Source organism: Pseudomonas sp. MIACH, assembly GCF_001269925.1.
Classification (GTDB): Bacteria; Pseudomonadota; Gammaproteobacteria; order Pseudomonadales; family Pseudomonadaceae; genus Aquipseudomonas.
On record NZ_LHVO01000060.1, the window covers coordinates 56,236 to 113,906 of the forward strand.

Here is a 57,671-nt window from a genome sequence, read left to right on the forward strand (position 1 = left end):
AGGTTTGGCATACCTTTGAGGTCGACCGCCTGATCCGAGGTCACACGCCAGGTCCAGTCGACACCGTCGGTCATCAACTCGGCCAGACGGGTTTCTGCATCCGGGATCACGCGGAACTTGAGGTGGCTGATATGGGGCTTGCCTTGTGGGCTGTCCGGGAAGTAGTCCTTGTTGATCTCCATGATCACGCCTTCGCCGGCCACCACCGACAAGGCTTTATACGGCCCGGTGCCAATTGGCTTGCGACTGAATTCGGCCAGGCCGACCTTCTCGAAGTACTGCTTGGGAAACATCGGAACGGCGTTGGACAGGTATTCCAGTGCCGGCGGAAAAGGCTTCTTCAAATACAGGCGGACGCTGTAGTCACCGGTTTTTTCGGCGCTCTTGATCCAGTCTACGTTTTGCACGGTAACGACTTTCGCTTCGGGCGACACCACGTAGTTGAGGGTGAACACCACGTCGTCGGCGGTGAAGGCGTCGCCGTTGTGAAATTTGACGCCCTTGCGCAGCTCAAAATCGAGGGTGGTGTCGTCGACCTGTTTCCAGCTGGTGGCCAGCATGGGTTTGTATTCGCCGCTTTTGGGGTCGCGGTAGATCAGGTTGTCCCAGATCAGCCGGCCGAGAATCACGCCTTCGCGTAAATCGTTGTGATAGGGGCTGATGTTTTCAGGCTCGCTGTCGGAAGCGTAAACCAGGGTGTCGTTGGCTTTGCCGGCATGCGCCGGAAAGCTGCTGATAAGACCCATCAGCGCAATACTGCAGGCGAAACCTTTGATGCCCATGCCGTCGTCTCCGTTGGCGAGAGTGGTTGAATCAAAGGGCAGCGAATCGCAAATGCGTAGAAGGAGGAGGAAAAGGACGGGCGCTGTTTTTTTTGGTCTGGACACGAATGTAGGGAAGGGCTATCAATGCCACAAGCACAATATTTCGATACTTCCTTTGCCGAAAAGGCAATCTTTGGGGGCTCCGATGCAGCTGTATGGCGTGCAGTCCACGGCACTGCGCTATTTTCTTGAAGTTGCGCGATGCGGATCGATCAGCGAGGCCTCCGTGCGGCTGAATGTGGCGGCATCAGCGGTGAGTCGACAAATTTCCAAGCTTGAGTTGGCCCTGGGTGCCAGCCTGTTTGAGCGTCGTGCCCGCGGCATGGTGCTCAGCGAGGCGGGGGCGCGACTGGCGGCTTATGCGCGCAAGTCGCAGCTTGAGGCCGAGCAGGTGGTGCTGGAAATTACCGAGTTGCACGGCTTGCAGCGCGGTCATGTGCATGTGGCTTGTTCGGAAGGATTTGCCTTGGAATACATGCCCAGGAGCATCAGCGCGTTCAGGCGTGAGTACCAGGGCATTCATTTCACGCTGGAGGTCTGTGCGCCCGCTGAAGCGACCGAGAAGGTTCGCTCCGGTGAAGCCGACCTGGCGATGACGTTCAGCTTGACGCCGCAAAAGGAAATCAAGGTTGAACATGTCCTGAGCGGGGCGATTTTTGCCGTGGTCTCCAATGCCCATCCCTTGGCCGGGCGCGAGTCTGTCTACCTCGCCGAGTTGCAACCCTGGCCCATTGCGTTACCCAAGGCTGACACTACGATACGGCAACTCTTCGACATCTGTTGCGGCGTACAGGGGTTGTTGTTCGACCCGGTATTGACCACTAATTACGTTGCCGCGCTCTACAGTTTCGTCCGTGAAGAGGGAGGCATCAGCCTGGCCAGCGAAATGACCTTGCACCAACAGGTGGCGGACAAGCAGTTGCAATGCTTGCCGATCCTTGATGAAGGCATGCAGGCGCGGCGCATCGAACTGCAAAGCATGGCTGGGCGCAATCTACCGGCGGCGGTTTCGGCGTTCAGGGATTTTCTGATCGCTGAGCTGGCGAAGGCGAAGCGGCGTTGAAAAGATGAGGTTACTCGCATCTTCCACTTTGGAAGATCAGCGAGTTTTCCCTGGCTTCCGGATGTTTGAAGGCTCTCATGAACAGCAACCTATAGCTTGAGATTTAAAAGGTGTGCGTCTGCTACATCAGCACTCCAATTTTGGGCGATGCTAGGGTTCTAATGGTCGGTAATGCCTATTTCTTGAAGGCCTCAAGGTTTTCACGGAGCCAGGCGGACAGCGAACGCGGTGGGGTGCCGGTGAGGTCTTCAACCGTAAAGGTTCGTTCTGTCAGTATGGAATCATGGAAGATGCGATCAAGCCCCACGAGAATCTCGGCTACAAACGGGGAGAGTCCATCGGCAACTAACGCTGAATGCTGTGCGACGGGAGACCGATGGGTATAGGCGACTGTGTGGCCTAACAGAACGGACAATTGCTCGGCAACTTGCGGCATTGTCCAATTTCGAGGCCCTGTCAGGTGATACGCACGTTGTGAGCCTTCTGCTACTTCCTCCAGCAATGCTACGCGCGCCGAGTCTGCTACATCTCGAGTGTCTATCAGGTTCACACGTCCATTGCCTGCGGCGCCTGCCCAAGTGCCCGTTGCAACAGCGTTGCCAGCACGCTTGAGCACGTCCATGAAGGTTGTAGGTCTCAATACGGTAGACGCGATAGGTTGTTGACCCAGATGTGCTTCTATCAATGAATGCCAAGCAAATGGATTGAGAGGGGTCGATGGCCCCATCACCGAAAGCTTTACGATGTGCTGCACGCCCATTTCTACGGCAGCGTCAATGAGGGCGATCTCGTTGGCGACTTGTTGGGGTGAAGTGCCGTGAGCAATGAACAGTTTCTCGACACCGACAAGCGCTTTTCTGAGCGTGGACGGCTGATCAAAATCCAACTCGGCAGAGACCACCCCTTGTGGAAAGGTCGTGGATGATTTTTGCCGTGTGAGCGCCAGTATCGTGACGGGGTCTTGCACTAATTGACTGATCAATCGCTTGCCTACGCGGCCCGTCGCGCCCGCAACGGCGATGCTCAGTGGTTGCGTCCGATTGGTCGATTGATTGAGCATGATGAAATCTTCCTATATTGTGGAACGATCAGTCCAAGTATCCTGGTCTGATCGTTCCATGTTGTCAACGGAGGATTTATGAGCGGTAAACCGCAATATGACGAAAGTGCAGTCCTGAAGGCGGCGACGGCTGTTTTCTGGCGGCATGGGTACGCAAACGCATCGGTCAGCGATCTGACTGAGGCAACGGGGTTGTCTCGATCAAGTCTGTACCAGCGGTTCCATGATAAGGATGGGCTCTTCAACGAGTCTCTTCAGCTATATACCGACCGTGTATTAACGCGAATGAGATCGACCCGGGCACAGACCTCCAAGGCAAGCGTAGAAGCACTGCTACGAGAGTTTCTTCCGAAGGCATTTGGCGCAGAGCGTCCGCCTGGTTGCCTGATATCTCGCAGTAACGCTGAGCAAGAAGACCTCACTGCCGCAGGAAAGAAAACCGCGAATTTTGCGGCTTGCCAGCAGCGACAGATTTTTCTGGATATTTTGACTCATGGCCGGTTGGAGGGTGAGATAGGGCAGCATGTCGATCTGGATCTACTGGCTTGGTATTACTTCGGAATACTGCAGGCTGTGGTAAATCTGCCTTCAGTCGGGGCGACTAACCAGACACTTGGCGGCCTCATTGATGTCGCGATGTCGGCATGGCCTAAGAGCCAAGATAGTTCGGGTACTGAAACGATATGAGTGAGTAACCCCGATGGTAGGGGTATCCGTTAAATCGTTGAGCTGGCTCAGTAAAGGTGTAAGCACGCGAAGGGTGCTGGGGCCGGTCGAAGCCGCACGTAACACTTAAGCCTAAGCCCGTACGGCCTCGCTTGCACTCAACTCACACCTCCGAGTTGAGTGCTGAACTCACTCTAAAGCAACTGTGCTCATGATTTGGAGCTTGGTCGCCCCGGAATATGACTCAGTATCGATTTGGAGAAGCCACCGTCGACACATATATCCTGTCCCGTGACATAGGCCGATAAGGGGCTGACGAGAAATTCGATCACGTTCGCGATATCTACGGGCTCGCCGATTCTCGCCAGCGGAATGATTGCTTCCCGTGCTTTCTTGATCTGGGGGTCGGCATACATTTTTTCCGACATCGGCGTATGGGTCATGCCTGGGGACACCACGTTGACACGGATTCCGTCAGGAGCCCACTCCAGCGCGAGCGTCTGGGCCAGCATTGTCAATGCTGCCTTGGTGGGGCTGTACGCGCCTGAGCCTGCATGCGGAAGCTGGCCAGACATCGACGAGGTAAAGCACGCCGAGCCTCTGCTCTCGCGTAAGTATGGGTAGCTGGCTTTGGCAAGCAGCCAGGCGCCGCGAAGATTGACCGAGAACATATCGTCCCAGTCCTCAATGGACAAATCACAGATCGCGCCAGGGCTGGCGATGCCGGCATTCGCCACCAACGCGTCGAGCCCGCCGAATTCCGCTACTGCAGCCGCCACCAGTTGGCTCGGCACCTCAGGGTTGCCGAGGTCTCCGGACAATGCGATGGCGATACCGCCCATGGCCTTGATGGATTGAACGACGTCTTCCTGCGTAGTCGTGAGTGTGTGTCCGCATACCGCAATTTTCGGCTGCAAGCCCCGGGCAAGGGCCGCCTCCGCGATCCTCAAGCATGCAGACGCACCGATACCGCTACTACCGCCACTGACCAAAGCTCTCATTGGACACTCCTTCTTATAGTTAGACATTGGGGCAAAAGAGGTTTGTAAAATACGAAAATAGATTTCACTTTGCAATCAAATTGACAATGGAATTTGATTCCGTTATCGTTTTTTTCGTCGTCAGATACCCTTGCCAGCGCAGTGTTTATGGCGGTTCAGATCCATCCATCGTCGCGTTTTCCCGCTAGCGATAGTGGTCCAGGTACAAAATCCATAATACGAATGGCCGTTTTCACTCCAGCGAATACTCAACTGAAAGGATGTTTCGATATGATCATCAGCACGTTCTCCTATCTATGGTCATCCAAGGCAATTGATGCAATTGCGCAGTTGGCCGAGCACGGGCATCGCGTGTTTGAGGTGCCGGTCAGCTCACCACATTGCTGGCCGGTAGAAATCTCGACGGCAGAACGTTCTACCGTAAGCGTGCGTCTTCATGAGTACGACGCAAAGATCAGGTCCCTCAACGCCGGCGGCTATGACATTAATCTGGCCAGTCCTGCCGCAAACATGCGCCAGAAGAGCATTGAACACATCAAGTCGGTGATTGACCTGGCCGCAGCTTGGGGTACTCAGGAAGTGGTGATATCTCCCGGTACCAGGCGTCCCATGATTTCGCCGCCGCTTGAAAAGACCTACGATTGGATGTACGAGAGCCTGGCAGTCCTGATTCCGATGGCGAAGCAGGCTGGCGTACGCTTACTGCTGGAAAATACCCCGTATTGCTTTACCCCCACCATGCCGGAACTGGCAGAGGTTGTAGGCACCCTCAATGACGATGTGGTCAAGGTCGTCTATGACATCGCCAATGCCGCTTACATAGGTGAAGACCCGGTAGCGAGTCTGCTGGCTTACCATGCCGCGATCGACTTTGTGCATGTGTCCGACACCGGTATGGATGTGTGGGGGCATGATCCGGTCGGCACCGGTGTCGTGGACTTCGTCGGACTGGGCGACGCCGTTCAGGCGACCTGCGGTATTGAAAACTGCGTACTCGAAATCATCCGTGAAGAAAACGCTTTGTATGAGCTGAACAGGGGTGTGCAGGATCTTCGTGCCAAGGGTTGGACCATTCCGTAATCACCTTTCGGTCGCTTGTCGTTACGGCCTGCGACCCGACTGCTCTAGTGGCCCTGAGGCTTGCACTAGCCCCAGGTCCAAGCGACAGCGTTGTCACCAGCAATAGGCCCGCGCGCGATCATAAGCGTTATGCGGGCTAAGGCCTGCTGGAGCTGTTCATGGTCGCGGCGGTAAGCTCGGTGCTACCGCGTCGGCAGTGAATCCTTCCCGCTGACTGAGGTCCAGAGTGCCCAGTGCTCGCCCACTTTCACGGCTGAGCGTTTCAAGCTTTCTATATGAGCGCCCAGGGTTTCCTCTCGCATGCGTGCGATGGGGCCGGCGATGCTCAGGGTGGCCACCGGGACTGAGCTGTCTGGCCGTGAGATGTCGAATATAGCTACCGCCACGACACACACGCCCACTTCACCTTCTTCGCGAACGACCGCGTGCCCCTCTTTGCGGATCAAGGCGATGTCATCAAAGATGTCGCGAATCGAAACGCGCGCATTGGGCCCTGCATAGTCTCGGGTGTTCTCGATGTCCCAGGCGGTAAGAATTCGCATGGCGCGCTCTTCGCGCATGGTGGAAAGCCACACTTTGCCCGCCGCGGTTGTGTGAGGAATGATTTTTTCATCCAGGGCGCGGCGGTACTGAAGACCTCTGGTATTTTTCGTGGCCTGTAGTACCCAGGTCAGATGATCCTCAGCAACCTCCGCCAATCGAACGTGCTCGCCGGTTTCGCTGGCCAGATCGTCCAGCAAGGGTTGCATGATCCTGGCGAAGCCCGTTTCAGTGATGTAGTTCGCGCCCATGCTGGGGATCTTCAGCGTCAGGCGGTAGTGATCCTGTTCGTCCTGGTAGACGTAGCCTCGTTCTCGCAGCGCGCTCAATATGCGGTGAGCCGTGGCCATGGCGACTTGGGTCTGCTCGCTGATTTCGGACAGGGCGAGACCGCCCGGATGGGAAAGCAGCAGTTCCAGGGTGTTGAAGTAGCGGCCAATATGTGACAATTTTTCAATCCTCATTGTTGCTGGCCATGGCCAGCAACCTCGCGTCGGGTGTGGGGCTAGAGCGTGATGGGAGCGCCACCAAGGCGATCTGACTCATAGGCAGCCTCGATGATACTCATGACGCTGTGCATCGTTGCAAGTCCGGCACCTGTATACGCCGTGTCTCGGCCAGGTGACAGGACGTCGGTTACGAAGTTGTCGTAATACACGTCGGAGTTCAGGCTCATGTGAAGGTCACTTGCCTGGCCAGCAGCGTCGGTCAGGCGCATGCCATCCGGGGTCGAGCGCGCGTAGAACTGATCGGTTGACAATGAAAAGGAGTACTCCCGTTGCTCGGGAGTATTTCCGGGGTAGTTGTACCCCGTCTCGATGGTGCAGATGCAGCCGCTCTCGGTCACCAGGGTCATCATTGAGCCGATCTCCACCGCCGTCAGCTGCGGGTCGCGATACATGACTGCGGACACGCTGCGTATGCGCTCTGCGGAAATCTCCTGAACCAGATCGATGAAATGAGCGGCCAGGTTGATCGTGCAACCGCCCCCCGAGCGTTTCGGGTCCAGCATCCAGGAGCAGCTGTTCATCAGGTAGCGTTTGGGTGGCCCGGCGTTGAATCGAAACGACTGGGTTCTCCATTTTGCACCGCTCTGTAGCGCCGCTTGTTTGAGGCGGTTCAGTAATTCACTGTGCCTCCAAACCAACGGTACCGCCACGAACAGACCTGCGGCTTCGGCACGTCGGTACAGGTCCAGCACTTCATCCTGGGTGAGCCCGCAAGGCTTCTCCATCGCGAACGGAATGTTGCGTTCGATCAATGCTATGCCCATGGCATACAGCTCATCGTGTGGACCAAAGGCGAACGCAAAATCAGCCTCTTCGTTATCCAGCAGGTTTTTCCAGTGATCGTACGGCTGCGCTCCGAAGCGTTGGGCAAGGGCTGGACCACGCGATCCCGTAGCGTCGGATACCGCCGTGACGGTCACATCAGGCAAACGCTCGAGGGCGTCAAGGTAGAGTGGGGTGTGCCAGTGGCTGACTTCCAGAAGAACGACTTTCAACATTCATTCCTTATAAACAAGAGAGCTTGACTAGCTTGCCGGTGCCCTCGGGATTGCAGGTCAAGTACAAAAATAACAACGTGCGAGCCGCTATTGCGAGGTTGCACCGCAGGCTAGCACGAGCCGATTACGAACGGAAGTCAGTTTCGTTTTGCTGTGAAGTGGTGTGTTGCACTGAGCCGAGGTGCAATTTCGACGGGCACGCAAAAATGTGCACATGCGGGGCATGTGCACCTCGTTGACGGGTTCGATAGAGGGTATTAAGCGGCGGGCAGGGTGATGATCAGAGTGGGTTATACGGGATCCTTACAATCCGCTCGAGTAGCGACGCTCTATATCTTCGAAACCTAGAAAGCTTAATGCCAGCAGGGCTTGGCCCACATGCATCGGGTGGCCATCAAGGGTTTGGCAGCCACGCGATTGCGCTTCGAGCAGCAAGGCGGTCGGCTCGGACCGGGTGATGATGTCGACCACCACCGTAGTTGAGGCCAGCTGCTTTGCGTCTATCGGCATCGGGTCATCAGGGTTCATGCCGAGCGGGGTGGCATTGATCACGATGTCATGGCCTGTAGGATCTGCTGGGCCTACATGCACAGCGCACGGACTCTCTTTGGCGACACATTGCGCCAGGTCCAGGGCGCGGTGCGCATCGAGGTCTGAAATGATCAGCGATCGGGCGCCAGCAGCGGCAACCGCAAACGCGATTGCCCTTCCCGAGCCACCCGCACCAATAAGTAGAACGGATTTCCCCAGCAGGCTAACGCCTTGGCGCTGCATGCCCAGCACGCAGCCAAGCCCGTCGAACACGGCACCCACCCAGCGCCCGTCGCTATCGCAACGAATGACATTGATTGCGCCGATCTGGCGCGCGGTAGGGTGAAGAACGTCCACAACGTCAAGCATGCTCTGCTTGTGCGGCATGGTGACCAGAAGCCCGGCAAGGTTGCCCACGGCCCGTATGCCTCTGACAAAGTCAGCCAGGTCGCCGGGACCTACCTCCAGTGGAATGCAGACGGCGTCGGACTGCGCTTCGGCAAATAACGTGTTCAACAGCATTGGGGACTTGGCGCTCTTGAGGGGGGCGCCAATTAATCCATATATACGAGTGCTGCCGGTAATACGTGGATGCATGTCAACCTACTGATGTTGGCAGTGGCGCGCCAATTGTCAGTAGCGGGATGTCGGAACCCACTACTGACAACGTGCGCATTAGGACAGGCTGTCAGGAGCGTGTCGCTGGCACGGATGGAACTGCATTGGGTTGCGATTTGGAATTGGACTGTTCCTGCACCCGTTCGTATTCCTCTTTGGACATCGGAACCGCATTCGGGTCGCCGAGGTCCTTCAGGCGAATCCGGTATGTTTCGCGGGTAGTAAACGCCGCTATCGCAGAGATTACGCAGATACCAAAAGTCAACGCTCCGATTTTCAGCGGGATATTCTCAGTCCCTGGAGGCGCAATCGATACGAAAAGGGCTGGCAGAAATGCTGTGCAGGCTACGCCGATATTCTGACCAATGGCCATGCCGGTCACACGTACACGGGTACGGAACAACTCTGGGAACAGGCTTGGGAAGACGCCATTGAAACCCTGGTAAGCCACGCCCCACATGAGGAGCGAGAGTATTAACGAAAGCCATAGGTTGTGAATGCTGATCGCATAGAGATACGCAAATGACAGAAGTCCACCGCTAAGAACACCCACAATTACCGGAGGCCGGCGACCAATCCTGTCAGAGAGCTTGCCTACGAAGGGGATAAGTATCACGGCACACAGATTGCCTAATACCGGTATCCACATGAACACACCGGAAGGAAAGCCAATCCCGTAGGCCGGTTGGACTGCATAGGTTGCACCGAATACGGAGGCAACGATTGCAAGGACCGCAGACAGCGCCATGCAGATCACTCGTAACACATCTCGCCAGCTCTGCGTGAACACTTCTACCACAGGTAATTTGCGTTTCTCGTCTTTGTTCTGCGCCTCGGTGAATACTGGCGCTTCATGAACTTCACGCCGAATGATCCACCCGGCGACCAGCACCAGGGCGCTGAGCAGAAATGGAATTCGCCAGCCCCAGGCAGCAAATTGATCAGCGGGCATGAACTGGGCCAGAGGCAGGAAAACCCCCGCCGCGAGTAGTTGTCCGGCTTGTACGCCTTGAAGCGTAAAGCTTGCGAAATAACCGCGACGTCCATCGGGGGCGTGTTCCAAGGTCATGGAGCTGGCACATGACACCTCTCCAGCGACCGCAAATCCTTGAATCAGGCGCAAAAAAATCAACAGGGCAGGAGCCCAGACACCGATCTGCTGGTAGGTAGGAAGCAGTCCGATGCTCACGGTCGAAAAGCCCATCAAGAACATGCAGTAGACCAGTACGGTCTTGCGTCCATGTCGGTCGCCCAGGTGCCCTAATACCACGGCTCCGATTGGACGAGCGATGTACCCAACGCCGAAGCTTGCCAGCGAGACGATGATGCCTACGGTGGGATTGTCTGTTGGGAAAAACAGCTGTGGGAAAAGCAAGGCCGCTGCAGTGGCGTAGATGAAAAAGTCGTAATACTCCAGAGCCGAACCGATCCAGCCGCTGGCAGCAGCTTTCCTTGACTGTCGTTTGGAATGAGGCTCAACCAGTGTGCTTTGACTCATGACGTGTCTCCGTCTTTTGGATTTTTATTGTTGTAACCGTGTTCCATTAGTAATGTTGTTACTTTTTGGAAGCGGTTGTCAAGGAGCCGTTGGCTGGATCAGTCAGTGATAAATTCAGCCATGATTTAGGCGACGAATCTCTCAATGCTGGCGTCGCCAACGTGCGAAAGCAGCGGTTATCAGTCGTGCACAGCAACCTGACAGGAGGACAAAAATCTTCCGCCTGTCGGGTGCCTTTGAGGTTGTCTACAGGCCTGATAGCACGCCTGTAGGCTTACAAGCTGTCTCGAGAAAGATGCCCGTCTACCAGTCTGAAAATGTTCAACGGATTGGCGTTCTTGAGAGCATCGGGCAGCAATGCGTCAGGGTAATTTTGAAAGCAGACAGGTCTCAGGAAGCGATCGATAGCCAACGTGCCGACCGAGGTGCCGCGACTGTCGGACGTCGCCGGATAAGGACCGCCGTGCACCATGGAATCGCAGACCTCGACACCCGTTGGGTAGCCATTGATGAGGATGCGGCCGACCTTCACCTCCAACAAAGCAGTCAACTCTGCGAATTGCGTCAGGTCTTCTGGCTCTCCGATCAAGGTTGCGGTCAATTGCCCGTGAAGGGCATGGATGGCAGCGTTGAGCTGTGCCTGGTCAGTGACCTCGATGAAGATAGAGGTGGGGCCGAAGATTTCCTCTTGAAGAACCTTGTCGCCGTTAAGCAGCAACTCTACGTCGGCCTTGAACAACTGCGGCTGGGCTTGGTGTCCCTGTTGGTTGCTGCCAGCCAGGTGCACGATGCCGGGGTGCGCGTGCAGGTTCTGCAAGCCAGCCGCATAGCTACGCAGGGTGCCTGCGTTGAGCATTGTCTGTGCCGGTTGGTCGCCTATCAGCGCCGCCACTCTATTCTGGAAGGCACTGAATGCATCCGAGCGAATGCCAACCACCAGTCCGGGATTGGTGCAGAACTGCCCACAACCTTGAACCACCGAGGCGGCAAGATCGTGAGCGATACTGTCGGCCCGACGCGAGAGGGCCTGGGGCAGGATCACCACCGGGTTGATGCTCGACATCTCGGCGAAGACTGGAATGGGCTCGGGGCGAGCGGCGGCCATGTCGCACAATGCTCGACCACCTTTGAGTGAACCGGTAAAACCAACGCCCTTGATGAGCGGGTGTTTGACCAAGGCTTCGCCTACGCCACTGCCATAAATCATATTGAAGACACCGGCGGGCATGCCGCTGCGCTCGGCCGCGCGGATGATCGCGTTGGCAACCTGTTCTGCCGTCGCCATGTGGCCGCTGTGGGCTTTGAAGATCACCGGACAACCTGCCGCGAGCGCGGAGGCGGTATCGCCGCCGGCCGTGGAGAAAGCCAACGGGAAATTACTTGCACCAAACACAGCAACCGGACCGATTGCGGTGCGGTACTGGCGGAGGTCAGGGCGTGGCAACGGCTTGCGTAGTGGTAACGCTTGGTCGATGCGAGCGCCATAGAAGTCACCGCGCCGCAGTACGTTTGCAAACAGGCGCATTTGGCCACTGGTACGTGCGCGTTCGCCTTGGATACGAGCTGCAGGCAATGCTGTTTCACGGCAAACCAGGGCAATAAACTCATCGTCCAAAGCCTCCAGTTCTTCAGCGATGGCATCGAGGAATTCAGCCCGTTTGTTCGCGCTCAGGCTGCGGTAGCTGGAAAAGGCGTTGTTGGCTGCGCAAGCAGCATCCTCGATTTCTTGCGGCGTCGCCTGGTGGAAGGCATAGGGCAAGGTTTCCCCGGTGCTGGCATCCACACTCTTGACGATGATACTGCCGGCGGCGCTGCGCTGACCGCCGATAAAATTCTGGCCGGTGATGAGGGACATCGTTGTCTCCAGGATGAATGTGCAAGAGATAGCTGGGCAAGGCGTTCCCAGCACTGAAAATCAGGTGACGGCGCCGATCTGCCAAGGCACGAACTCATTTTGTCCGTATCCGTGTTGTTCGCTCATGCTGCGCTCGCCCGAGGCTATGCGCAGCATGGTTTCAAAGATCGCCGCACCGCACGCTTCGATGGTCAACGTGTCTTCGGCTATTTCGCCGCAGTTGATGTCCATGTCTTCTCGCTGACGCGCCCACAAGGCGCTGTTAGTCGCCAGCTTTATTGATGGGGCAGGGGCACAGCCATAGGCCGACCCGCGCCCGGTGGTAAACGCAATCAGGTTGGCGCCACCGGCGACCTGGCCGGTTGCGGAGACGGGGTCATAGCCAGGGGTGTCCATGAAAACCAGGCCGCTGGCAGTAACGGACTGGGCATATTCGTAGACATCCATCAGGTTGCTGGAGCCCGCCTTTGCCACTGCGCCCAGCGACTTTTCCAGAATGGTGGTCAAGCCACCGGCCTTGTTGCCGGCAGAGGGGTTATTGTTCAACTCGGCCCCCATACGCTCGCAGTAGCGTTCCCACCAATGAATTCGAGCGATAAGTTTTTCGCCGACTTCACGGCTGACAGCCCGACGTGTCAGCAAGTGTTCGGCACCGTATATTTCAGGGGTTTCAGAAAGAATCGCAGTACCGCCGCAGGCGACCAGGCGATCCACTGCATTGCCCAACGCGGGGTTGGCAGTAATACCTGAGTAGCCATCCGAGCCACCACACTGAAGCCCAACGATCAGATGTCGAGCGCTGACCGATTCACGTTGAATTCGATTGGCTTCGCCGAGCAGTTCCTTCACGTGGTCAATGCCACTGGCGATGGCCTTGGACGTACCGCCACTGTCCTGAATGTTGAACGTGCGCAAGGTATTACTACGGGTGAGTCCTTGCGTCGTGAGTAATGAGTCGATTTGGTTCGTCTCGCAGCCCAACCCGATGACCAGCACGGCGGCAAAGTTGGCGTGGGTCGCATATCCCGCCAATGTCCGACGCAACAGGTTCAAACCGTCGCCCGCAGGATCAACGGCGCAGCCGGCAGAATGGGTGAGCGCAACAACACCGTCGACGTTTGGATACGCTTGCAGTGCAGCGGGATTGATGTCCCGACGAAAATGGTCTGCGATGGCCCGCGCGACTGTGGCAGAGCAATTCACTGAGGTAAGAATGCCGATGTAGTTGCGCGTGGCGACGCGTCCATCCGGGCGTACGATACCCATGAACGATGGGGCTTCACTCGGCTTGACCTGGGGCTTGGCATCGACGCTGAACGCATAATCCCGAGCGAAGTCCCCCATGGCCAGGTTATGCACATGGATATGCTCGCCGGCTTCTATGTCGACAACGGCAAAACCAATGATTTGCCCATAGCGCCTCACCGGTTGACCGGCTTCGATACGCCGGGAGGCCACTTTATGGCCCGGCACAATCGCTTGAAGGACTGTCACGCCCTCCTGCTCAAGGATTTCGCCCGCGACCAGCGGTCGGCGTGCGATCAGCACATCGTCCAGCGGGTTCAAACGCAGCACAGCTGCTGCGCCGGTTTTCATGATCAGTTCCATCGCATCCTCACGGGCTGCTGGGTGGTGCGCGGTCACTCATAGCGCCGCACTTTTGTGCCGGCACTATAGGATTCATAGAAATGGCTGCCTAATGAGAGCTTTCGATTGCTCGATAACTTTGCCTCATCGACTTTTACCGGGGTCGCTGCAGGGCCTCTTCTCTGTAGTCGTTTGCCGCAGCCTGGCGAACTCTAATAAGGTCGCAACAAACCTCCGCGTGGGCTCTGACAGGGGCTCATCCTTGCGGGTAATCACCCCGTAATCCTGAGATTCAACTGTGAAGGGCGTATTGAGGATTTGAAGCTGCCCATTTTGCAGTTGCGACTGGACCATTGACTCCGGGAGCATGGCAAGCATTGGCCCAGACTGCAGCAACTGCAGGAAGGTCTGCATCGAAATGGTCTCCACGGTGTTGGTCGGCGGGGCGATCCGGAACGTCCTGAACGCGCGCTCCATGCGTTGTCGGATCGGCGTGTTAAAGGGATACATGACCCATGGCCATTCGCTGAGTGATTCGGTGGGAACCTCCCCCAGTTGGCACAGAGGGTGTGTGCTGTTCACGACAAGGCAGAAGGGTTCAGGTCCCAGCGACGTAAATTCGAAAGGCTGGCAATCCTCATCCGTGAAGCGCGCGATGATTAAATCGAGTTTTTTTTGTTCGAGCATTTCCAGCAAGTGATTGCTGGTTTGTTCGATCACCTCGATGGAAAGGAGAGGGCGCTCACGTTTTATGCTGGCGATAGCTTCAGGCAGCACCACTGAGGTCGCGGCGAAAATGGTGCCGATTTTTAAATGACCATGCCCGCCTTTTCGCAGCTTGTTGACTTGGTCGACGAACGATTCCGTGTCTTCCAGGGTAATACGCGCATAGCGGGCCACGAACTCGCCTAGTTCAGTAAGGACCAGGTTGCGCGTTTGACGCTCAAACAGTGGAAAGCCCAGAAGTACTTCCAGATCGCGAAGCAATTTACTGATGGCCGGTTGCGTAACATTCATGTGTTCTGCGGTGGTGTGCATATTGCGGGTCTTGGCCAGGCTATTGACCAGTACCAGGTGTTTGATCTTCAGCCATCGGGTGACACTGGCAAACGTAATTTGATCGTTTTCCATCGGATAAGGCCTTGTCTGTCGATAACGAAACAGCATTGATTGGTGAGTTTCTTTCATTGGGATTTACCGGAGCGGTCCATTACTTTTACGGCTCTGATGGCTGACTGCTCTGGAAGCTCTATGGCGAATTTGAAACTGACGCGCGAAAACACCCTGCCGCTGGATGGCTTGGCCGGAACGCTGATCGGCCGCGCCTGGATCCCGGGTGCGATTGCAGGACCCTCGCCAGTGGTGTTGCGCGATGAAGGCGTGTTTGATCTTTCTGAAACTTTTTCGACAATAAGCGAGCTGCTGGAACACACCTCGCCGTTGCTGGCTGTTCGTCAGGCGCCTGGCAGGTACATCGGCACCGTCGAGGAGTTGCTTGGGAACACCGGCAGCCATGCCGATCCCGGCAAGGCATCTCTGCTGCCCCCGGCGGATTTGCAGGTCATCAAGGCGGCCGGGGTTACGTTCGCCTCCAGCATGATCGAGCGGGTCATCGAGGAGCAGGCCCGAGGCGATGCTGGCAACGCCGAAAGTGTTCGCCGTCTGGTGCAAGAAGCCATTGGCGATAACTTGCGGGCAATCAAACCGGGCTCGCCAGACGCGATGCGCCTTAAGGCTGTGCTGATCAAGCAGGGCATGTGGTCGCAATACCTGGAGGTCGGTATTGGCCCGGACGCGGAGATTTTCACCAAGGCACCGGTGCTGGCCGCAGTGGGCAGCGGCAGCGAAATCGGCATCCATCACAAGTCTGAATGGAACAACCCAGAGCCGGAAATTGTGCTGGCGGTGAACAGTCGAGGCCAAGTGCATGGCGTCACCTTGGGCAATGACGTCAACTTGCGTGATTTCGAAGGCCGCAGCGCACTGCTGTTGAGCAAGGCCAAGGACAACAATGCGTCCTGTGCGATCGGCCCCTTTATTCGTTTGTTCGATGAAACGTTTTCCCTCGATGACGTGCGCAACTGCGTCGTGGATTTGCAGGTTCAGGGCGACGACGGCTTCATCCTTGAAGGCAGCAGTTCCATGGCATTGATCAGCCGTGATCCGTTGGATCTGGTGGCCCAGACGGTCGGCGGCGATCACCAATACCCTGATGGCTTCATGCTTTTTCTCGGCACATTGTTTGCGCCTACCCAAGATCGTGAAGAGCCCGGGAGCGGCTTTACGCATAAGCAAGGGGATGAGGTCAGCATAGGTAGCCCGCTGCTGGGCACGCTGCGTAACACCGTCACCTACAGTCATGCGGCTGCGCCCTGGACGTTCGGCTTGCGAGCGATGATGCGCAATCTTGCTGCCCGCGGACTTCTGTAGGTAAGGCGTGGTGGGATGCATTGGGGGTTTTTCCGGGAAGATTGAACATACACAGGCGTGCGTCTATTGATAAAAGAGCCGAACCAGAAGGGGGCGGTTTTCAATATCTGTCAGGCGTTCCCCGCGTCCCGGACCCCGTCTGCGGTGCCCGCTCTGTCTCGATAAGGCCAACCAGGTACAAGCGGGTTTGACTTATCAAGAGGTGCCTGCATACTATTGGAACGTCGTTCCATTACGAACAATGTTGCTCACATTCACCTCATTGTCAAAGATAAGTCGAGAAAAATATGAGAGTCGTCAAAGGTGCTGTCGACCGCTGCCTGGAGGCCATTGAGCTGCTGGCACGCGAAGCTCGCTGGATGCGGATGTCCGATATCGCAGCAGAGTTGGGCTTGGAAAAGGGGCCCGCTCATCGAGTGCTTGCTCAGTTAGTCGAGCAAGGGTGGGCAGAGCAGGATGAAGCCACCTCGCAATACCGCCTGACTCTCAAGCTGGCACTCTTGGGGCAGCGCTATTTACATGGGATTGGCTTGCCGGAATTGGTCCAGCCGATCCTTGAGCAAGTGGCTGCTCAGTGTCACGAGTTGGTGCGACTGACGGTGGTCAACGAGGGCACCTTGTCCTGGCTGTCTTCAGCCCAAGGTGCCGCGCCGGGGCTCATGTATTCGCCGGCCATGGATCAACCCATCAATCTCTATGCCACCGCCAATGGAAAAGCCTGGCTGGCCTCAATGCCGGATGAACTGGCCGTTGAGCACGCGCTGCGTAGCGGGCTGGGGAAAGCTGATGCAGGGATTGGGCAGGGGCCGAAAGCGATCAACAGCATCGAAGGTTTATTGGCCGAGCTGTCGCTGACCCGCAAGCGCGGATATGGCCTGGTCATTGAAGAAGCCGAGGCGGGTGTCTGGGCGATTGCCGTACCGGTCAAGCTGGTTCCATCTGGCACTGTGGTCGGCACGATGAGTATCGCCGGCCCGGTCTTGCGCATGCAGCCCGAACGTTACGACCAATTGCATGCGTTGCTCGAAGATGCAGCCAATAAGCTGGGTACGGTTTGGCCGCGCCAGAACAGCGTGCATTCGGAGAACGTATGAGTCAGCCCGCATCTGAATGGACCGAGGCAGGGGCAGGGCTGGAAATCGCCGCTGCTGCCCTGGTCCGTGCACGGCTGGAGGGTGTTCGGCTGGCAGCCTTGCCAGGCCCGAACCTGCCAAGCAGCCTCGCACAAGGTTTTGCCATTCAGCAGCACGTAGGGCCATTGGCTGGAAAAACCGTGGGGGGGTGGAAGTGCGCGTTACCGCCGGCTGGCAAGTGGATCGTTGCCCCGATCTACAGCGACAGCATTGTAAAAGGCGAACGTTACCGACTGGCCGCCGACGCTGATAAGGCGCGCATCGAGCCCGAACTGGCGTGCGTCCTGGCCCATGATTTGCCAGCACGTGCGGAGCCTTACACCGCTGAACAGATCGCGGACGCGATCAGCGGCGTGCACGTGGCACTGGAAGTCATCGATTGCCGTTACACCGAGCCACACACTCTGCCGTTCGAGCAATTGCTCGCGGACGGTCTATTCAATCACGGCCTGGTACTTGGGGCGCCAATCACGCTGTCGAACGCTGCCAGCCTGCCCTCTGAACTGGATATCACCCTGAGCGATGCAACGTCAGAGCTTGTGAATATCAAGGGTCGCCATCCGGACGTGGATCCGTTGTTGCCGATCCTATGGCTGGCCAATTTTCTGTCTACACAAGGGATAGGGCTGCAAGCAGGGCAGGTGATTATCACCGGGTCCTATGCAGGTGTTCTCGATGTGCCCGTCAATCAGCCACTGCATGTTCAGTTCGGCGAAGCAGGCTCATTGTCTGTCCATTTCTCAACGCTGGAGGAGTAACAAATGCGCTTAGTTCGTTTTGGTTTGCCGGGGCAGGAACAGCCGGGAATCTTGGATTCGCAAGGAGTCGTACGAGACCTTTCGGGCATTGTCGATGACATCGATGCGTCAGCCCTGAGCCCGTCAGTGCTCGAAAAACTACGTGCTGTTGATGTTGAAAAGCTTCCGGTGGTGGCGCCTGGCACACGCCTTGGTCCCTGCGTAGGCAGCGTACCGAACCTGATTTGCATCGGCCTGAACTACTCCGATCACGCGGCTGAAACAAATACACCTATCCCGAGCCAACCGGTGGTCTTCAACAAACACACCGCGTCCATCAGCGGCCCCAATGACCCGGTGATTTTACCCACGGGGGCTCAGAAGCTTGATTGGGAAGTCGAGTTGGCCATCGTCATCGGTACACCTGCCTGGCAGATTGATGAGTCACAGGCTTTGAATCACATCGCCGGCTATTGCCTGGCCAATGATGTTTCCGAGCGGGCTTATCAGCTTGAGTACGAAGGGCAGTGGACCAAGGGAAAAAGCGGTTTTTCCTTCGCACCACTGGGACCTTGGCTGGTCACCCGCGACGAAATTGCCGACCCGCAGGCCATTGACGTCTGGCTCGACGTGAACGGCAAACGTCTCCAGACCGGCAATACCCGTACGATGATTTTCAGCGTTGCACACATTGTCGCGTACCTCAGTCGCTTCATGCCGCTTATGCCGGGTGACGTCATCATTACCGGTACGCCACCCGGTGTGGGGCTCGGGCAGAAGCCGCCGGTATTTCTCAAGGCGGGTGACACCATGCGTGTCGGTGGCCAAGGGCTGGGTGAGCAATTTCAGACCGTGGTTCCTTACGTTGCTGAAATGGGCGCTGCATGGGTCGCCGGTCGCCATCCCAATGTTGACTGACTATCGCTGGAGGAAAACGCTATGAGCTTTGCAGGAACGGGTGTAGTCGCGATCTGGCATGATCTTTTGCCCGAAGCACGGGACGAGTTCTATGAGTGGCATAACCGTGAACACATGCCGGAGCGGGCTGGAATTCCGGGGTTTTTGCGGGGGCGCCGATACATCGCTTTGGATGCAGGACCAACCTATTTCAACCTCTATGAGGCTGACACGGTGCAGGTGTTGGGAGGGCAGGATTATTTATCGCGTCTCAACAGTCCGACGGCTTGGACAAAGCAGTCGGTGCAGTCCTATCGCAACGTCGCGCGATCCATATGCGAGGTTACTTATACCAGCGGTGTGGGGCAGGGCGCGTATTTGCTGACGGTCCGTTTCGATGTCGTCGAAGGGCAGCATAAATCAGTGTCGGATGTATTGCGCCAACGCGTGCTTCCTCCCCTTGCTGATAAACAGGGTATTACGGGCGTGCATTTGTGCGTGGCTGATGAGGCCGTGAGCAAGGTTGAAACCGCAGAGAAAAAAGCCCGCGCCGAAGGGACCCAGATACCGGCCTGGATCGTCATGATCGAAGGGTGTGCGCCCGATTACGTTCGTGTCGCCGGCGAGTCTTTTGTAGCGGAGCTGCAACGCCTGCTGGAGGAGCAATCGACGGGGCCAGAAACCACGCTTTATCAATTGGAATACACACGTTGTAAAACGCCGGGAAGTGCGGGTTGATCGCCGAGCGTTCGAGTACGTTTTAACTTCCAGTCGTTGTTCTTACGCAATTCCCCACGAGCGTGCCATTACCGGCATTGAGTCAGGCTCGCGTCTGCGCACGCTCGGGTTTTGCATAAGTCGATAGTAAGCAATTATAAATTTCTCAATAAAGGGCTGTAACAAGACACATAAGTGATCCCTGCAGTCGCTCGGTAGTTAGCTCTAGAAACTGCCTGTGCGTAGGTTTAATAACGAGCTGGAAATCACCCCAAAACAATAATAATTCATTGTGAGAAAACATCATGCGCTACCCTGTTATTTCCCGCAGCGTGCCTGCACATCAATCTCTGATCAGTCTGACTCTTGCGGTCTGCGCGGGTTCGTCAGCGGCTGTTCAAGCCGATCAGAACAGCGGCTTTGTTGATGGCGCTAAGGCCACCCTCAATTTGCGCAACGCTTACATCAATCGCAACTTCATCAACCCGAACGCCGCCCAAGGTAAAGCCGAGGAATGGACCCAGAACTTCATCCTCGACGCCAAGTCCGGTTTCACTCCGGGCGTGGTCGGGTTCGGCGTGGACGTGCTGGGCCTGTACTCGGTCAAGCTCGATGGCGGTCGTGGTACGGCAGGCACACAACTGCTGCCGGTACACGATGACGGCCGCCCGGCTGATGACTTCGGTCGGCTGGGCGTCGCCCTCAAGGGCAAGGTGTCGAATACCGAACTGAAGGTCGGTGAGTGGATGCCGGTGCTGCCGATTCTGCGCTCCGACGACGGCCGTTCCCTGCCACAAACCTTCCGTGGCGGCCAGGTGACCTCCACCGAAATCAGCGGCCTGACGCTGTACGGTGGCCAGTTCCGCGCCAACAGCCCGCGCAACGACGCGAGCATGGAAGACATGTCGATGAACGGCCGCGGCGCGTTCACGTCCGACCGTTTCAACTTCGGCGGCGGCGAATACGCCTTCAACGAAAAACGCACCCAGGTCGGTGTCTGGTACTCGGAACTGTCCGACATCTACCAGCAAAAATACTTCAACCTGACCCACAGCCAGCCCATCGGCGACTGGACCCTGGGCGCCAACCTCGGTTACTTCATCGGCAAGGAAGACGGCAGGGCCTTGGCTGGCGACTTGGACAACAAAACCGCGTTCGCGCTGCTCTCGGCCAAATACGGCGGCAACACCTTCTATGTCGGCCTGCAAAAACTCACCGGCGAAAGCGCGTGGATGCGGGTCAACGGTACCAGTGGCGGAACCTTGGCCAACGATAGCTATAACGCCAGTTTTGATAACGCTCAGGAGCGCTCATGGCAGCTACGCCACGACTTTAACTTCGCGGTACTCGGTATCCCGGGCCTGACATTAATGAACCGATATATCAGCGGTGATAATGTCCACACAGGTTCGATAACAGATGGTAAAGAATGGGGCCGAGAATCGGAATTGGCCTACGTCGTACAGTCTGGTGCGCTGAAAAATCTCAGCGTTAGATGGCGTAATGCGAGTGTTCGCAGGGATTTCAGCAGCAATGAGTTTGATGAAAATCGGATTTTTATTAATTATCCCATATCGTTATTGTGACGATTGTTTCGCTCGCCAATACCCGGTGGAGTAACTTCTGCGATCGTCTGAGCAGTAATAACTTGATCAGACGGTTGCAGATAAACCCTGCGTCAATTAGGTACTTAATGTGGCGTTGGTAGGTTTGCCTCCGCGGCCTCATCAAACTTCAACCGGGCAGCTTCAATATCAGGCAATTTATCAAGCGTCCATTTATGCAATTCGCGAAATGGCTGCTGCAATGTCCGACCCAGTGGGGTGATCTCATACTGGACTGCCACGGGCGAGAACGAGATGACCTGGCGCGATACGAGACCATTTCGTTCCAGCCGCCGGAGGCACTGCGTCAGTGCCTTCTGAGTGACACCCTCCAGGCGGCGCCTGATGGCATTAAAGCGATGGGGTCCATCATCAAGCACAGCCAGAACCATCATCGACCACTTGTCTGCGATCTGGTCGAACAATGCCCGGCTTGGGCAGTCCGACGAAAAACATTGTGGCTTTAATTCCAGCATCGAAGTTTCCTCATATATACCTAGGCTACTCTAGGTGCCTAATTGACATTAGGTCTACAAAATATACTTATATGGCTTCCGAAAGCAAATGGAGTCCATCCAATGTCAAACCCTGATACCAGCATTTTATTCCGTCCTTTTTCCATCGGGTCACTTGAGTTGAAAAACCGGATTGTCATGGCGCCGATGACTAGGCAATTTTCGCCGGACGGCGTCCCCGGCGAAGCGAGCGCTGCATATTACCGGCGGCGCGCGGAAGGTCGTGCCGGATTAATCTTGTCAGAAGGGACCGTTATCGATCGTCCCGCTTCACGTAACGGTTCCGGTATTCCTTTTTTCCACGGTGAAGCAGCGCTGGCCGGATGGAAGAACGTGATCGATTCTGTCCACAATGCGGGTGGCCGTATGGGGCCGCAGCTCTGGCACACCGGTGCAGTGCGTGACGTCAGCGGCTGGGAGCCAGATGCGCCGGTGGAAAGTCCATCTGGCCTCGATTCGCCAAACGACCCACGCGGTGTGGCGATGAGCGAAGAGGATATTGCAGATACAGTTGCTGCTTTCGCCAAGGCAGCAGCGGATGCCAAACGCCTGGGTTTCGACACCGTTGAAATCCATGGGGCTCATGGCTATTTGATCGATCAGTTTTTCTGGGGCGGCACCAATCAGCGCACCGATCGCTACGGTGGACCGACGATCAAGGAGCGCTCGCGCTTTGCCGCTGAGATTGTCTCTGCTGTTCGTCATGCGGTCGGCCCCGAATTCCCAATCATCATGCGCGTCAGCCAGTGGAAACAGCAGGACTTTGCGGTGCGCATTGCAGAGACCCCAGCAGCGATGGAAGACTGGCTACTGCCGTTGGTTCAGGCAGGCGTTGATGTTCTGCATTGTTCGCAGCGACGCTTCTGGGACCCTGAGTTTCCCGAAATTGACGGTGAGAACGGACTCAATTGCGCGGGCTGGGCGAAGAAAGTCACTGGAGCCACAACCATCAGCGTCGGCTCGGTCGGGCTGGATAATGATGTTACTCATGCATTCGCCGGCCAGGGATCAACGCCTGCGAGTCTGGATCGGCTCGTCGAGCGTATGGAGCGCGAAGAGTTTGATCTGATCGCAGTAGGGCGAGTTTTGCTGAGTGACAAGGATTGGGTCGCCAAAGTGGAAAAAGGCAATTACGCGGATCTGAAGGGCTTCAATCCGGCGTCTTTAGCCGAATTGATTTGAGTCTTATACCGGAGCGGAGATGTTATGCCGCGACGGTTTTAATCTCAGGGAATCAGAGGCTGAACGTCGGTTTTCCGAGTTCGAGTCGTAATCCGTTGTTGAGTACAGCATGCACCGTTTCAATGACTGACTTTTTACGACCACTCAACATCCGACGATGACAGGGGAGCGGGCATCTACGTGCGAGTCGTAGATGTCCGTTGGTAGTGGGTGATACGACGTCTCCACGAATGATCCGACGCTTCTGGACAAAAGCGCTCACTCGTATTGATGTCGTCGTCTTACGCTATGTCAAGAATCCCGAATCCCGAGAATACAGAACAGAAGAGGCACGTTATTTTTCGTTATTCTCTTTAGGAATAAGCATAATAAAATATATTCCTTGATCGTATTAATCATCATGCTACCTTGCTGTCACCGGACCGCCGGATATGTTCAATCCTATTGTTATGGTACGACTATGTCCGGCGCCCGAATCTTCCAAATCAGCCTTGAGGCTCTGTCGCATGACGGCGCCCACGCGGCGATTTATCACGCCGGCAATCTGCGCATCAGTTCTTTTTCCTCCATTGCCGTTCCATTCGTTACCGGCAAACCCCTCCCTTGTCAGGCCAACAGCGAAGCCTGCAGTGCAATCAGCGAAGGCCTGGCGTTTCTTCTCTACGCCATGTGAATCATCGTTGTTGCGCACTTCCATACCGTCAGTCCAGCCAATCATCTTCCGGTAATACCCCGTCTATGGGGTTGCAGCCTGAAGTGTGAGTGATTGGGCGTCTGTTCCGAGCAAGACCTATCACGATTGACAACAATGCCAAACTATCTGGATGAAGCTCATCGAGCTGAAATCGCTAAGCTGAGCACTACCGTAACGAGTAAAACTGAATGGCCCACCTGGCTTTTGTTAGTCGGGTTCTATCTGGCTTGGGCGTTTATTATTTTTTGTGGGAGCGTACTTGGCGAAGTACTCAGCCTCGTCCTGTTGATTCCACTGGTTGTGCTGTGGATGTCGATTCAGCATGAGCTTATCCACGGTCATCCAACGCGTTGGGCTGGCATCAATAAAGCCCTGGGATTTCTGCCATTTGCCGTGTGGTATCCCTACGACATCTATAGGGACACTCATTTGGCGCATCACCACGACGAGGCGTTGACGGTGCCGGGCCAAGATCCGGAAAGTCGTTATGTCACCGGTGCTGTTTGGTTGCGCTCGCCTCGCTATATCAGAACGTTGTTATGGGTAAACAAGACCGTGGGTGGTCGTTTGCTTATGGGCGCTCCGTTGGCGGTGATAACCCTCGTGGGCAGTGAGATCGGAGGGCTGTTTCACACCGGGCGAATCGCTTGGCGGATGTGGGTTGCTCATCTACTAAGTGTTGGCGTAGTGCTGGCCTTGGTTGAGCAATACAGCGCCATCAGTGCCATGCAGTACCTATTCCTGGTGTCGCTGCCGGCCTTGTCGATTGCCATGATCCGGTCGTTTTACGAACATCGTCCGTCAACGCTTCCGCAACACCGCACGGTTATCAATGAATCGTCGGGGCTGTTGAGTTGGCTGTTTCTCAACCTCAATCTTCACCTGGTTCATCACGATCTTCCCGGTTTGCCCTGGTTTTACTTACCCAGGGTGTATAGAGCCAGGCGTGAACAATGGATCGCGCGAAACAATGGCTATGTCATTCATGGCTACTTCCAGTTATTGCAGAAACATCTGGTCAGTCCCGTGGATTGTCCTCGCCATCCTGCTGAGCACTAACACTAGGCAAGCTAATAGGGCGTCGGAAAAATGATACGTTTTGAAGCCATCAGGAAAACTCATAAAGGCAGCCCGCGAATGGCCGTGAGCGATTTAACGCTTCACGTCCGAGAGGGTGAGATCTGTGTATTTGTCGGGCCCAGTGGATGCGGCAAAACCACCATTTTGCGCATGATCAACAGGCTGGATACCCAGGACAGTGGCCGCATCTGTGTCAATGGCGTGGCGACCGATGAACTTGACGTCGTTACGCTACGCCGTGGCATTGGTTTCATGATGCAGAGCGCAGCCTTATTTCCTCACCAGACGGTTGCCGAAAATATTGGCGCAGTCCCGCGGCTGCTGGGCTGGAGCAAACATAAAATTCGCCAGCGCGTGAGCGAACTCATCTCCCTGGTTGGGCTTCAGCCGGAATTTCTGGACCGCTACCCTAATCAGCTGTCGGGCGGACAGCAAAGCCGTGTCGCCCTGGCGCGGGCATTGGCCTCGGACCCACCGGTTGTATTGATGGACGAACCCTTTGCCGCGCTTGATCCGGTGATACGCGAGCGACTGCAGGATGAACTGGTTGCACTTCAGAGACGTTTGCATAAAACCATTATCCTGGTGACCCATGATATGGAGGAGGCCATCAAGATTGGTGATCGGATTGCCATCTTCGAGGGCGAAGGAAAACTTGTTCAGTTCGATACCCCTCACAACATCCTTGCCCATCCTGCCAGCGAGTTTGTGAAGAACTTTATCGGCAAAGATCCGCTGTTAAAAAGACTTTCGCTGATGAAGGTTTCTGATCTTCCGGTGGATGAGGTCAGTTGTGAATTCAAACTTCTCCTGGATGACAAGTCCAACCCGTTGAAGTGGGTCAGTGAATCGGACGTGGCTGTTCCGGAGCTGACCACGGTGTCGAGTCACGACTCATTGCATCACGCCCTGGTTAAAATTCTAACGGCACCGATCGGTGTGGTTGTTCGCGTGGACGAGGCGGGCGGTTACGAAGGTTGCCTGTCGATTGCCAGCCTTCACAGCGCACTCAATGAGCGCCGCTTCGGAAGTGCGCAATGATTGACTGGTCCTGGATCGTTGAAAACTGGCAGCAGATCGGCCAGCTGTTAATTGATCATATTCAACTGGTGACCTTGGGCCTGTGTATAGGGATGCTGTTAGCGGGTGCAATGGTGCTCTTGACGTTGTGGCAGCCAGGACTGGCGCGGCCGATGATTTATGTCTGCGGCATACTCTTTACCATTCCGTCGCTGGCACTGTTTATTTTGATAATGCCTTTTACCGGGTTATCCAAGACCACGGCGGTCATTGGTTTGAGCCTGTATTCCTTGCTCATCGTGTTACAGAACACCTTGGCGGGACTTGCGAGTAACCCCGCGGACGTATTGGAGGAAGCCCGTGCGCTCGGGTATACGCGCATGCAGAGATTCCTCGGGGTTGAACTTCCACTGGCGCTGCCTGCTTTATTGGCAGGCTTACGAACAACCTCGGTTACTTTGGTGGGACTGGTGACTGTTACTGCCTTGATTGGACAAGGTGGACTGGGCCAGTTGTTCATTACCGGGCTGGCTCAAAGTTTCACTACACCTGTGGCAGTCAGCCTGGTCCTGACCGTGATGTTGGCGTTATGTTTTGATTTTCTGTTTTATTCAATCAATAAATGGCTGGTGCCTTGGGTGCGCTGATGAACATGATCGCAAGTGTCTACCTTTGGTTTTCTCTTCCTGATAATTGGTTGGGTGAAAACGGCATCCTGACTCGGCTGGCAGAGCATATTTATTATGTGTCCTTGAGCCTGGTTATTGCTTGCGCAATAGCGTTGCCGCTTGGCGTACTGTTGGCTAACTATCGCAAAGGCGCGCAGGTGGCGATAGGGCTGTTCAATATTGGGCGAGCATTACCTTCCCTGGGTATTGTGATACTTGCAATCATGCTCATTGGCTATGAAACCAGCACGGTGATTATCGCGTTGGTGACCATGAGCATCCCGCCGATATTAACCAATACCTATGTTGGCATCGATCAGGTGGATTCATCTCTGAAGCAGGCTGCCAGATCGATGGGCATGCGCAGAGGGCAGATGTTTTTTCAGCTCGAGTTGCCGCTGGCTTTTCCGCTGATCTTTTCAGGGTTCCGATCAGCCCTGGTGCAACTTATCGCCACGGCCACCATCGCCGCGTATGCCGGCTTCGGTGGGCTGGGCAGGTTTCTTATTGATGGACTGGGCCGAAATGATACGCCGCAAATTATTGGCGGCGCACTGATGGTGTCGGCACTGGCGATTGTCAGTGAGTGGGTTTGTTCAATGATAGAAACATTCATGGTTAGAAAATGGCGGGCGGGAAAAATCGAACTAAGCGCTACATGACCTGAGGCATTTGAAAGTGTGTATTAACTCTGCAGAGGTGCAAACCCACATGAAAAACAAACAACGTTCGAAGGCTCGCTCAGCGCACTCGGTTTCATTGCTGCTGGGGTTAGGCTTGCTGGTGGGCAGCGCGTTTGCCAGCGCTCAGTCCATCACCATTGGAGGGGCCAATTTTTCCGAGCAGACGATTCTCGCCAACATCTATGCGTCAGCCTTGAAAAATCAAGGGATAGACGTCAAGACCCGACTCAATCTCGGCAACCGCCAGATCATCGCCCAGGCCCTGGAAAACGGCGATATAGACGTCGTACCCGAATACCTGGGGTCACTGTTGAGTTTCTATGACGACAAGACCGCCCTGACCAGCCAAAAGGAGATCCTCGGCGCTTTGCAACAGAAGTTGCCGGCGGACCTCCAGCTGCTTGAGCCTTCGTCCGCAGGCTCCATTACCGCCTGGGCTGTCACCAAAAAGACCGCAGAAAAGTACAACCTGCGCACCTTGTCCGACCTGGCGCCCGTTTCGGGAGATTTCACCCTGGGCGGGCCTCCCGAAGTTGCCACGGCTGCGTTAGGCCTGCCCGGGTTAAAGGCGGTCTACGGCATCAACTTCAAGAGCATCAAGTCGCTGGACATGGGCGGGCCGTTGTCGCGGCTGGCGTTGAACTCCGGCGCTATCGACGTGGCCACGGTGGTCTCCACGCAAGGCATCCTGGCGAAAGAGCCTTGGGTTGTCCTTGAGGACGACAAGCACCAACAGCCCCTGCAAAACATCACGCCACTGGGTCGCAAGGCGTTGCTGACCCCGGAAGTCACCCAGGTGCTCAACGAGGTCTCTGCAAAACTGACCGATGACGACCTCAAGCAACTCAATCGCCTGGTTGATATCGATCACAAGGACCCCGCGAAAGTCGCGGCGCAGTGGGTCGCCGAACATACCGTCAAGACGGCCCAGTGAAAATCAATGCGACGTGGGTAAGGTCGCGGAGGCGTTATGTCGAATAAAAGTATGATTTTGAATTTGTTCTTTTTTAATCCCCAGGGCGATCATCGTTTTTCCTGGCGCCACCCGCTGGCACCGACCCAAGAGATATTGACGCTGGGTTACTACGTAAAACTCGTGCAGGCGGCGGAGGCGGCGAAGTTTGATGCGGTTTTTGTCGCGGATCACGTCGCAGTCTGGGACTCCGTGGCCAGCGGGTTGAGGCACTATGCCAACGCCCGCCTGGAACCGATAACGCTGTTGTCCGCACTGGCTGCGGTTACCGAGCACATCGGGCTGATGGGCACGGCTTCGACTTCCTATAATGAGCCCTTCAACCTCGCGCGCTATTTTGCTTCGCTGGACTACCTCAGCGCAGGGCGAGCCAGCTGGAATATCGTGACGTCCTGGCTGGAAGAGGAGGCCTCGAATTTCGGATTGTCAGGCGTAACCAAGCACGGTGATCGTTATCTGCGGGCCGAGGAATTCATCCACGTCGTCAAGCAGCTCTGGGACTCCTGGGAGGAGGGTGCGCTAGCGTTTGACAAGGGTACGGGCGACTTTGCCGACCCATCGAAAATTCACCCGATCAATCACAAAGGCGCTCATTTCAACGTACGTGGGCCGCTTAACGTGCCGCGTCCACCCCAGGGCCATCCGGTCCTTGCCCAGGCGGGGTCTTCTGAAGCCGGTAAAAACCTGGCCGCCGCGCATGCGGACGTGCACTTCTGTTTTATCAATTCGGTCGAAGAGGGGTTGGCGTACAGGGCCGATTTGAATCGCCGACTCGAGTTGAAGGGCAGGCATTCCAGTGATCTGAAAATCATCACCGGCGTGCTTCCGGTGGTGCTCGGGGATGAGACTGAGGAGGAACGACGTCGGCACCTGGAGGACAGCCTGATTATCGATGCGGTGGCGATTGACCTGGTCTCCAGCTACACCCGCCTGGACTTGACGGGTCTATCGCCGGACGGACCATTGCCAGCGTTGCCGGATGAGTCCGAGTTTGATGGCATTCGAACTGAGCTGGCCCTGCTCAAGCAGTATGACACCTCCTTGTCCATCCGCGAAATAGGACGCCGGTTGGTCAAGAGTTCAAGTACCTGGCTGCTGATCGGAACGGCGGAGCATATTGCCGACAAGCTTTCAGCGTTATACGAGTCGAATGCCGTCGATGGCTACAACCTCATGTTTCCGTTTTTGCCCACTGACTTCGAAACATTCACCCGTGGCGTGGTGCCCTTGCTGCAAGCCAAAGGGGTGTTCCGCCAGGAATATGAACCCGGGACACTGAGGGATCGCTTGGGCTTGAAGACGCCTGCCAACCGTTTCCTGCTGTGATCAGCGGCAATCGCACCCTCTGAATGGATGTCATATGACCAGCGATCTATCCATGTACCTCGCTCCCGCCAGGGTTTTACAGGCACAGCACGCCTGGCTTGAGCGCATCCTGGAGATTCTCGGCGAGCGCCGAGGGCAAAAACAGATCATTGATCTCGCGGCGCACTGGCTTTCCCCGGATCTGTTGTTATCCCAGACCTGCGGCTATCCATTCGTCACGTCATTGCGGGGAAAGGTGAGGCTGATAGGGCGCCCGAGCTATGAGCTTCCCCATAGCTCGGGGGGGGATCATTGCAGTGTGCTGCTCTGCAGGGCTGATTCGGCCATGACTGACCTGGCGGGTTTCCAGGGCAGCCATGGCCTGATCAACGCCCGGGATTCCAACTCAGGAATGAATTTATTGCGCCACACGCTGGCCGGGATCAGCGACCGTGGGTTTTTCTCGACACTCACCTTCACCGGATCCCACCGGGAGAGCATGCGACGGCTGAAAGCAGGCGAGGGCGATTTGGCGTCCATCGACAGCGTCACCTACGACTATCTTGCAAGAGATCACAGTGCCGAGATCGAAGGCCTCAGGATCCTCGTGCGGAGTGCGCGCAGTCCCTGCCTGCCTTACATAACCTCGATTGGTCAAACGGCTGCGGACGCCGTTTCAATCAGGAACGCAATGAACGAAGCCTTGGGCCAGCTTCCTGAGGTTTCCCGTGACCTAGCGATCAAGGAAGTCCTGCCGGCCAGTGAGGCTGACTATGAGTGCCTCCTGGAATATGAGCGCAGTGCGGCCAGTCGCGGCTTTTCGTTTCTGTCGTCCTGAGCGGCGAGCCGCACCTGCTAGACCTCTCAGTCCAAGGACGGATATTTGCGCATCGCCTTGTGGGGCGCTCAATTGGCTGAAATCCTCCAAGGCCGCGCGAAGCGGGCACTTTGATACTATGATCATTGCCAATGCAGGCAAGACACTAGCGTGGTGGGCTTCAGGTTTTTCCGAAGGCAATACGTAACAACCCCGCACGTGCCATACAGGGAGACGTTCAATGCCTGCGCCAAACTTCAAAGAGTCGAAGATCTCCTATCTGCGTGCCAACTGCTCCACCCAGATCAAGCCGTCGATCCGGACTGTCGGCAGGTGCGGGTGGATTACTGCTGGTCAATCCCAGGCGCGTCGGAGAACAGCATGAACACTAAACCACTCCACACACTCTTGTGGCGCTTCGCCGGCTGCGTGGCGGGGATGGCGATCGTTGCCGCCAATCCAGCCCAAGCGGCTGACGATGGCATCGCTGGCGGCCCTACCGCAGGCTATAGCATTGCCTTCAGCAACTCCTACGCGGGCAGCGATTTTCGCAAGGTGATGGTGCGCAACTGGCAGGAAATTGCGCTCCAAGCGCAAAAGGATGGCTTGATCCGGGAGGCCCCGGTAGTCAGCACCAATAACTCGGCATCGGAACAGGCCGCCCATATCCAGGACATGATCGTCAAGGGCGTCAATGCCATTGTCATCCTGGCCGCTTCCGACACGGCCCTTAACGGGGTCATCCGCGACGCCTGCAACGCGGGCATCGTGGTGGTCGTCATGGCCAGCCTGGTTACCGAACGTTGCGTCTACACCGTGGATTACAACTGGTCCGCCATGGGTCGTGTGGAAATGGATTACATCGCCGAGCGCCTTAAGGGCAACGGAACGTTGCTGGAGATCCGCGGCATTGCCGGCGATGCCACCGATAAAAACATCAGCGACGGCATTCGCAAGGCCGCCAGCGACTATCCGGGACTGAAATTCGCCAAGACCGTATACGGCAACTGGACGGCTTCCGTCGCCCGCAAGGAGGTGGCGCTGGCGCTGCTGTCGTTGCCCAGGATTGATGCCGTGGCGACTCAGGGGGGCGATGGTTACGGGGCGGCGATGGCGTTCAAGGCGGCAGGACGCCCTTTGCCGATCATCGTGATGGGGAACCGCCAGGACGAACTCGCCTTGTGGAAACAGGAGCGCGATGCCAATGGCTACGAGACCGTCTCTGTCTCTGCCTCCCCGAGTGTCTCCCAAGTGGGGTTCTGGGTGGCCCAGCAGATCCTGGCGGGCAAGCCGGTGCCGAAGTTCGTCGAGGTGCCGCTGGTGCGTATCGATGCGAAAGACCTGGACACCTGGCTCGCCACTATGCCGGTGGGCGGCGCCGCCAACCCTTTCTACAGCCAGGCTTCCGTTGCGGCGATGATCGACGCGGCCATCAACAATACGGCGGCGCCGGCGCCTTTGCCGGAGGTCAAGAAACAGTAGCGGCGGTCGAGGAGGCGAGGCCCCATGTTGACATTCAAATCAGCCACGGCCAGGCCCATTGCCGTCAGGATTGGCCTGGCGGTTGCCGCACTGGTGTTCTTGATGCTGGCGGTATCGCTGGTGAACCTCTACGGCCTGCGAGGCATGGTGCGTGCGGTGGATTCCGCCAGTCATTCCGCAGAGATCCTGGCCTCGGTCAACGGGGCCACCGGGCGGGTGGAAAACTTCATTGCCACCCGCGACCAGGAAAGCCTGTCCCAGGCAGAAGGCATGGTGGCGACAGCTATCGCCGGCCTTGACGACATTCCGGTGGTAGAGGCGCAATCGCTCAAGGGCAGTCTGGAAAGACTCTCTGCGGCGATCGCCGCCTTACGGGCGGCGACCCTGACCATGGATGGCGAAACGGAGAACATGACAGCCCACTACAGCCGAATGCGAGAGGCGACGACCCTCGTCGAACAGGGCATCGCCGATGGGCTGAAGGGGCTTGATTCCCGCGCCGCTGACCACAAGGCGCAGGTGAGCAATATTGAGAGCGCCCATCGCATCCTGGATATCCTGCGCAACGGCGAGCGGATCATCACCGCCAATGTGGCCAAGGCGCTGGTGACCGGTGATGGGGCGGCCGCCACTGCGGCGAGGAACGCCTGCGCGGCACTGCCGCCCGTGGTCGAGCAATTGCGCGAGTTGATGGAAACGCCACAGGAGGTGGAGGCCCTGGGGCAGTTGGCGACGGCGATCACGGCGGCCAGCCTGGCGGTCGAGCAGCTTGGCAAGGCGCCCAAGCCTCTGGGAGGCGACGCTTTGGGACATCTCGGCGCGGTTGGGGATGTGGCCGAGCGCCTCGAAGCAATGTTGGGTGAGGTGGACGAGCACGTTGCCCGTGACGCCAGCGACATTCAGGCAGCCACCGGGTTACTGCAAAATGCAGCCGCATTGTCCAAGCGTTTCGCCGAGCGGGTGGCCACCCTGGAAGCGCAGACGTTGTCGTTTCGCCTGACACCGTCGGCCGAGGTCGCGGACGCTGTCGGCGCCATCCTGGATGAGCTCTCCCGTCTTTCTCGCGTTCTCCCTTCGTCTGTAGGGCCGCAGACCAGCGCTACACCCCTGACGGTCAGCGATCAGATTGCCGGCTACCGGGCCGCATTCGCCAGGTTCCATCAGGCGAGCAACGCCTTGAGCGACGCGCGTGACCAAGTTCGCAACGAGGCTCGGAGCGCGGGCCTGTTGGTTGCGCGCTTCGCTGGCGAGGCGCGCTCAGACGCCTTGGCCCACAAGGATCGCGGCATGCTTGCGGCGATCATCGCGGGCACCGTCGCCATCCTGCTGGCCGGTGCCATCGCCTGGAGCACCTCGCGGTTTGTCGCGCAGCCCATCGTCGCCCTGGCCTCGGTCATGCGCCGGCTTGCTGCCGGTGACCTGACCGCCGAGATCGCCAGCGCCGGACGCGGCGATGAGATTGGGATCATGACGCGGGCCGTGCGGGTGTTCCAAGAAAATGCGTTGCGCATCCGGGTGCTGGAGGCCGAAGCCGAGGCCGAACGACAGCAGGTCCAGGCCTCGTTGGAGAGAATGGTCGCCGAACGAACCGACACGCTGCACCGGCAGACTGAGGTGCTGGAGGCGCAGGCCGTCGAGCTCATTCAGGCGCGCAACCAGGCCGATACGGCTAACCAGGCAAAGAGCGATTTCGTGGCCACGGTCAGCCACGAATTGCGCACCCCTCTGACGCTCATTCTGGCCCCGCTGGAGCAGCTCTCGGCGGCAACCACTCCGCCGGCGGACTGGCGTGTGCAAATCGAGCGCGCCCAACGCAACGCGCTGCGCTTGATGAACCGGGTGAACGACATCCTCGATTTCTCCAAGGCTGAAGCCGGCAAGTTTGAGTTGTGTCCGGCGCCGATTGACTTGAACCAGGCGGTGGGTGTGCTGGCCGAGGATGCCGCCATGGTGGCCAAGGGCAAAGGTTGCACCTTGACCTGCAGCATCGATCCCGCCCTTGGCACGGTGTTCCTGGACCCCCGGCACTTCGAGAAGATTCTGCTCAACCTGGTGAGTAACGCCATCAAGTTCACCCCCGCCGGCGGTACCGTGCATCTGGCCGTCACTGCGCTCGATGACGAGCGATTTGAGCTATCGGTACAAGACTCGGGCATTGGCATTGCGGCTGACAAATTGCCGCTGCTGTTCCAGCGGTTTTCCCAGATTGATAACTCCGCCACGCGCCAATACAGCGGCACAGGCATCGGTCTCGCCCTGGTCAAGGATCTGGTCGAGCTGATGGGGGGCGAAGTCGGCGTCAACAGTGAGCCTGGACGGGGGTCGTGCTTCTTTGTTCGATTGGCGCGGGGGGCTGAGCAAAACACAGTGCCGACCGAAGTCAGCAATCTGCATGAACGCTCGTCACCCACCACCATCATCACAGCCGAGCAGCGCCACCTGCTTTTCGACGACGGTCGCCATGGCAGTAGCAACGACCCCGCCTCGACTGGAGAGGGCGCCCCGGAGCACGCCTTGCAGTCCAGGGTGCTAGTGGTAGATGACAGCCCGGAAATGCTTAGCTACCTCAGCGAGCTTTTGCGCGACGACTACATCGTCGTCACCGCAGCTGATGGAGAACAGGCTTGGGCAACACTGCAGCGTCGAGCAATCGATGTGGTGCTCTCGGATGTGATGATGCCGGAGCTCGACGGCTTTGGCCTGACCGCCAGAATCAAAGCCAGCGCGGGTTTCGCCCATATACCCGTCATCCTGCTGACCGCCCGCGGCGGCAGCGAGGCCTGCGTCTCCGGGCTGGAAAGTGGCGCCGATGACTATATTGCCAAACCCTTCTCGCCGCTGGAGCTCAAGGCTCGCGTACGTGCGGCCCTGCGCATGAGCCAGGTGCAAGCCGAACTGAATGCAAAATCCCGTCAGGCGGGCATGGCCGAAATCGCCACGACGGTGCTGCACAACGTCGGCAACGTCCTCAACAGCGTGAACGTATCGGCAGAACTGGTCAGCAGTCAGATGCGCACTTCCAAGGCCCAGGGCCTGGGCAAGGTGGCTCAGATGCTGAACGAGCACATCAATGACCTGAGCGAATTCCTCACCCGCGACAACAAAGGGAAGATGCTGCCCGACTACCTGCTCAAGCTGGCGGAGGTGGTGACGGCAGAGCAACAGGGCATCATCGAAGAGCTCGGGCAACTCACCAAGGGCATTGACCACATCAAAACCATCGTCGCGGCCCAGCAGTCCTATGCCGTTGCCGTCAGTGTCGTCGAGACAATACCGGTCTCGGAATTGATCGATGATGCCTTAAGCATGAGTGCCGGGGCACGGGTGCGCCAGGAGGTGAGAGTGGTCAAGGAGATTGCCGACTTGCCCCTGCTGTCGCTGGACCGGCACCGAGTGCTGCTGATTCTGATGAACCTGATCAGAAACGCCAATCAGGCGCTGGACGGCGTGGTCGATCGCAGCCCGTGCATCACCTTCAGCGCCGCCCTCGCGGACGGGCCAGTCCTGCGTATCACGGTGGCTGACAACGGCAACGGGATTACGCCCGAGCACCTGACGCGTATCTTTTCCCATGGCTTCACGACGCGCAAAGAGGGCCACGGTTTCGGCCTGCACAGCTGCGCGCTCGCCGCGCAGGAAATGGGTGGCAGCTTGACCGTGCACAGCGACGGAGCGGGACAGGGCGCAACCTTCAGCCTCGACATCCCTGTTGATGCTCAGCAGAGCAGGGGGTGAGCACTGAACCTAAGCCCATTAAATTGTGGCTAAAGCCAGAAATTAACCGATAAGACACAGGTTTGGGGAATGCAGCTGTGCAGGATTGTTGCTCAGTCGTGGAGGATGGTGTTACTGAGTAAATTTCCAGAAAAGAAATTTTGTGTGCGGGCGATAGTGTCTGATCAGGAATATGGTCCAGTGGTTACTTTCTCCCAGGTCAGAGAGTAGCTTCATGGATGTCATCTAATCGATGGCATTGCACTGCAGCCCCGTTGGAATCCGTGGCGTGCCGTTGGCTTCACAGGTACGCCGCGGTGGGGCGCAGGCAGCCCACCAAGTCCACCACACGGTCGTTGGACTGCAATTCGATATCCACTTCCGGGCAGGTCTTGAAAGGCGCAGCGAGCGCCGGGATCAGTCGGTCCGAGGCCCAAGGTCGCCGAGGCGTAGCAATTCACTGAAAGTGGATGGAGTTCCATGGTTTATGGAAAGGCAAAAATGATCAGCTCAACAGCCTGCCCAACGACACCTAAAGACTCTCAGGGTCGCCAAAAAACATTTTGACTGGGCTCTAGGACAATATTTTCAGCTCGAAAAATCTAAAATATGCCCCCAGTTATGCCCCCAATTGCACCAAGTGTACGAGCGATCGCGAATGGCGATTTCTGACATGGATCTAGGTGGTCGTGGCTGGTATTCAGTGCGCCTCCGTATACTGGATGACCAACCCGAATCTGGCAAATTCTTGGTCGTTAGATGAATCTATATCCTTAATTGGAGTTGTCCGGGCTGTCTTTCAGCACCTGTCCTGAAATTGGCATCGTGAGATGCTCATGCTCTGCGAGATTTTGCAATGGCGCTGGTCGCCAGGGAGATCGATCCGCGTGTCCACCGGCAGCTGGAGGGGAGTGCTAGGCGCCTGGCCACGGAAAACGCTGAGGAAGCGGTTGTTCAGCATTCAACGTGGTACGCAACGCTGAGCATCGTGCCTCTGATCATGGGTCTCAATAGTCCGGTCGGCCCCAGCACTTCTCGCTTCAACGGGGCGCGGAGCCGGATGGCAGCGAGGGCGCTCAGGTTGCATATAGATGCGGGCGCCTTACCTTCGCTGTTCATTGCCAGCTAAGCCTTTGAGCTCGGTTGGCGATCAGTCGTTGGGCAGGTGCAGTTGCCCTTCCATGGCGTCATGAAGAAGTCGGACGACCTCGATCACGTCTGCGCTTGCTACACGATAAAACACGATATGGCGAGGGCTCTTGACCGCCCCATGGGGCTGTTTGGCCTGCTGTCGTGAATAGATGAGGTGATAGCTGCGAAGGCCCGGTGCCAGCTCATCGCGTTCGTAGCTGCCAATGCGATAAGGCGTGTCGGCGATCGCTCGCAGCGCCGCGAGGATCAGCGCCTGGTAGCGCTGGCGTGCTTGATCGCCGAACTGCGCTTGGGAGAGCCTGAGGATGTCGACAATGTCGGCGCGCGCCGCGTTCGAAATCCGATACTGCGGCATGTCAGTGTTTCTCGCGCGCGGGGAGGGCGGCCTCCAGGCTCAAGCCCTCGAGGTAGTGCTCCAGATCCCGTTCGTTCAACTGAGTAAAGCGCCCTTGCTCAAAGTCCATTATGCCGATCGAGGTCGCCAGACGCAGGGCCTCAATTTTGGCGGTGTCTTCGGCGACACGCTGTTCCAACAGCCGCAAACCTTCCCGCATCACTTCGCTGGCATTCTGATAACGGCCAGACTGCACAAGGTCTTGGATAACCTGTTCCTGGTGGGGGGTGAGCACAACGTTTCGCGTCGCCATGATTAGCTCCAGCTCTGGTCATACAGGACCTTTCGACTATTGGCATATTATGCCATTTTACCTGCCTGCACATAGTTTGGGATCTGTATCTGACGGACTGTAAAGTGTGGGGTCATCCTATGCGCCGGACAGATGGCCCGGACTGTATGCGCAGATAGTCCAAGCAAGGCAGTTGCATGCGGAACGTCGTGGAAAGCTTAATTAGTGTGGGCCTCGGGCTTTCAGTTTTGCAAAGCCTTGTTTGATGTGTCCGGCGTTCTCTCCAATCGTTTGTAGCGCGCCGCGGACATTGTCGCCTGTGTCCGTCGTACCCTGGCGCTCAATCCATAACGTCAACTCCATCACCGCCGCTTCTAAGGCGAGCTGGTTTTGGTACATACGCTCAAGGACATCAGGCAGTGAATATTCAGTGGGCATCGTTTCGACTCCAATGAAAGAGCCGAAAGCGTAGCAGTGAGGGAGGCGGATGTCCTGAGCCACCCGTGAGTTAAGGGCATGATGAGGGGGCAGCATTCGCCAAAAGCTGCCGATGCGACAGGCAGCAGACGGCCAATAGCAGACAGATCGTTCTACAGCCTCGGCGCTTTGTATCAGCCAGCAGAGCACTAGCGCAGAGAGGAAAAATACTGAGTAGGCGGTTTACCCAGTGCTTTCTTGAACATAGTGATGAATGCATTAACAGAGTCATATCCCAGGATGCCCGCCACACGTTGCACGGATACCCCCTCCGCCAAATGACTCAGTGCGATCATCAAATGCAATTGTTGACGCCAGCGTCCGAAGCTCAGCCCGGTCGTGCTTTCTACAAGCCTGGCCAGCGTTCGTTCACTGGTTGCAAGCCGAGTGGCCCACTCGCGCAACGTGGTTCGGTCGCCTGGATCTGAGAAGAGCGTATCCGCGATTTGTTTGATCTTGGGGTGGTCTGATATCGGCAAATGCAGCTCTTTCAGCGGGGCATCGGAAAGCTGCTCAAGCAGCACTGCAACCAGCCGAGCTGTCTTGCCCTCGGAATGGTAAGCAGGTTCCTGTTCAGCGAGATGCAGGACCATCTCCCGAACAAGGGGCGTAATGGCAACCGTGCAGCATTCTTCAGGCATGGCTGCCGCACCGGGCTCAACGAACAGAAAGCAGGTCCGGGCGTTTTCGGTCACTCGGCAACTGTGCGGCGTGCCGCCCGGGATCCATACGGCGTGCTGGGGAGGGACAAGCCAGAGTGCATTTTGCACCTCACAGCTCACTGCGCCATGCAAAGACAGGATGAGCTGGCCTTTGCGATGATCATGCGGACGGGCACCCGAATCATTGAGGTCAGGCGCAACCTTGAGGGCAATCGCTGCCTGGGCGAAAAGGTCTGAATCGAAATCTTCCGGCGAGGAAACGACATTTTTTGAGCTTGGCATAATTTAGATATCAGGTATCTTGATATCTATATTAGCCGGTTCTGAAGTTCTCTACAGTTGTCTTCTTTTAAGAGGACAGATAAAGAATATGTCAGATACAAAAAACAAGTGGCATGCCATCGCGCTCGTCGCAGGCATTCTGCTTATCGCCGTGAACCTGCGCGTTCCCTTTACCAGCATCGCGCCCGTTTTGCCGCTGATCCAGAATGATTTTGGCTTGAGCGCCTCAGCTCTAGGCCTGCTTACTTCACTGCCATTACTTGCCTTTGCAGCCTTCTCCCCGCTCAGCGCATCGGTCGCCCGCAGGTTCGGCATCGAGCGCACGCTTTTCGGTGCACTGTTGGTCATTTCAGCGGGCATCCTGCTCCGCTCCGCAGGCAGCGCATGGGTGTTGTACGCCGGTACGATATTGATAGGCACTGGGATCGCCCTGGGCAACGTGCTGCTGCCCGGCCTGATCAAACGCGACTTCTCGACAAAAATGGCGTCCATGACCGGCGCTTATTCCATCACCATGGGTGCAGCGGGCGCTGTCGGTTCAGCCGTAATAGTTCCGCTGACCCAATCATGGGGATGGCCGATTGCCCTGAGTTTGTTGGTCGCAGCCCCGTTGTTGGCGCTGGTGGTGTGGCTGCCGCAGTTGAAAAAACACGAACACGTAAATCTGTCAGGTCCGAAACAAGCGCCAACCGTGGCCGTCTGGTGTTCGCCGCTGGCATGGCAGGTCACACTGTTCATGGGGCTGAACGCGATGCCTTTTTATGTCGCCGTCGGCTGGCTGCCGACCATTCTGATGGACCATGGCATATCCCCGGAGCAAGCAGGCACGGTACACGGCACGCTTCAACTGACGACGGCCATTCCCGGCTTGATTCTGGCGGCCACGCTTCGTCGTCTCAAAGACCAGAAACTGGCAGCCGCTACCGTCAGCCTGTTAATCGCCTCATCCCTGATCGGGCTCATTTACGCGCCAGACTACGCCATGTTGTGGGCCGCGGTCCTGGGCTTCGGCTCTGGTGCCAGCATGATGCTCGGCCTGACCTTCATCGGCTTGCGCACAAAAAATGCCGGTGACACGGCGGCACTTTCAGGAATGGCGCAGTGCGTCGGCTACCTGATGGCAGCCGCAGGCCCCTTGCTGCTGGGCCAACTGCACGACTGGACCGGTGGCTGGACAGGACCGCTGCTGATCACAGCCGCAATCTCCGTAGCCGGAGCATTCACCGGCATGCTGGCCGGGCGCAACGTTCAACTTGAATCTGCTGAATCATCGTCGCGAACAAGCCCAGCAATCCAGTCAGCGAATGCGCTCACAGCTGGCGATAAAAAGCGCTGATGCGGGTATAGCAGGTGAACAGGAACCGATGCGGGCTGCCAGTCAGCAAGCACTTCGACCAGTCGCCCTTCTCGCAGATGCTCGCTGACCACGTTCTCAGCGAGCTGCACCAGCCCGAAGCCTTCAAGGCACATTTTGATGTAAAGCCCAGTCTCGTTGACGGCCGCTGTGCCGTTCACCGGGACTGAGATTTTTTCGGTACCACGGGCAAAGCGCATTTCACCTGCTTGCCTTGCGCGGCCCGAGAAGTAATGGATGGCCCGGTGGTGAGACAAATCTTGCGGATTTTGCGGAGTGCCGTTCTCTTCGAGATAGGCGGCAGACGCACAGGTTACCCAGCGAAACCGACCGAGTGGGCGCGCAACGAGCGTTGAGTCATCGAGCTCGCCTGTACGAATAACGCAATCGACACCCTCTTGAACCAGATCAACCTGCCGATCGTTGACGCCTATCATCAGGTAGATATCCGGGTAGCGCCTGTAGAAGTCTTGCAGGTTTGGCATGACGATGAAGTGTGCAATGCCACCCGGCATATCGACACGCAAACGCCCCTGTGGCCGTTTTACGGAATCCGTCAGGCTGGTCTCTGTGTGTTCGATCAGCTCCAATATTTCCCGGCATTGCGCCAGATATTGTGCGCCCTCAGAGGTCAGGCTGACCCGACGCGTTGTTCTGTTCAGCAGGCGTACCTGCAAGTACTTCTCAAGATTTTTAACGCTGCTGGTAACTGTGGAGGCCGGCAGAGAGAGCGTCTGCGCCGCCTGGATAAAGCTTCCTGCTTCAGCCACACGTACGAAAACCTGCATCGCTTGAATACGGTCCATGACTGTTAGCAGCCTCAAAGCAGTGATCGGGTAAAGTCGTTATTATTCGTAGATATTGAATAATAAAAACAGTTTAACCATCTTTTTCCCGCAGTATCGCATTGCGTACATTGCTTCCAACGAAATTTGAAGAGGTGTACAGAAAATGGCTGAATATAACCGCAGCATTGTGCAGGCCCCGACCGCTCAGGCCGCCCGCACCCTTATCCGCGGCGCCACTGTGCTGAGCATGGACGGTGATATCGGCAATCTGGCGCGCGGCGATATCCTTATCGAAGGCAGCACCATCACGGCCATAGGTGAAAACATCGAGGCCGGCGACGCTATGGTTATCGAGGCATCCGGCATGATTGCCATGCCCGGCATGGTCGATACGCATCGTCACTCCTGGGAGGGCCAACTGCGTCGAATCAATCCGAATGCCGAAACCCTGGAAGACTACTGCAACGCAACGCACTTCTCGTTCGCCAAATACTATCGCCCGGCTGACATGTATATTGGCAATCTACTGACTGCATTGGGGTGCATCGATGCGGGCATCACGACCGTGGTCGATAACTCGCACAACAGCCGCACCGGCGCGCACTCCGACGCCGCGGTCGAGGCGCTGCTCGATGCTGGTATCCGGTCTGTACACGCCTCCGGTGCGCCAGTTTCTGGTGAGTGGGACAAAGCCCACTGGCCCGGCAACCTGGAGCGTCTCCAGGGGAAATACGTCAAGAACGGTGACAACCCGCTGCTCTCGCTGGCGGTAATGGCGCAGCTGGAGCCTGAGCTATGGGCTGAGGCCCGGCGCTTGGGGCTGCCTATCATTACCGAATTCTTCGGCGGGGACATGGCAGCTGAGTTGGAGGGTTTGCATCGCGAGGGTCTGCTGCGCCCCGATAACATCTTCAACCACTGCACAGCGCTGCCGGACGCCGGCTGGAAAATCATTCGCGAGGCTGGCGTGCGGGTCAACGTATGCCCGCGTTCAGATGCCCACTACGGCATTGAAGATGGAATGTTCGCCATGCAGTCGGCCCAGCGTCACGGCATCAGCCCGGGGCTGAGTGTCGATAACGAAACCTCCTATAGCGGTGACATGTTCATGGAGATGCGGGTGGCGTTCTACCTGCAACGCGTCATGGGCATGCACCAGCAGCGCTGCTGCGGCGCAGAGCATCATCCGGTGACCCTGCCGGCTCATGGCCTGCTCAAAGCTGCCACTCTTGACGGCGCCACCTGTGCAGGATTGCAGGACAAAGTCGGCACCCTGACCCCCGGCAAACAGGCCGACCTGATCCTTATCAATGCGCAGGACATCAACCTTTACCCGTCGGGTAACGCATTCGGCACCGTGGTACACGCGGCCGAACGCAGCAATGTCGACACGGTCATGATTGGCGGGCGCATCGTCAAGCGCGGCGGCAAGGTGCTGGGCGTGGACAGCGAAAGGCTGCGTGCAGCAATCGACGAATCCCGTGAGCATCTGTTTGCTGCCGCAGGCTACCAGCCGGATATTTTTGCCGAGACATTCATGCCGCTTGAGTCAGCCAAGTAAGGAGGCGCGAAATGAACGCAGCTTACTACCTGCTGGCCATCGCCGCGGGGCTTGGCATTACCCTGCAGACCACGCTGAATGGTCAACTCGCTAAAGGTGTGGGTGGAGATTCCGTAGCGGCGGCGCTGTTCTCATTTACTGCCGGAGCGGTGTGCCTGGGCGTCTTTTCATTGATGCGTGGCGGGATAGTGGCCTCACTGGCGGCTATACCTGCCCAGCCCTGGTGGAGCCTGCTGGGCGGTCTGCTGGGTGCCGGTGCCTTGCTTAGTTATGTGGTGCTTGCGCCAAAAATCGGCCTGTCAGCCCTGCTGGGCCTCGCTATCGCAGGTCAGATTATCTCCTCACTGGTTATCGATCATTTCGGATTGATGGGGGCATCGGAAAGGCCGGTGTCTCTCATCAAGTTGGCCGGGTCGATGGTGATGCTCGCAGGACTGGCCATCGCCCTGTTCGGTGACAGGTGGTCAGCGCTTTTCTCCAACTGACTGCCTTGTTTGCCCCATCCTGTTTCGTAGGACGCAACCATGTTTAAAACCCTAAGCGGCACCACCAGTCTTCTTGGCGAGTGCCCTGTCTGGTGTGAAAGAACGGAACGCCTGTTCTGGACCGATATCCCTGGTTGCGAACTGCTTGCTCTGGACCCCGTGAGCGGTGAAGTACAGCACTGGCGAGTGCCCGAGCCGCTGGGGTCGTTCGCCCTTACGACCAATACAGACGTATTGCTAATGGGATTGGCCTCCTGCCTAGGTCATTACAACCTGAGTACTCTTCGCTTCACCAAAATTACCATCACGCCTGGAGTACCCGGAACCCGGGTCAATGATGGCCGCTGCGACCGTATGGGCAACTTTGTGTTTAGCACTATGGATGCCGGTGAGGCGGTGCAAACTATAGGGCGATTTCACCGGTTCAATGCCGCGACGCTCAAGACTGAAACGCTGGACCTTCCCGAAGTGGCGATCCCGAACAGCATCTGTTTTAGCCCGGACGGTTCCACCATGTATTACGCGGACTCCCTGCAAGGATGCATTTTCTGCTGCGATTACCCGTCGCTAGAAAACCAGCGGGTATTCACTACAGTCAACGGTCAGGGTGCTCCAGACGGTTCTTGTATTGATGCGCAGGGCTTTCTCTGGAATGCGGAATGGGGCGGTAGCAGAGTCGTGCGTTACGCGACTGACGGCAAAGTTGACAGCGTGATCGACTCCCCGTGTATTCAGACCACTTGTCCGGTGTTAGCGGGACTTGGTTATGAAACGCTTTACTGCACCAGCGCACGGATAGGGCTGGATAAGCCGGCAGATTTCGATGGCACGCTGATAAAAGCCGAAGCCGTTTTAGCTGCCGGATCCCCTGAAGAGCGATTTACAGGACGACTGCACTGAATAGTAGGTTCTAGCCTGTCGCGCCGTTCTGAATGCCAACTTGGTAGACGCGTATGAATGACCGCTTCTGGCCGATTTATGCCTGTTGCGAAGGGCCGCTTTTGGCCGATTCTGTTGAAAAAGTCGGATTTTCAGATCGCTTGAACTCAGGCACGACCACCACTGGAGAATCTACTCACCACATTGAGTGGTTTCTCGGCTCTTCGTTGAGCTTTGCAGCTCGGTTATTGGGTTGGTTTGAGGGTTTTTGCTTTGTGCAGACGCACCTATCCCGTAACCGGTGGCCCTTGAGAAGTAAATTTGGCCAACCGACGCAGGTTCTGCACGGCAGCGGCCAGCGTGAATTCATCGGTTGCGCCGCTCATGCCGCGTAGTCGCAAGCGATCCAGTTTCAGGATGCGCTTGAGGTGGGCAAACAACATTTCGACCTTCTTGCGTTCGTGGCGAGAGCGAATGTACGCAGGTGTCGCTGCGATTCGCCGAGCCACATCACGAGCGGCTTCATGGACGCTGCGGACGATCTTGCGAATCGAAGTGTTCGGGCAGCACTTGGCTTTCAGCGGACAGGCTACGCAGTCGGTCTGCCGGGATCGGAAGATGATGGTGTTGGCTTTGGTGACGTGCGAACGCTCGTTTTTGAAGGCTCGCCATTCGCTACGTAATGCATTGCCGGCCGGACAGCGGTATTCCTCAGCCTCTTCATTCCAGTGGAAATCGTTGCTCGAAAAACTGTCGTTCTTGCGCTCGGTTTTGTCCCACACCGGCACATGCGGCTCGATGTCCTTTTCCTCTACCATCCAGGCCAGCATCGACGCGGTACCGTAAGCGGTGTCGCCAATGAGGCGTTCCGGCTTGATGTCGAACTGCGCTTCGACCCGGTCGATCATGATCTTGGTGCTCTCGACTTCGGCCGTGCGATGAGCGGGTGTGGGTTCCACATCCATGATGACACCGTGCTCGGTATCGATCAGATAATTCGTGGAGTAAGCGTAGAACGCTGGGCCACCTGGAGCTGCGGTCCAGCGGGCTTGAGGATCAGTCAGCGATAGGCGCTTCGGTAGCGTTTCGGCCAGAGCCTCTTCATCGAGTGCCTCAAGATACTCACGCACGGCGCGGGTGCTCAGGGCCGGATCGCTCCAGTTGACCTGTTCATCACCCGGTACACCGCGCTGCCGGCTGGCATCCGCTTTGATGATGCTGGCGTCCACGGCAAAGCCTTCACCTTTGACCAAGCCTGCGTCCATGCAACGACGCAGCACTTCATTGAACAGCCAGCGAAAGAGCTCGCTGTCCCGAAAACGGCCGTGTCTATTTTTGGAAAAGGTCGAGTGATTGGGGACTTCATCTTCAAGGCTTAACCGGCAGAACCAGCGATACGCCAGGTTCAAATGGGTCTCTTCGCACAGCCGCCGCTCGGAGCGAATACCGTAGCAATAGCCCACGATCAGCATGCGGATCATCAACTCTGGGTCAATCGAAGGACGCCCAATTGGGCTGTAAAAATCGGCGAGGTGATGGCGCAGGTCGCTCAGATCGAGACACTGATCAATGCTGCGCAGAAGGTGATTGGAGGGGATGTGATCTTCAAGGTTGAACGAGTAAAACAGCCGCTCCTGCCCACTCGATAACTGTCCCATCATGCTGCGTGCTTCCCTGCTGGCCGATGCGGAGATTTTGCCGCAGGCCAGACAGGGGAGCTACTTTTTCAACAGAATCGGCCAAATGCAGACGCTCAAAAATGGCAGGTATTGCAAAACTGTGGTCAGACCATAGAGTTACTAGGGAAATAGCCCCGCTGTTTTTGCAGGACTCGGACCATTACCTGCGTACTGCGGCTAAACGGGGGACATTTCTCGCAGCAACGCGGCTCGCGATGAAACGGCAACAGACCCTAGAGCTGAAAGCGCGAGATGTTCTCTCGCAATGTCACGCTGGTGCGTGCTAGTCCTTCGCTTTCCTGCTGAGCGCTGCGGAAGGCTGCAGCGGATTGCTCGGCGCTTTCGCTGACGGTCACGATGCCCCGGCTGATCTGCTCGGCAACAGTACTCTGCTGCTCGGCGGCAGCGGCGATTTGGTGGTTCATGCCGTTGATCCGCTCGATCATGGTTACGATCGTGCTTACCGCGTCACCGGCCTCGGAAACGCCGGACACCGACTGCGCACTGGAGCTCTTGCAGCGTTGCATATGCTGCGAGGTCTCGTCGGCAATTTTCTGCAGACTGGCGATCAGCCCCTCAATCTCTGAGGTGGCCTTCTGGGTACGCTGTGCCAGGCTGCGGACCTCATCGGCTACCACCGCGAAGCCGCGTCCAGCCTCGCCAGCACGTGCAGCTTCGATGGCTGCGTTGAGGGCCAGCAGGTTGGTCTGGTCGGCCACCGACTTGATCACCTCAAGCACGCCGCCGATATTGCCGGTTTCATTCTTCAGCCGGCCCATGGCCATGTTGGACTGTTCGATTGTCTCGGCCAGCTCGCCGATCATTTTGACGGCATCTTTGGCCTTCTGCTGGCTGTACAGGGCCGCGCTATCGGCATCGCTGGCCGCACTGGCGGCGGATTCGGCATTGCGCGCGACATCCTGCACGGTGGCGGCCATTTGGTGAACGGCGGTGACGATCTGCTCGACCTCGCACTGTGCCATGGCCACGCTTTCGGCGTTTCTCAGGCTCGATTGGCTAAGCTCCTGGCTGGAATCGGCCACGCTCTGTGAGGACAGGTTTATGCCCTTGGTCATGTCCCGCAGGTTCTCCTGCATGCTCAGCAGAGCGGCCATTATGCTGGCCTGTGGTGGTTCAATCGTACGCTCGCTAGCGCGCAAATCGCCCTGGGCAACCCGTTGGGCGAGCTGGTTGAGTTCACTCGGTTCGGCACCCAGCGCGCGCAGCAGGTTGCGGCTGATGACGTAGCCCAGTACCGCTGCCAGTAAGACGGCCAGCGCAGTAATGGCGAGCAGCAGGTTGCGTTGTGACAGATAGTTTGCGTCATTTTCGCTGACCTGCAGGTCTGCCTTCTGATTGGTGTAGCGCAGGAATTCGCCAATTGCCTGAGTCAACTCGGCCAGTAAGGGTGTGCACTGCTCGCTGACCATGCGCAGGGCCTCGTCGTTTTCACCCTTGAACAGGTGTTCGGCAATGGTGTGTGCTACCGGTTTGTAGCGGCTCTCGACCTGCTCGATGGTTGAGAACAGTTCACGTGCCTTGGGCGACACATCATCATGGTTATCAATTGCCTGGCGTAGCGCGGCGAGGCTGCCGGCCACCATTTGTTCGTTGACGGCAATTGCGCCTCGCTGCTGTCCTCTCGCGTTGACATTGCTGTTCAAGGCGATGTTACGCAGGGCAATCGCGCGCTGGGCGGCCGCGTCGTTCAGTGTGTTGGCGAGCCGGGCGCGCGCATCAATGCCATTAACGTAGAGAAAAAAGTCCTTATTGCTGTTAGCCAGGGCGTACAGCGAGATAGCGGCGATTAGCAGCATAAACGCGAGCAGGCTGGCATAGCCGGCATAGAGACTGGTCCGTGTAGAGAGCCGGGGAGTGTGCGATGGCATGATGTACCTACGTAATGAGAGGAGCAATTTAGGGACACCTGCAAGCGTATGTATTCGCCCTTGGTCCGCATCCTGCGCAGGTATTCTTTTGTTCGACGGCAACGAGTAGCGGCGTTATTTCCTGGCCAACTGAAACTTGTACAAGTTTTTAATCTTGTACAAGTCTTGTACATCTATATTGGTGTGATGTCGTCATGACATCATTCAATCCAGATGAACGGTCAGTAACCTCCGGTTTCTGCCAAGCGCGAGAAATAGAGGTCTGGCTATCGGGCTGACTACCGTTTGGCGGCGATACGGCCCAAGGCCATCTTTGGGCAGATAGAGTCCTGACAGCGCTGTAAAAATGCGTAGCGCTATTCCTGTACAGGTATTTTGTATGGGGGTGAGCTAGGGCGCGCTAATTGTGAGCATGCGCTGCGCTAGGGGCTGTTGCCGTTTCATCTTTGAGCCACATGATCAATCTCCTTATTTTCTGGTGCCGATCACGCTGAATCGCCCAAAATTTCGTAGAGACAACTAACCGCTTCTGGCCGAAAACGCTCCGTCCAAGCATGGAGGTATCAAGCCAGACTCAAGCAAGTGGAAAACTACATCCCCCTGACCGGAATCGATCTGGTACCCGCTTCTCTTTAAATCCAACCTACTCAACGCGCACTGGCATCTTTTCGCCCCCAACGCGCACATTGTCCAACCACCCCCACTCCCCTTATCCTCGACGCTCCCCGCCCGTCCAAAATCGGAGCCGCCATGGACCTCGCCACCCTCGCCCTCTTCCTCCCCGCCTGCTTCGCGCTGAACATGGCCCCCGGCCCCAACAACCTGCTCTCCGTGAGCAACGCCACCCGTTACGGCTATCGCACATCCTGCCTCGCCGGCATCGGCCGCCTGCTGGCCTTCGCCGGCATGATCGCCCTTGCCTCTGCGGGCCTCGCGGTGGTGTTGCAAACCTCGGAACTGCTGTTCTATGCGATCAAGATCCTGGGCGCGGCGTATCTGTTTTATCTGGCGGTTCAACTGTGGCGCGCGAATCCGCAGGCGGAGATGGAATCGGTAACCGCCAAGGTGAGTTTGTGGGCACTGGTGCGGCAGGAGTTTCTGGTGGCGGCGGGCAACCCCAAGGCCATCCTGATCTTCACCGCGTTCCTCCCGCAATTCGTGGTCCCCGGCCAACCCATCACCCCGCAATTCGCCCTGCTGGGCGCGATGTTCCTGGTGTTGGAGTGGATCGCCATCAGCGCCTATGCCTATATGGGCCTGCACATGCGTCGCTGGTTTGCCGAACCGCGTGGCAAACGTCTATTCAATCGCTGCTGCGCGGGATTGTTGTCGGCGGCGGCGACGGTGTTGTTGACCGCGCGCAGGGTTTGAGGAAAAAACATGACTCGCAACCAACTCTCCGACCTGTACCTCGGCTACATCGACTGCCTCAACCAACAGGCTTGGAACCGATTGGGCGACTTCGTCCACCCGGACGTGAGCTACAACGCCAAGGTGGTCGGCCTGGAGGGCTACCGCGCCATGCTGGAGCGCGACTTCCGCGAGATTCCCGACCTGCAGTTCCACATCCACTTGCTGATCGCCGACCCGCCCACCGTCGCCAGCCGGCTGAACTTCAATGTCACGCCCAAGGGTGAGTTTTTCGGGCTGGCGATCAATGGTCGCCAGGTGGCGTTCTCGGAAAACGTTTTCTACACGTTCGTCGACGGGAAAATCGCGCAGGTCTGGTCGGTCATCGACAAAGCGGCGATCGAACAGCAGTTGGCCGTCTAGACTCCACGCACCGATTCTCACGTGGAGTCCCATCATGAAGAGCAAAACCACCCTCTGCCTCTGGTACAACGGCACCGCCGAGGAGGCGGCCGACTTTTACGCCAAGACCTTCCCCGACAGCACGGTCGACGCCGTGCACCTGGCGCCCGGCGACTACCCGTCCGGCAAACAGGGCGATGTGCTCACGGTGGAATTCACCGTGATGGGCATCCCGTGCATCGGCCTCAATGGCGGCCCGATATTCCCCCACAGCGAAGCGTTTTCCTTCCAGGTCGCCACCGATGACCAGGCCGAAACCGATCGCTACTGGAACGCCATTATCGACAACGGTGGCCAGGCCAGCGCCTGCGGTTGGTGCAAGGACAAGTGGGGGTTGTCGTGGCAGATCACGCCTCGGGTGTTGACGGACGCGGTGGCACACGCTGATCCGGCCATTGCCAAGCGTGCATTCGACGCGATGATGACCATGACCAAGATCGACATTGCGGCGATAGAAGCCGCGATAAAGGGCTGACCGACTACGCCTACGTCTACGAAGCGAGCACAGACAAGAATGACGTTTTCCACTTCGATGCACACAGCGACACCCAAGAGTACCCAACCATGAACGACGGCGTGCGCATCAGCCCACGGACCATCCCTGTGCCCTCTTCGATCAGCCCCGAAGCCCAGGCGATGCTCAAGCGCATGGTGGGTGAAGATGGCGTACCGTTGAACGCTCTGCACGGCATGCCGGCGCCTGACGACCACGACGGCTGGCGCCGCATGCAGGCCACCGTTGCCGAGCACTTCGCCGTAGCCACCGCTGGCCAGGCGGCCTCACTGCGCGCGAGCCTGCATACCCTCCGTGTAGAAAACGCCACCGTGCACGTGGCGACGCCGTCGGATCACACCGGCGACGCCTACATCGACCTGCATGGCGGTGCCCTGGTATTCGGCGGTGGCGAAAACTGTCGCGTCGCGGCCGGGAGGCAGGCCGACCTGCACAACATGGTTTGCTACGGCGTGGACTACCGCATGCCACCCGATCATCCCTACCCGGCGGCACTGGATGACTGCATGGCCACCTACCGCCATGTGCTCAAGCATCACGCCCCGGACCGTATCGTGATCGGTGGCCGCTCGGCGGGCGGCAACCTCGCAGCGGCCCTGGTATTGCGTGCCCGCGACGAAGGGTTGCCCTTGCCGGCGGCGCTGGTGTTGTTGTCGCCGGAAGTGGACCTGACCGAGTCGGGCGACAGTTTTCATGTCAACCGCACGGTCGACGTGGTGCTGCCCAACCCGCTGATGGGCACCAACCTGCTGTATGCCGCCGGCGCGGACCTGGCCCACCCGTACCTGTCGCCGCTGTTCGGCGATTTCAGTCGGGGCTTCCCGCCCACTTTCCTGCAAAGCGGCACGCGGGATCTGTTCCTGTCCAACACCGTGCGCCTGCACCGGGCCTTGCGCCAGGCGCGGGTGCCGGCGCAGTTGCACGTGTTCGAAGCGATGCCCCATGGCGGTTTCATGGGCGCGCCGGAAGATGCAGAGCTTGCACAGGAAATCCGCGCATTTGTGCGTGAACACCTGCAACGCGCTTGACACATTTACTGACATCCCCTGAAGATGGAAGCCTCATTCAGGGTGTGTCAGTTATGTCCGCAACCTCACTCGTTAACCGTACCGTCATTGGCTTGATTGCCAAGGCGCAAGGTTGCGTTGCGCACGCCCTTAAATCGAAGAAACAGTCGCTCATGTGACCGGGGCGCGCTGTCCCGTCAGATGAGCTGACAGGACATTGAGCGCGGACTCCCTCCCCCTTTGCACAATTCCCCATGCCCTTCTGACGGAGACTCAAGCGGTCAATCATCAGGAGAAAGTGCATGTCATCGTTTCAAGGTATCTGGGTTCCCGTGGTCACGCCGTTCCAGGATGGCGCCATCGACTTTGTCGGCCTGCACCGCCTGGTCAGCCACCTGCTGGACAAGCACGTAGCCGGGATCATGGTGTGCACCACCACGGGCGAAGCCGCATCGCTCAGCCGCCAGGAACAACTGGCCGTGCTGGATGCGGTATTGCAACAGGTGCCCGCCAACCGCGTGGTGATGGGACTGGCGGGCAACAACCAGATTGAGCTGCTGCAATTCCAGGCCGAAATCCTCAAGCGCCCGCTGGCGGGTTTGCTGGTGCCGGCGCCGAGTTACATTCGCCCTTCCCAGGCCGGCCTAGAAGCGTTCTTTCGCACGGTGGCCGATGCGTCCAGCGTGCCGATCGTCCTCTACGACATTCCCTACCGCACTGGCGTGACCTTCGAGCAGGCCACCTTGCTGAACATCGTCGCGCACCCGCGGATCGTGGCGATCAAGGACTGCGGCGGCAACCTGGGCAATACCCTTGCGATGCTGACCAGCGGTGAGGTGGATGTGTTGTGTGGCGAGGACCTGCAGATCTTCAATGCGCTGTGCCTGGGCGCCAGCGGCGCGATTGCCGCGTCGGCACATGTGTGCACCGAACAGTTTGTGGCGCTGTGGCAGCAGGTACGGGATAACCAGTTGGCTGAGGCGCGGGCGACGTTCCTTGGGTTGGTGCCGTTGATCAACACGCTGTTCATGGAGCCTAACCCGGCACCGGTGAAAGCCGCGCTGGCGCTGGAGGGGTTGATCGACAGTGAGTTGCGTGCGCCGATGCAGCGGGCAACCGAGGCGGTGACGGTGCGGCTCAACACCGTCAACCTCTTGAGCCTTGCATAAGCCATTTCAGGCGACCGCATTCCTGTGGCGAGCGGAGCCTCCCTTGCCACAGAGTCCCACCTCAGCTCGTTAAATCGGGCTGCCGGGCCATATGCACATAGACGGCGCATCCGGGCATCGCTCATGCGCCAAAAAAAGACATTCAATGGACCCCTCGGTTGCGACCGCCCCAATACCGACCTACTGTTCCAGACCATGCTGCGCAATTTGCTGTCCCCCCACCCTAAGCCCCCAGGTGACGACATGCCTACGCTACCCCGCCCTGCGGTACTCGAACTGATCGGCAACACGCCGCTGGTTCGGGTCAGCCGTTTCGATACCGGCCCCTGCACGCTGTTCCTCAAGCTTGAATCCCAGAACCCCGGCGGCTCCATCAAGGACCGCATCGGCCTGGCCATGATCGACGCCGCCGAACGCGACGGCCGCCTGCGCCCCGGCAGCACCATCATTGAAGCCACCGCCGGCAATACCGGCCTCGGCCTGGCCCTGGTGGGCCGGGCGAAAGGTTATCGGGTGGTGCTGGTGGTGCCCGACAAGATGTCCACGGAAAAGGTACTGCACCTCAAGGCCATGGGCGCCGAAGTGCATATCACCCGTTCCGACGTGGGCAAGGGCCATCCCGAGTATTACCAGGACGTGGCCGCGCGCCTGGCCAAGGACATACCGGGCGCGTTTTTTGCCGACCAATTCAATAACCCCGCCAACCCTTTGGCCCACGAGACCAGCACCGCGCCGGAGATCTGGGCGCAAACCCAGCATGATGTGGATGCGATCGTGGTGGGCGTCGGCTCGGCCGGCACCCTCACCGGCCTGACCCGCTTCTTCAAACGGGTGCAGCCGGCGCTGGAGATGGTTCTCGCCGACCCGGTGGGTTCGGTGATGGCCGAATACAGCCGCAGCGGCCGACTGGAAACCCCGGGGTCGTGGGCGGTAGAAGGCATCGGCGAGGACTTCATCCCGTCGATTGCCGACCTGTCCAGCGTGCGCCACGCCTACTCCATCAGCGATGAAGAAAGCTTCGATCATGCCCGCCAACTGCTCAAGGCCGAAGGCATTCTGGGCGGCTCATCCACCGGCACCCTGCTCGCGGCCGCGCTGCGGTATTGCCGCGAACAAACGGTGCCCAAGCGCGTGGTCACCTTTGTCTGCGACACCGGCACCCGCTATTTGTCGAAGGTCTACAACGACCAATGGATGACCGACGCGGGCCTGCTGCAATTCAAGCACTACGGCGACCTGCGCGACCTGATCGCGCGGCGTTTCGAGGACGGCCGCGTGATCAGCGTGAGCCCCGACGACACCCTGCTCACCGCCTTCCAGCGCATGCGCCTGGCGGACGTTTCGCAACTGCCGGTGCTGGTGGACGGCCGCGACCTGGTGGGAGTGATCGATGAGTCCGACATCCTGCTGGGCCTGCACCATGACGCGGCAGACTTTTCGATGATTGTCGCCAGCGCCATGAGCGACAAACTCCAAACCCTCGACCCCAGTGCCAGCCTGGCCGAACTGCAGGCCGAACTGGACCGCGGCCTGGTCGCCATCATTGCCGACGCGACGGGCTTTCACGGCCTGATCACCCGCGTCGACCTGCTCAACCACCTACGGAGATCCCTAGCATGAGCCAGCCCGACAAAAGCGCGTTTGCCACCCGTGTGATCCACGCCGGGCAGTCACCCGACCCGACCACGGGCGCGCTGATGCCACCGATCTACGCCAACTCCACCTACCTGCAAGACAGCCCCGGCGTACACAAGGGCTTCGACTACGGCCGCTCCCACAACCCCACGCGGTTCGCCCTGGAGCGCTGCGTGGCTGACCTGGAAGGCGGCAGCCAGGCGTTTGCGTTTGCTTCCGGACTGGCGGCGATCTCGACGGTCCTGGAATTGCTGGATGCCGGTGCCCATATCGTCTCTGGCAACGACCTGTACGGCGGCACCTTCCGCCTGTTCGACAAGGTGCGCCAGCGCAGCGCCGGGCATCGTTTCAGTTTTGTCGACCTGAGTGATGTGGCGGCGTTCGAAGCCTCCTTGCAGGACGACACGCGCATGGTCTGGGTCGAAACCCCGAGCAACCCGCTGCTGAGCCTCACCGACCTCAGCGCCATCGCACGTATCTGCCGCAGCCGCGGCATTCTCTGCGTGGCCGACAACACCTTCGCCAGCCCGTGGATCCAGCGTCCGCTGGAATTGGGCTTCGACATCGTGGTGCACTCCACCACCAAATACCTCAACGGCCACTCCGATGTGATCGGCGGTATCGCCATCGTCGGGGACAACCCCGAACTGGCCGAGCGCGTGGGCTTTTTGCAAAACTCGGTCGGCGCCATCGCCGGCCCGTTCGATGCCTTCCTCACCCTGCGCGGCGTGAAAACCCTGGCCCTGCGCATGGAGCGCCATTGCAGCAACGCACTCGACCTGGCCACCTGGCTGGAACAGCAACCGCAAGTATCACGGGTCTATTACCCAGGCCTGGCGTCCCACCCGCAGCACGAACTGGCACGCCGGCAGATGCGCGGGTTTGGCGGGATGATTTCAATCGACTTGAACAGCGACCTGGCCGGCGCCCGGCGCTTCCTGGAAAGCGTCAAGCTCTTCGCGTTGGCCGAGAGTCTGGGCGGTGTGGAAAGCCTGATCGAACACCCGGCGATCATGACCCACGCCAGCATCCCGGCAGCGACCCGCGCGCAGTTGGGGATTGGCGACGGGCTGGTACGGTTGTCGGTGGGGGTTGAGGATGTAGAGGATCTACGAGCGGACCTGGCGCAAGCCTTGGCCCGCATATAAATCCCCCAGAAAAAAAAGAGCAAATGTGGGAGGGGGCTTGCTCCCGATAGCGGCGTGTCAGGCACTGAATATTTGTCTGAACCACCACCATCGGGAGCAAGCCCCCTCCCACATTGGGTACGCGTTACCCCTGGATTACGTTGGCACGCGCCGAATGCAGCTTCTTGTAGCTCTCGATCAAGCGCAGATGCCGGTCCAACCCTTCCAGCTTCATGCTGGTCGGCGTCAACCCATTGAACCGCACACTGCCGTCGACCGAGCCGATCACCGCATCCATCCGCTCATTGCCGAACATCCGACGGAAGTTGGCTTCGTAATCCGCCAGTTCCAGATCGTCGTCCAATTCCATCTCCAGCACCGCGTTCATCGCCTGGTAGAACAGGCCTCGCTCGGCGGTGTTGTCGTTGTATTGCAGGAACATCTCCACGCACTCCTTAGCCTCCTCGTACTGCTGCAAGGCGAGGAAGATCAGCAGCTTCAATTCGAGGATGGTCAGTTGGCCCCAGGCGGTGTTGTCGTCGAACTCGATGCCGATCAGGGTGGTGATGTCGGTGTAGTCGTCCAGCTCGCTTTCGATCAGGCGCTCGACCAATGCCTGCAATTCAGCTTCGTCCAGGCGGTGCAGGTTGAGGATGTCCTCGCGGAAAAACAGCGCCTTGTTGGTGTTGTCCCAGATCAGGTCGTCCACCGGGTAGATTTCCGAGTAGTCCGGCACCAGGATACGGCAGGCGGTTGCGCCGAGGTGTTCGTACACCGCCATATAGGACTCTTTGCCCATGCCTTCGAGGATGCCGAACAAGGTCGCGGCCTCTTGGGCGTTGGAGTCTTCACCTTCGCCTGAGAAGTCCCACTCGACAAATTCGTAGTCCGATTGGGCGCTGAAGAAGCGCCACGACACCACACCGCTGGAGTCGATAAAGTGCTCGACGAAGTTATTCGGCTCGGTCACCGCCTGGCCTTCGAAGGTCGGCTGCGGCAGGTCGTTCAAGCCTTCGAAGCTGCGGCCTTGCAGCAGTTCGGTGAGGCTGCGTTCCAGCGCCACTTCCAGGCTTGGGTGGGCGCCGAATGAGGCGAACACACCGCCGGTGCGCGGGTTCATCAAGGTCACGCACATCACCGGGAATTCGCCGCCCAGGGATGCGTCCTTGACCAGCACCGGGAAGCCCTGGGCCTCCAGGCCTTCAATGCCCGCCAGGATACTCGGGTACTTCGCCAACACTTCAGCCGGGACGTCCGGCAGGGCAAATTCGCCCTCGATGATTTCGCGCTTCACCGCACGCTCGAAAATCTCCGACAGGCACTGCACCTGGGCCTCGGCCAAGGTATTGCCCGCGCTCATACCGTTGCTGAGGTAGAGGTTCTCGATCAGGTTGGACGGGAAATACACCACCTCGCCATCCGACTGGCGCACGAACGGCAGCGAAACGATGCCGCGCGCTTCGTTGCCGGAGTTGGTGTCAAACAGGTGCGAGCCGCGCAGTTCACCGTCGCGGTTGTAGACCTTCAGGCAGTAGGCGTCGAGGATTTCGCCGGGCAGCTCGTCATTCGGGCCCGGCTGGAACCAACGCTCGTCCGGGTAATGCACGAACGGCGCGTTGGCCAGTTCCTCACCCCAGAACTGGTCGTTATAGAAGAAATTGCAGTTGAGCCGCTCGATGAACTCGCCCAACGCTGACGCCAGGGCGCCCTCCTTGGTCGCGCCCTTGCCATTGGTAAAGCACATCGGAGAATGGGCGTCGCGGATATGCAGCGACCACACGTTCGGCACGATATTGCGCCACGAGGCGATCTCGATCTTCATGCCAAGGCCGGCGAGGATCCCGGACATGTTGGCGATGGTCTGTTCCAGCGGCAGGTCCTTGCCCGCGATATACGTGCCCGCTTCGGCGCCCGCGCTCGGCATCAACAAGGCCTGGGCATCGGCGTCGAGGTTGTCGACTTCTTCGATCACGAACTCCGGCCCGGCCTGCACCACTTTCTTCACGGTGCAACGGTCGATGGAACGCAGGATGCCCTGGCGGTCTTTATCGGAAATATCCGCCGGCAACTCCACCTGGATCTTGAAGATCTGGTTATAGCGGTTTTCCGGATCGACAATATTGTTCTGCGACAGGCGAATATTGTCCGTGGGGATGTTGCGCGTACTGCAGTACAACTTGACGAAGTAAGCCGCGCACAACGCCGACGAAGCCAGGAAGTAATCGAACGGCCCCGGTGCCGAGCCATCGCCTTTATAGCGAATAGGCTGGTCGGCAATCACCGTGAAGTCATCGAACTTGGCTTCAAGCCGGAGGTTGTCGAGAAAGTTGACCTTGATTTCCATGGGGGCACACCAGAATAACGGGCTAAACAAAAATGGCCGCCATTATGAGGTTTTTCATCGGGAAGTTTCAGGCTTTTCAATCATGCCAGGTGATGGGCGGCCGTTTTACCGGGCCAATTCCCCACGGAATGCGCTGAATATCAAATGAACATTTCGTGAATCAACGCCCCTCAAGTGTTATCTCAATAGTATTTGATAAGCCACTGAAAGGGTGCCAGCATGGCTATGTGCCACTAACCAATTTCAGCGCTTCAGGTGAGGCTCAATATGGAATACCAACTCCCTGTAACGAAGACGATGAGATGGCTGACAAACGCAGACGCGCCGTATGACACGCGCATACGCAGCGAACTTATATCCGGGCCTTTTTCTTCCAAGGAGGTGCTGTGGGTTGGCTGGTTTAACAGCCTGGTGATGTGCACGGTCGCGGTCACGCTGCAGCCCAGCCGATTCTTCATTGCCTGGCTCATCATTGATTCAATGATCTGGGTCTCACGTTTAGCACTGCTGTATTGGATCAATAAATACGGCAGCCAAAAATATCCCTATGTCATTGATCTATCGCTATTACTGGGCCTGGCCTGGGCGGCGGAGCTGGGCCTGGGTACCGCTGGTTGCCTGATGAGCGGTGATGCGATTCTTCAAATTCTCGGGTGCACCTCAATGGTCAGCGTGAATGCCGCGATCGCCATGCGCAACCAAGGCGTCCCGCGCTACGCATTTACTCAAATATTGCTGACTGATGTGC

General features: G+C 57.7%; 51 protein-coding genes (2 of these 51 only partly in view). 31 read left to right on the top strand and 20 right to left on the bottom strand.

Translation table 11 applies throughout. From position 1 onward, the window contains the following. On the bottom strand, positions 1 to 782 hold the 5' portion of the coding sequence (locus AD670_RS25720) for an ABC transporter substrate-binding protein (RefSeq protein WP_053139006.1). The gene continues 739 nt to the left of window position 1, outside the view; only the first 782 of its 1,521 coding nucleotides appear in the window; it begins with the start codon at positions 780 to 782; its stop codon lies beyond the left edge, outside the window. A gap of 187 nt (positions 783 to 969) precedes the next feature. On the opposite strand from AD670_RS25720, the gene AD670_RS25725 reads away from it, so the two are divergent. Further along, positions 970 to 1,887, top strand: coding sequence for a LysR substrate-binding domain-containing protein (locus tag AD670_RS25725; RefSeq protein WP_053139008.1), 918 nt, complete (start codon positions 970 to 972; stop codon positions 1,885 to 1,887). Positions 1,888 to 2,062: 175 nt separating this feature from the next. Here AD670_RS25725 and AD670_RS25730 read toward each other — a convergent pair whose 3' ends face one another. After that, positions 2,063 to 2,947, bottom strand: a complete 885-nt coding sequence (locus AD670_RS25730; protein WP_053139010.1) for an NmrA family NAD(P)-binding protein — start codon at positions 2,945 to 2,947, stop codon at positions 2,063 to 2,065. Positions 2,948 to 3,025: 78 nt separating this feature from the next. Between AD670_RS25730 and AD670_RS25735 the strand changes: the two genes are divergently transcribed. Further along, a complete protein-coding gene (locus tag AD670_RS25735) occupies positions 3,026 to 3,634 on the top strand; it encodes a TetR/AcrR family transcriptional regulator (protein WP_053139012.1) in 609 nt (202 codons plus the stop codon). A 188-nt stretch (positions 3,635 to 3,822) separates the two neighbouring features. On the opposite strand, the gene AD670_RS25740 is transcribed toward AD670_RS25735, so the two are convergent. Next, a complete protein-coding gene (locus tag AD670_RS25740) occupies positions 3,823 to 4,614 on the bottom strand; it encodes an SDR family NAD(P)-dependent oxidoreductase (RefSeq protein ID WP_053139014.1) in 792 nt (263 codons plus the stop codon). A 270-nt stretch (positions 4,615 to 4,884) separates the two neighbouring features. Between AD670_RS25740 and AD670_RS25745 the strand changes: the two genes are divergently transcribed. Beyond that, positions 4,885 to 5,694, top strand: a complete 810-nt coding sequence (locus AD670_RS25745; RefSeq protein WP_053139016.1) for a sugar phosphate isomerase/epimerase — start codon at positions 4,885 to 4,887, stop codon at positions 5,692 to 5,694. Between the two features lie 182 nt (positions 5,695 to 5,876). Here AD670_RS25745 and AD670_RS25750 read toward each other — a convergent pair whose 3' ends face one another. From AD670_RS25750 to AD670_RS25780, 7 genes are all read right to left on the bottom strand, one after another. Further along, positions 5,877 to 6,698, bottom strand: coding sequence for an IclR family transcriptional regulator (locus AD670_RS25750; protein WP_053139018.1), 822 nt, complete (start codon positions 6,696 to 6,698; stop codon positions 5,877 to 5,879). A gap of 41 nt (positions 6,699 to 6,739) precedes the next feature. Beyond that, on the bottom strand, positions 6,740 to 7,738 hold the full coding sequence (locus AD670_RS25755; protein WP_053139143.1) for a Gfo/Idh/MocA family protein: 999 nt from the start codon (positions 7,736 to 7,738) through the stop codon (positions 6,740 to 6,742). A gap of 306 nt (positions 7,739 to 8,044) precedes the next feature. Continuing rightward, entirely contained in the window at positions 8,045 to 8,869 is an 825-nt protein-coding gene (locus AD670_RS25760) for a shikimate dehydrogenase (protein ID WP_053139020.1), read from the bottom strand. A 91-nt stretch (positions 8,870 to 8,960) separates the two neighbouring features. Beyond that, complete coding sequence (locus tag AD670_RS25765) at positions 8,961 to 10,388, bottom strand: MFS transporter (RefSeq protein ID WP_053139022.1); 1,428 nt, start codon at positions 10,386 to 10,388, stop codon at positions 8,961 to 8,963. 274 nt (positions 10,389 to 10,662) lie between these two features. Next, positions 10,663 to 12,243: an aldehyde dehydrogenase (NADP(+)) gene (locus AD670_RS25770; RefSeq protein WP_053139024.1), complete on the bottom strand. Its 1,581-nt coding sequence runs from the start codon at positions 12,241 to 12,243 to the stop codon at positions 10,663 to 10,665. Between the two features lie 60 nt (positions 12,244 to 12,303). Then, a complete protein-coding gene (locus AD670_RS25775; protein ID WP_053139027.1) occupies positions 12,304 to 13,851 on the bottom strand; it encodes a UxaA family hydrolase in 1,548 nt (515 codons plus the stop codon). A 123-nt stretch (positions 13,852 to 13,974) separates the two neighbouring features. Continuing rightward, entirely contained in the window at positions 13,975 to 14,961 is a 987-nt protein-coding gene (locus AD670_RS25780; protein WP_053139028.1) for a LysR family transcriptional regulator, read from the bottom strand. Positions 14,962 to 15,081: 120 nt separating this feature from the next. On the opposite strand from AD670_RS25780, the gene AD670_RS25785 reads away from it, so the two are divergent. The 6 genes from AD670_RS25785 (at position 15,082) to AD670_RS25810 (ending at position 21,330) form a co-directional block, all read left to right on the top strand. Continuing rightward, positions 15,082 to 16,260, top strand: a complete 1,179-nt coding sequence (locus AD670_RS25785) for a fumarylacetoacetate hydrolase family protein (RefSeq protein WP_053139030.1) — start codon at positions 15,082 to 15,084, stop codon at positions 16,258 to 16,260. 287 nt (positions 16,261 to 16,547) lie between these two features. Next, positions 16,548 to 17,354, top strand: coding sequence for an IclR family transcriptional regulator (locus AD670_RS25790; protein WP_053139032.1), 807 nt, complete (start codon positions 16,548 to 16,550; stop codon positions 17,352 to 17,354). After that, complete coding sequence (locus tag AD670_RS25795) at positions 17,351 to 18,151, top strand: fumarylacetoacetate hydrolase family protein (RefSeq protein ID WP_053139034.1); 801 nt, start codon at positions 17,351 to 17,353, stop codon at positions 18,149 to 18,151. The genes AD670_RS25790 and AD670_RS25795 overlap by 4 nt, the downstream gene beginning before the upstream one ends. A gap of 3 nt (positions 18,152 to 18,154) precedes the next feature. Continuing rightward, complete coding sequence (locus tag AD670_RS25800) at positions 18,155 to 19,048, top strand: fumarylacetoacetate hydrolase family protein (protein WP_053139036.1); 894 nt, start codon at positions 18,155 to 18,157, stop codon at positions 19,046 to 19,048. 21 nt (positions 19,049 to 19,069) lie between these two features. Beyond that, on the top strand, positions 19,070 to 19,765 hold the full coding sequence (locus tag AD670_RS25805) for a DUF4286 family protein (protein WP_053139038.1): 696 nt from the start codon (positions 19,070 to 19,072) through the stop codon (positions 19,763 to 19,765). Between the two features lie 284 nt (positions 19,766 to 20,049). Next, positions 20,050 to 21,330, top strand: coding sequence for an OprD family porin (locus AD670_RS25810; protein ID WP_053139041.1), 1,281 nt, complete (start codon positions 20,050 to 20,052; stop codon positions 21,328 to 21,330). A 104-nt stretch (positions 21,331 to 21,434) separates the two neighbouring features. Here the strand turns inward: AD670_RS25810 and AD670_RS25815 are convergent, their stop codons facing one another. Beyond that, positions 21,435 to 21,824: a helix-turn-helix domain-containing protein gene (locus AD670_RS25815; protein ID WP_053139043.1), complete on the bottom strand. Its 390-nt coding sequence runs from the start codon at positions 21,822 to 21,824 to the stop codon at positions 21,435 to 21,437. Between the two features lie 102 nt (positions 21,825 to 21,926). Here AD670_RS25815 and AD670_RS25820 point away from each other — a divergent pair, with 102 nt between their 5' ends. Further along, on the top strand, positions 21,927 to 23,045 hold the full coding sequence (locus AD670_RS25820) for an NADH:flavin oxidoreductase (protein ID WP_053139046.1): 1,119 nt from the start codon (positions 21,927 to 21,929) through the stop codon (positions 23,043 to 23,045). A 403-nt stretch (positions 23,046 to 23,448) separates the two neighbouring features. Here the strand turns inward: AD670_RS25820 and AD670_RS31555 are convergent, their stop codons facing one another. Then, the gene (locus tag AD670_RS31555; protein WP_156338314.1) at positions 23,449 to 23,742 is read right to left on the bottom strand and encodes a hypothetical protein; all 294 of its coding nucleotides are present in this window, start codon (positions 23,740 to 23,742) and stop codon (positions 23,449 to 23,451) included. Positions 23,743 to 23,853: 111 nt separating this feature from the next. Between AD670_RS31555 and AD670_RS25830 the strand changes: the two genes are divergently transcribed. From AD670_RS25830 to AD670_RS25870, 9 genes are all read left to right on the top strand, one after another. After that, positions 23,854 to 24,798, top strand: coding sequence for a fatty acid desaturase (locus AD670_RS25830; protein WP_053139050.1), 945 nt, complete (start codon positions 23,854 to 23,856; stop codon positions 24,796 to 24,798). A 30-nt stretch (positions 24,799 to 24,828) separates the two neighbouring features. After that, positions 24,829 to 25,860, top strand: coding sequence for an ABC transporter ATP-binding protein (locus AD670_RS25835; RefSeq protein ID WP_053139052.1), 1,032 nt, complete (start codon positions 24,829 to 24,831; stop codon positions 25,858 to 25,860). After that, on the top strand, positions 25,857 to 26,486 hold the full coding sequence (locus AD670_RS25840) for an ABC transporter permease (protein ID WP_053139054.1): 630 nt from the start codon (positions 25,857 to 25,859) through the stop codon (positions 26,484 to 26,486). The genes AD670_RS25835 and AD670_RS25840 overlap by 4 nt, the downstream gene beginning before the upstream one ends. Beyond that, on the top strand, positions 26,486 to 27,169 hold the full coding sequence (locus AD670_RS25845; RefSeq protein WP_053139145.1) for an ABC transporter permease: 684 nt from the start codon (positions 26,486 to 26,488) through the stop codon (positions 27,167 to 27,169). Before AD670_RS25840 ends, AD670_RS25845 begins: the two co-directional genes overlap by 1 nt. A gap of 49 nt (positions 27,170 to 27,218) precedes the next feature. Next, entirely contained in the window at positions 27,219 to 28,124 is a 906-nt protein-coding gene (locus AD670_RS25850) for an ABC transporter substrate-binding protein (RefSeq protein ID WP_053139056.1), read from the top strand. A gap of 36 nt (positions 28,125 to 28,160) precedes the next feature. Then, positions 28,161 to 29,489 (top strand): LLM class flavin-dependent oxidoreductase, encoded by a 1,329-nt coding sequence (locus AD670_RS25855; RefSeq protein WP_053139058.1) that lies wholly within the window; start codon positions 28,161 to 28,163, stop codon positions 29,487 to 29,489. Between the two features lie 34 nt (positions 29,490 to 29,523). Continuing rightward, complete coding sequence (locus tag AD670_RS25860; protein ID WP_053139060.1) at positions 29,524 to 30,306, top strand: phosphate/phosphite/phosphonate ABC transporter substrate-binding protein; 783 nt, start codon at positions 29,524 to 29,526, stop codon at positions 30,304 to 30,306. A 360-nt stretch (positions 30,307 to 30,666) separates the two neighbouring features. Continuing rightward, positions 30,667 to 31,767 (top strand): ABC transporter substrate-binding protein, encoded by a 1,101-nt coding sequence (locus tag AD670_RS25865; protein ID WP_053139062.1) that lies wholly within the window; start codon positions 30,667 to 30,669, stop codon positions 31,765 to 31,767. 24 nt (positions 31,768 to 31,791) lie between these two features. Beyond that, the gene (locus tag AD670_RS25870) at positions 31,792 to 35,502 is read left to right on the top strand and encodes an ATP-binding protein (protein WP_053139064.1); all 3,711 of its coding nucleotides are present in this window, start codon (positions 31,792 to 31,794) and stop codon (positions 35,500 to 35,502) included. Between the two features lie 1,129 nt (positions 35,503 to 36,631). Here the strand turns inward: AD670_RS25870 and AD670_RS25880 are convergent. The 4 genes from AD670_RS25880 to AD670_RS25895 form a co-directional block, all read right to left on the bottom strand. Further along, complete coding sequence (locus AD670_RS25880; protein WP_053139068.1) at positions 36,632 to 36,988, bottom strand: type II toxin-antitoxin system RelE/ParE family toxin; 357 nt, start codon at positions 36,986 to 36,988, stop codon at positions 36,632 to 36,634. Between the two features lies 1 nt (position 36,989). Beyond that, on the bottom strand, positions 36,990 to 37,280 hold the full coding sequence (locus tag AD670_RS25885) for a type II toxin-antitoxin system ParD family antitoxin (protein WP_053139070.1): 291 nt from the start codon (positions 37,278 to 37,280) through the stop codon (positions 36,990 to 36,992). Between the two features lie 201 nt (positions 37,281 to 37,481). After that, entirely contained in the window at positions 37,482 to 37,697 is a 216-nt protein-coding gene (locus tag AD670_RS25890; RefSeq protein WP_053139072.1) for a hypothetical protein, read from the bottom strand. Positions 37,698 to 37,885: 188 nt separating this feature from the next. Further along, positions 37,886 to 38,680 carry a helix-turn-helix domain-containing protein gene (locus AD670_RS25895; RefSeq protein ID WP_041931406.1) on the bottom strand — a complete coding sequence of 265 codons (795 nt, stop codon included), beginning with the start codon at positions 38,678 to 38,680 and terminating at the stop codon, positions 37,886 to 37,888. Between the two features lie 88 nt (positions 38,681 to 38,768). On the opposite strand from AD670_RS25895, the gene AD670_RS25900 reads away from it, so the two are divergent. Continuing rightward, a complete protein-coding gene (locus AD670_RS25900) occupies positions 38,769 to 40,016 on the top strand; it encodes an MFS transporter (RefSeq protein WP_053139074.1) in 1,248 nt (415 codons plus the stop codon). Here AD670_RS25900 and AD670_RS31245 read toward each other — a convergent pair. Further along, positions 39,929 to 40,840 carry a LysR family transcriptional regulator gene (locus tag AD670_RS31245; protein ID WP_015371104.1) on the bottom strand — a complete coding sequence of 304 codons (912 nt, stop codon included), beginning with the start codon at positions 40,838 to 40,840 and terminating at the stop codon, positions 39,929 to 39,931. The genes AD670_RS25900 and AD670_RS31245 overlap by 88 nt on opposite strands. Positions 40,841 to 40,985: 145 nt before the next feature. Between AD670_RS31245 and AD670_RS25910 the strand changes: the two genes are divergently transcribed. From AD670_RS25910 to AD670_RS25920, 3 genes are read left to right on the top strand one after another with little or no spacing between them, the layout of a single operon-like run. Further along, positions 40,986 to 42,383, top strand: coding sequence for an amidohydrolase family protein (locus AD670_RS25910; protein ID WP_053139078.1), 1,398 nt, complete (start codon positions 40,986 to 40,988; stop codon positions 42,381 to 42,383). A gap of 11 nt (positions 42,384 to 42,394) precedes the next feature. Next, a complete protein-coding gene (locus AD670_RS25915) occupies positions 42,395 to 42,868 on the top strand; it encodes a DMT family transporter (RefSeq protein WP_015371102.1) in 474 nt (157 codons plus the stop codon). Positions 42,869 to 42,907: 39 nt separating this feature from the next. After that, positions 42,908 to 43,768, top strand: a complete 861-nt coding sequence (locus AD670_RS25920; RefSeq protein WP_053139080.1) for an SMP-30/gluconolactonase/LRE family protein — start codon at positions 42,908 to 42,910, stop codon at positions 43,766 to 43,768. Positions 43,769 to 44,034: 266 nt separating this feature from the next. Here the strand turns inward: AD670_RS25920 and AD670_RS25925 are convergent, their stop codons facing one another. Both AD670_RS25925 and AD670_RS25930 read right to left on the bottom strand, forming a co-directional pair. After that, on the bottom strand, positions 44,035 to 45,408 hold the full coding sequence (locus tag AD670_RS25925) for a transposase (protein WP_053139082.1): 1,374 nt from the start codon (positions 45,406 to 45,408) through the stop codon (positions 44,035 to 44,037). A 251-nt stretch (positions 45,409 to 45,659) separates the two neighbouring features. Beyond that, complete coding sequence (locus AD670_RS25930; protein ID WP_053139084.1) at positions 45,660 to 47,315, bottom strand: methyl-accepting chemotaxis protein; 1,656 nt, start codon at positions 47,313 to 47,315, stop codon at positions 45,660 to 45,662. A 750-nt stretch (positions 47,316 to 48,065) separates the two neighbouring features. On the opposite strand from AD670_RS25930, the gene AD670_RS25935 reads away from it, so the two are divergent. The 7 genes from AD670_RS25935 to AD670_RS25970 all read left to right on the top strand — a co-directional run bounded on the left by AD670_RS25935 (position 48,066) and on the right by AD670_RS25970 (position 54,600). Beyond that, on the top strand, positions 48,066 to 48,686 hold the full coding sequence (locus AD670_RS25935; RefSeq protein WP_053139086.1) for a LysE family translocator: 621 nt from the start codon (positions 48,066 to 48,068) through the stop codon (positions 48,684 to 48,686). Between the two features lie 9 nt (positions 48,687 to 48,695). Continuing rightward, complete coding sequence (locus tag AD670_RS25940) at positions 48,696 to 49,088, top strand: ester cyclase (RefSeq protein ID WP_053139089.1); 393 nt, start codon at positions 48,696 to 48,698, stop codon at positions 49,086 to 49,088. A gap of 34 nt (positions 49,089 to 49,122) precedes the next feature. Then, positions 49,123 to 49,602, top strand: coding sequence for a VOC family protein (locus tag AD670_RS25945; RefSeq protein ID WP_053139091.1), 480 nt, complete (start codon positions 49,123 to 49,125; stop codon positions 49,600 to 49,602). A gap of 89 nt (positions 49,603 to 49,691) precedes the next feature. Continuing rightward, positions 49,692 to 50,669 carry an alpha/beta hydrolase gene (locus AD670_RS25950; RefSeq protein WP_053139093.1) on the top strand — a complete coding sequence of 326 codons (978 nt, stop codon included), beginning with the start codon at positions 49,692 to 49,694 and terminating at the stop codon, positions 50,667 to 50,669. 281 nt (positions 50,670 to 50,950) lie between these two features. After that, the gene (gene dapA, locus AD670_RS25960; RefSeq protein ID WP_053139097.1) at positions 50,951 to 51,817 is read left to right on the top strand and encodes a 4-hydroxy-tetrahydrodipicolinate synthase; all 867 of its coding nucleotides are present in this window, start codon (positions 50,951 to 50,953) and stop codon (positions 51,815 to 51,817) included. Between the two features lie 243 nt (positions 51,818 to 52,060). Beyond that, entirely contained in the window at positions 52,061 to 53,437 is a 1,377-nt protein-coding gene (locus tag AD670_RS25965; RefSeq protein WP_053139147.1) for a cystathionine beta-synthase, read from the top strand. Then, a complete protein-coding gene (locus AD670_RS25970) occupies positions 53,434 to 54,600 on the top strand; it encodes a cystathionine gamma-synthase (protein ID WP_053139100.1) in 1,167 nt (388 codons plus the stop codon). Before AD670_RS25965 ends, AD670_RS25970 begins: the two co-directional genes overlap by 4 nt. Before the next feature lie 124 nt (positions 54,601 to 54,724). On the opposite strand, the gene AD670_RS25975 is transcribed toward AD670_RS25970, so the two are convergent. After that, the gene (locus AD670_RS25975) at positions 54,725 to 56,923 is read right to left on the bottom strand and encodes an OsmC domain/YcaO domain-containing protein (protein ID WP_053139102.1); all 2,199 of its coding nucleotides are present in this window, start codon (positions 56,921 to 56,923) and stop codon (positions 54,725 to 54,727) included. A gap of 267 nt (positions 56,924 to 57,190) precedes the next feature. On the opposite strand from AD670_RS25975, the gene AD670_RS25980 reads away from it, so the two are divergent. After that, a protein-coding gene (locus tag AD670_RS25980; protein ID WP_082341051.1) for a GGDEF domain-containing protein crosses the window boundary here: on the top strand, positions 57,191 to 57,671 show its beginning. Its footprint extends 674 nt past the window's final position; the window shows 481 of its 1,155 coding nt (coding positions 1-481); the start codon lies at positions 57,191 to 57,193; its stop codon lies beyond the right edge, outside the window.

Coding starts and splice junctions, on each gene's coding strand:
- AD670_RS25780 (WP_053139028.1), bottom strand. CDS start 14,961: ATGGAAAACGATCAAATTACGTTTGCCAGTGTCACCCGATGGCTGAAG.
- AD670_RS25760 (WP_053139020.1), bottom strand. CDS start 8,869: ATGCATCCACGTATTACCGGCAGCACTCGTATATATGGATTAATTGGC.
- AD670_RS25730 (WP_053139010.1), bottom strand. CDS start 2,947: ATGCTCAATCAATCGACCAATCGGACGCAACCACTGAGCATCGCCGTT.
- AD670_RS25810 (WP_053139041.1), top strand. CDS start 20,050: ATGCGCTACCCTGTTATTTCCCGCAGCGTGCCTGCACATCAATCTCTG.
- AD670_RS25835 (WP_053139052.1), top strand. CDS start 24,829: ATGATACGTTTTGAAGCCATCAGGAAAACTCATAAAGGCAGCCCGCGA.
- AD670_RS25920 (WP_053139080.1), top strand. CDS start 42,908: ATGTTTAAAACCCTAAGCGGCACCACCAGTCTTCTTGGCGAGTGCCCT.
- AD670_RS25910 (WP_053139078.1), top strand. CDS start 40,986: ATGGCTGAATATAACCGCAGCATTGTGCAGGCCCCGACCGCTCAGGCC.
- AD670_RS25945 (WP_053139091.1), top strand. CDS start 49,123: ATGAAGAGCAAAACCACCCTCTGCCTCTGGTACAACGGCACCGCCGAG.
- AD670_RS25880 (WP_053139068.1), bottom strand. CDS start 36,988: ATGCCGCAGTATCGGATTTCGAACGCGGCGCGCGCCGACATTGTCGAC.
- AD670_RS25975 (WP_053139102.1), bottom strand. CDS start 56,923: ATGGAAATCAAGGTCAACTTTCTCGACAACCTCCGGCTTGAAGCCAAG.
- AD670_RS25765 (WP_053139022.1), bottom strand. CDS start 10,388: ATGAGTCAAAGCACACTGGTTGAGCCTCATTCCAAACGACAGTCAAGG.
- AD670_RS25785 (WP_053139030.1), top strand. CDS start 15,082: ATGGCGAATTTGAAACTGACGCGCGAAAACACCCTGCCGCTGGATGGC.
- AD670_RS25830 (WP_053139050.1), top strand. CDS start 23,854: ATGCCAAACTATCTGGATGAAGCTCATCGAGCTGAAATCGCTAAGCTG.
- AD670_RS25915 (WP_015371102.1), top strand. CDS start 42,395: ATGAACGCAGCTTACTACCTGCTGGCCATCGCCGCGGGGCTTGGCATT.
- AD670_RS25900 (WP_053139074.1), top strand. CDS start 38,769: ATGTCAGATACAAAAAACAAGTGGCATGCCATCGCGCTCGTCGCAGGC.
- AD670_RS25845 (WP_053139145.1), top strand. CDS start 26,486: ATGAACATGATCGCAAGTGTCTACCTTTGGTTTTCTCTTCCTGATAAT.
- AD670_RS25885 (WP_053139070.1), bottom strand. CDS start 37,280: ATGGCGACGCGAAACGTTGTGCTCACCCCCCACCAGGAACAGGTTATC.
- AD670_RS25790 (WP_053139032.1), top strand. CDS start 16,548: ATGAGAGTCGTCAAAGGTGCTGTCGACCGCTGCCTGGAGGCCATTGAG.
- AD670_RS25805 (WP_053139038.1), top strand. CDS start 19,070: ATGAGCTTTGCAGGAACGGGTGTAGTCGCGATCTGGCATGATCTTTTG.
- AD670_RS25965 (WP_053139147.1), top strand. CDS start 52,061: ATGCCTACGCTACCCCGCCCTGCGGTACTCGAACTGATCGGCAACACG.
- AD670_RS25775 (WP_053139027.1), bottom strand. CDS start 13,851: ATGGAACTGATCATGAAAACCGGCGCAGCAGCTGTGCTGCGTTTGAAC.
- AD670_RS25935 (WP_053139086.1), top strand. CDS start 48,066: ATGGACCTCGCCACCCTCGCCCTCTTCCTCCCCGCCTGCTTCGCGCTG.
- AD670_RS25865 (WP_053139062.1), top strand. CDS start 30,667: ATGAACACTAAACCACTCCACACACTCTTGTGGCGCTTCGCCGGCTGC.
- AD670_RS25795 (WP_053139034.1), top strand. CDS start 17,351: ATGAGTCAGCCCGCATCTGAATGGACCGAGGCAGGGGCAGGGCTGGAA.
- AD670_RS25745 (WP_053139016.1), top strand. CDS start 4,885: ATGATCATCAGCACGTTCTCCTATCTATGGTCATCCAAGGCAATTGAT.
- AD670_RS25855 (WP_053139058.1), top strand. CDS start 28,161: ATGTCGAATAAAAGTATGATTTTGAATTTGTTCTTTTTTAATCCCCAG.
- AD670_RS25970 (WP_053139100.1), top strand. CDS start 53,434: ATGAGCCAGCCCGACAAAAGCGCGTTTGCCACCCGTGTGATCCACGCC.
- AD670_RS25740 (WP_053139014.1), bottom strand. CDS start 4,614: ATGAGAGCTTTGGTCAGTGGCGGTAGTAGCGGTATCGGTGCGTCTGCA.
- AD670_RS25930 (WP_053139084.1), bottom strand. CDS start 47,315: ATGCCATCGCACACTCCCCGGCTCTCTACACGGACCAGTCTCTATGCC.
- AD670_RS25770 (WP_053139024.1), bottom strand. CDS start 12,243: ATGTCCCTCATCACCGGCCAGAATTTTATCGGCGGTCAGCGCAGCGCC.
- AD670_RS25800 (WP_053139036.1), top strand. CDS start 18,155: ATGCGCTTAGTTCGTTTTGGTTTGCCGGGGCAGGAACAGCCGGGAATC.
- AD670_RS25890 (WP_053139072.1), bottom strand. CDS start 37,697: ATGCCCACTGAATATTCACTGCCTGATGTCCTTGAGCGTATGTACCAA.
- AD670_RS25750 (WP_053139018.1), bottom strand. CDS start 6,698: ATGAGGATTGAAAAATTGTCACATATTGGCCGCTACTTCAACACCCTG.
- AD670_RS25895 (WP_041931406.1), bottom strand. CDS start 38,680: ATGCCAAGCTCAAAAAATGTCGTTTCCTCGCCGGAAGATTTCGATTCA.
- AD670_RS25950 (WP_053139093.1), top strand. CDS start 49,692: ATGAACGACGGCGTGCGCATCAGCCCACGGACCATCCCTGTGCCCTCT.
- AD670_RS25815 (WP_053139043.1), bottom strand. CDS start 21,824: ATGCTGGAATTAAAGCCACAATGTTTTTCGTCGGACTGCCCAAGCCGG.
- AD670_RS31555 (WP_156338314.1), bottom strand. CDS start 23,742: ATGGAAGTGCGCAACAACGATGATTCACATGGCGTAGAGAAGAAACGC.
- dapA (WP_053139097.1), top strand. CDS start 50,951: ATGTCATCGTTTCAAGGTATCTGGGTTCCCGTGGTCACGCCGTTCCAG.
- AD670_RS25735 (WP_053139012.1), top strand. CDS start 3,026: ATGAGCGGTAAACCGCAATATGACGAAAGTGCAGTCCTGAAGGCGGCG.
- AD670_RS25725 (WP_053139008.1), top strand. CDS start 970: ATGCAGCTGTATGGCGTGCAGTCCACGGCACTGCGCTATTTTCTTGAA.
- AD670_RS25820 (WP_053139046.1), top strand. CDS start 21,927: ATGTCAAACCCTGATACCAGCATTTTATTCCGTCCTTTTTCCATCGGG.
- AD670_RS25940 (WP_053139089.1), top strand. CDS start 48,696: ATGACTCGCAACCAACTCTCCGACCTGTACCTCGGCTACATCGACTGC.
- AD670_RS25850 (WP_053139056.1), top strand. CDS start 27,219: ATGAAAAACAAACAACGTTCGAAGGCTCGCTCAGCGCACTCGGTTTCA.
- AD670_RS25925 (WP_053139082.1), bottom strand. CDS start 45,408: ATGATGGGACAGTTATCGAGTGGGCAGGAGCGGCTGTTTTACTCGTTC.
- AD670_RS25840 (WP_053139054.1), top strand. CDS start 25,857: ATGATTGACTGGTCCTGGATCGTTGAAAACTGGCAGCAGATCGGCCAG.
- AD670_RS25870 (WP_053139064.1), top strand. CDS start 31,792: ATGTTGACATTCAAATCAGCCACGGCCAGGCCCATTGCCGTCAGGATT.
- AD670_RS25860 (WP_053139060.1), top strand. CDS start 29,524: ATGACCAGCGATCTATCCATGTACCTCGCTCCCGCCAGGGTTTTACAG.
- AD670_RS31245 (WP_015371104.1), bottom strand. CDS start 40,840: ATGGACCGTATTCAAGCGATGCAGGTTTTCGTACGTGTGGCTGAAGCA.